Raw genomic sequence first — 57671 nt, 5'->3', positions numbered from 1 at the left:
CTCGATCCGCCAGTGTCCAGCGAGGGGCTGCACCTGGCGCTGTCGCACAACTCGGCCTGCAATGACCCCTGGCTGCGCGGACAATTGGCCAAAAAAATGACAGAATTCACCGCCGCCGGCATGCCGCAAACCCTTCTGCAGCGCAACTTGCAGCGCTGGAAGGAGCAGCAGCCTGCCGCGACCGCCAGTGTTCCGAATCAGTAGGATGTCCTTGTGATCTATCAGTTTACCGGCGCCGCCCTGGCGTTGCTGTTGCTCCAGGGCTGTGCCAGCGATCCCGCGCCAGCCGAGCAGATGCGCCTGACCGAGCAGGTTGTTGAACAGGCCCGCACCGTTGCCGCAGGCGAGACCGTCGCCGAGTTGAGCCAGGCCGAAAGCAAACTTGCCCAGGCGCAGGCGGCAATGGCGCAAGGGGCCTACCGCACCGCCCGTGTGCAGGCCGAACAGGCCGAACTGGATGCACGGCTGGCCGAGGCACGGGTGCTGACGCTGCGCGGCCAGGCCCAGCTGACCGAACTCAATCGCCGTATCGGGCGTTTGCGCGACCAGTTGGGGGCGATGCCATGAGCATGTTACGCACCGCCGTCCTGGCGCTGACGGGCCTGGCTATGACAGGTTGCGCCGGGCTGAACGACGAGCACAGCGCTGCGCTTGAAGCGGCGCGGGCCAGTTTCCAGGCCGTGAAGGAAGATCCCCAGGTGCTGCGCAGCGCCCCTAAGGACGTGATTCGTGCCGGCGAGTCGCTAGGCCGTGCCGAGCGCCTGGCCGGCTACTGGGGCAGTGCCGATGACGTGGCTCACTACGCATACCTGAGCCAGCGCTACAGCGAGATCGCCCGTGAGCACGCCCAGCTGGTTATGGATCAGGAGCGTGCCGCGCGCCTGGAACTGGAACGCCAACGCCTGCAACTGGCGCTGCGCGAGGCCAAGCTGACCAGCGTGCAGGAGCAGAATGCCTGGCTGGAAGAGCAGATTGTCAGCCTGGCCACCTCGCAAACCGACCGTGGTCTGGTAGTGACCCTGGGCGACGTGCTGTTCGATGCGGGCGAGGCGCGCCTCAAGCCCAGCGCCAACCGTACCGTGCTCAAGCTGGTGCAGTTCCTGCAGCTCAATCCGCGGCGAATCGTGCGTATCGAGGGATATAGCGACAGCAGCGGCAAGCGCGAAGAAAACCTGGAGTTGTCCAAGGCGCGTGCGCAGACGGTCGCCGATGCGCTGATCGACCTTGGGGTCGAGACCAGCCGTGTCGAGGTCCAGGGCTTCGGCGAGAGCTTCCCGGTGGCTGAAAATGCCTCGGCCAAGGGAAGGGCACAGAATCGCCGGGTTGAGATCCTGTTCTCCGACGAGCAGGGTCGCCTGGGCGCCACGCGCTGAATCATTTGCCAGCAAACGCCGTCGCCGGATAACAGGGCGGGGTTTTGTGGCCAGCCATCCCTGGCGGCCACCCTTCGGGCCATCGGCAGAACCTACGTCAAAAATCGCTCCCGGCGATTTTTTTTGGCCGGCTGTAAGGTGGGTGTATCGGCCAGATATTTCAGGGCTGTACCGGTACAGAAACATTTGCATGGGCTACTGTTATGGTTCAGTACCGGGAAGATACGGCCATGACCAATCTGTTGCTTTACCAGCGCATCGCCCAGCAACTGGCGGATGATATCCGTCGTGGCGTCTATCAGCCCGGTGAGCGGGTACCGTCGGTGCGCAAGATGAGTGCCCAGCTCAGCGTCAGCCATGCCACGGTATTGCAGGCCTACGCCAATCTCGAAGATCTCGGCTTGATCCGCGCGCGGCCGCAGTCCGGCTTCTACGTGCACCAGACTCCGGCGCTGACTGCCGATACCCCGGATATCGCCCGGGTCGAGCGTCCCGGCCTGGTCACGCGCAGCAGCATCATCAATCAGGTGCTTGGCGAGGCGCGCCGCGAGGGCGTGTTTCCGCTTGGCGCTGCAGTGCCCCATGTCGACTACCTGCCGGTGCGCGCACTGCATCAGCAGCTTGCCAAGGTCACCCGCTTCCAGAGCCCGCGCGCGTTCAGCTACATGTTCAGCCCGGGTTTCGAGCCGTTGCGCCGGCAGGTGGCGATTCGCATGCGCGATGCCGGTGTACTGGTCGACCCCTCCGAGGTGGTGATCACCCATGGCTGCGTGGATGCCCTGCAGATGAGCCTGCGGGTGCTGACCCGCCCTGGCGACCTGATCGCCACCGAGTCGCCGACCTACTACGGCCTGCTGCAACTGGCCGACCTGCTCGGCCTCAAGGTCATCGAGATTCCCAGCGACCCGAGCACCGGGATCAGTGTCGAGGCGTTGCAGCTGGCTGCCAGCCAGTGGCCGATCAAGGCCCTGGTGCTTACCGCGCGCCTGAGCAACCCGCTGGGTGGAACCATTCCCGAGGCGCGGCAGAAACAGCTGCTGCGCCTGGCCGGCGATTTCGATATTCAGATCCTCGAGGACGATATCTACGGCGAGCTGATGTTCGAGCAGGGCCGCACCAAGGCGCTCAAAGCCAGTGACCTGGAAGGTCGCGTGGTGTATTGCTCGAGCTTCTCGAAAACCCTGTCGCCCGGCGTGCGCATCGGCTGGATCATCGCCGGCAAATATCAGGACGAGGTGCAGCGCCTGCAGATGTTCACCACCCATTCGGCGTGCAGCGTCACCCAGATGGCGGTGGCTGCATACCTGGAGAACGGCGGCTACGACCGTCATCTGCGGCACATCCGTCAGGAATACCGCAAGAATCTCAGCGCCTTCCAACTGGCCATCCAGCAGTATTTTCCCGAAGGCACGCAGATCACCAGGCCTACCGGCGGCTTCATCCTGTGGGTCAGTCTGCCGGCGCGGGTCAATACCAAGGACCTGCACGTCAGCGCCTTGCAGCAGGGCATCAGCATCGCCCCAGGGCTGATCTTCAGCAACACCGAGCAGTTCAACCACTGCGTGCGCATCAACTGCGGCATCCCGTGGAATCGTGAAGCCGAGCGCGCGCTGATGACCCTCGGCATGCTCGCCACCCAGCTCTGCCAGGAGGCCGGTTGAGCGCCAAGTAAATGAGCCTGGGCGTTTAACCCGAATGGCCGTGCGCCTGCGTCTACTGGATCGAAGCGCTCTTTCGATCCAGGAGAAGCACCATGCGCAACCATTCCTTTGTGTCGTACAGCATTGCCGGCAGCGTCGTGCTGTCACTGGCCGCCTGCAGTGCCGGTCAGAATCCCACCCTCGATTCACCACCCGCCCAGCCGGTACAGGCTGCCAAAGCGCTCTCGGTCGGGCCGGCCATCGTCCCGGCGCCGATGACCACGCGCCTGGCCGCGCCGGCCGCTCGCGAGCATTCGTATGCAGCGCAGGCCGAGGGCCGTGAGCACTACCAGCGGCTGGCTGCCAACCCGGTACAGTCGGTTGCCGAGGCCCCAGTGTCGACCTTCAGCATTGATGTCGACACCGGCAGTTACGCCAACGTGCGCCGCTTCCTCAACGAAGGCCGGCTGCCGCCCGCCGAGGCGGTGCGCCTGGAGGAACTGGTCAATTACTTCCCTTATGCCTATCCCTTGCCCACCGGCAACGCGCCGTTCGGCGTTGATACCGAGCTGGTGGTGACACCCTGGAACTCCCAGAGCCGCCTGCTGCGCATCGCCATAAAGGCCTCCGACATGCAGGCTGCCCAGTTGCCAGCCGCCAATCTGGTATTTCTCGTCGACGTGTCCGGTTCCATGGATCGCCCCGACGGCCTGCCGCTGGTGCAGAGCACCCTGAAGCTGCTGGTGGAGCAGTTGCGCGCCGAGGATCGTGTTTCGTTGGTGGTCTACGCCGGAGATTCCAGTGTGGTGCTGGAACCCACCGCTGGCTCGCAAAAGGCGCAGATCCGCGCGGCTATCGAGCAACTGCGCGCTGGTGGCTCGACGGCCGGCGAGTCGGGCATCCAGCTGGCTTACCAGCAGGCACAGCAGGGCTTCATCAAGGGTGGCATCAACCGCATCCTGCTGGCCACCGATGGCGACTTCAATGTCGGCATCAGCGACTTCGACAGCCTCAAGGCGCTGGCTGCCGACAAGCGCAAGAGTGGTATCTCGCTGACCACCCTGGGCTTTGGCACGGGCAACTACAACGAGCAGTTGATGGAACAGCTGGCCGATGCTGGCGACGGCAACTACGCCTATATCGACAACCTGCGCGAGGCGCGCAAGGTGCTGGTCGAGCAGCTCAGCTCGACCCTGGCCACGGTAGCGCGAGACGTGAAGATTCAGGTCGAATTCAATCCGGCGCAGGTTAGCGAATACCGCCTGCTCGGTTACGAGAACCGCGCCCTGAAACGTGAGGACTTCAGCAACGACAAGGTCGATGCCGGGGAAATCGGCGCCGGTCATAGCGTGACGGCCATGTACGAAATCGTGCCGGTCGGCAGTCGTGGCTGGCTGGAGCCACTGCGCTATCGCCAGGCTTCTTCAACGGCGCCAGGCGCGGGCGAGCTGGCCTGGTTGCGCATCCGCTACAAGGCGCCCGAGCAGAACCACAGCCGGTTGCTTGAGACCGCTATCAGGGCACCAGCGTCCATCGTGCCTATCGCCAAGGCCAGTGAAGATCTGCGCTTTGCCACCGCCGTGGCGGCTTTCGCCCAGCAGTTGAGCGGCGGCCGTTACACCGGCCGCTTCGACTGGGCGGCTACCGCGGCACTGGCGCGTGGCAGTCGTGGCGATGACCCATTCGGCCTGCGCAACGAATTCGTGCAACTGGTGGAACTGGCGCAAAGCCTGCAAACTGGCGACTCCCGCGCCATCGGAGCCGAGTGAGTGTGACCGCCAACCCTTCAGCCATTGCCGAGCCCGGCGACGCCGAACTGCTGCGCCGCTATCGGGCCGGTGACGCCGCATCCTTCACGCAACTCTACGAGCGGCATCGCCTCGGCCTGTTTCGCTTTCTAGTCGGCCTGTGTGGTGACCATGGCGTGGCCGAAGAGGTATTCCAGGACACCTGGATGAGCCTGATCCGCAGCGAGGCGCTGCAGCGTGAGGCCGCGGTGCTGTTCAAGACCTGGCTGTATCAGATCGCGCGCAATCGGCTAATCGACCACTGGCGCAAGCAGGGCAAGCGTCAGCAGTGTGAAGAAAGCTTCGATGAACAGGTGCATGACCAGCCCGTCGCCGAACCAGACCCCGAGCGGCAGCTCAGCCTCAGCCAGGACCAGGCGCGCATCCAGGCTGCACTTGCCGATTTGCCGGCCGAGCAGCGCGAGGTGTTCCTGCTGCGCGCCCATGGCGAGCTGGAGCTGCACGAAATTGCCGAGCTGACCCGCACACCGGCAGAAACGGTAAAGAGTCGCCTGCGCTATGCGATGCACAAGCTGCGTCGTCTGCTCGGTACGGCTGAAGAGGTATCGCCATGAACGATGATCGTCACGATCACGACGAGCTGCTGCGGCATGTCCGCGAACACAGTCGCGAGCAGCCCCGGGCGGCGCTCGATGCGCGCATTCTCGCCGCTGCCGAGCTCGCCGCAACCCGACGCCAGCCGCCGGGCTTCTGGCAGCGCTTGCAAGACAGGGTGTCCGCGGGCTCGGTGCGCGGGCGCTGGTCGGCCGCTTTCGGTTGCCTGGCATTGCTGGGCCTGGGGCTCGGGTTGAGCCTGCAGACCCTGGATCAGCCGCCTGCTCGCTACGATGCCCCGGCCGCCGCCATGCAGCGCCAGGCGCCCATGGCCTTGCAGACCCCCGTCAGCCCGGCGCCAATGGCCGAGATGGCCGACGCACCTAGGGTCATGGCGCGCATGGCGGCAAAAGCGGCGCCGCCGCCCGCGGATGTGCTCGCTGCATTGCGCAAGATTGCCGAGCTGCGAGCGCGTGGTGAAGCAGGCCAGGCGCAGCAGCGCATCGAACAGTTGCAAGGCCGCTACCCGATGCTGGATATCGAGGCCGAGTTGCAGCGCCTGCCCGATGATTGAGGAGAGAGGACGACGGGCGGTGGTGCCATTCGGCAGCTAGGCTGGCGTTATCGTCCAGCCGTTTTAGAATGCAGGGTTACCAGATCACGAAAAACCGTTGCGAGGGTCTCGATGCGCTATCTGTTGTTGCCGCTGTGTCTTGCCGTACTGCTCAGTGCCTGTGGCTCCGATGAGCAGGGCAAGGACGTGCCGCGCAAGAACAGTGAGCCGGCAGTGGCCGCCGAGCCCGCCAAGCCGGTCCAGCCGGTCGAAAAGCGTGAGCCGCCAGCCGCTCGGGCCGAGGCGCCGGCTGCCCAGCCACAGGCCGCAGAGGCGCAACCTCAAGCCGCACAGCAAGTGGCGCCCGCCGAGCCGAAAAAGGCCGCCCAACGTGCCAAGCCCGAGAAGGCCCGGCAGAAGGTTGCCCACACGCCACCCAAGACCAAGCTGGATCTGAGTCTGCCGCCAGAATTGGCCGCCACCCTGGATGCCGAGGATCGGGCTGCTGCCGATGGCACGCCGCCGATCCTGCCGTCGTTCTTCGAGGAGCGCAAACCTTCGCTCAATCCCTTCCAGGTCAGTGGCAAGCTGCTGACTGGCGAGCTGGGCTCCGAATACTGGAATGCGGTCGAAGGCGCCGAACTGCAGTTCGAGTTCCGCCGCTAGCTGTTTCCCGTTGCCTAGGTGATACGCAGCGGATAGCTCAGCAAGGTGAAATGCAGCAGATTGACCAGGCCGTGCAGGGCAATCGCCAGGCTCAGCCGGCCGCTGACCCGCATGACCAGGCCATAACCCAGCCCCGCCACGGCGGCCACCACCGCAAAGGTCGGGCTGTACGGCATATGCACGGCGCCGAACAGCAGCGCCGTCAGCACTACGCCCGGCCATACCCCTAGCCAGGCCACCAGGCGTGCTTGCAGCAAACCCCGAAACAACAGCTCCTCGGCCAGTACCGCGACGGCCAGGTTGATCGCCAGCCAGGCGCCCAGCAGGGTCGGCCACTTCGGTTGCCAGGCGACCACCTCCAGCGCCAGCGCAAGGCCTGGTACCGCCAGCAGCGTGGCGATGAATATCGGCGCAATCAAGGCGGGCCGTGGCGCTGGCCTCGGCGGCAGGCCCAGCCACCAGGCGAGCAGGGTGCAGCCGACCAGCAACTTGTCCCACGACAGCCGCAACAGGTAAGGCGCAGCATCGGCGCTGATGCGCTGGGGAGCGGCGATAACCCATGGGCTGAAGCCGGGGAGCAGATGGGCCGCCAGTAGTATGCTGGCAGCTATCACCAGCACACTCCAGAGCCCTCGAGGCATGGGCGTCGGTGCCAGTACCAGGGCAATGAACAGGCAGGCGAGTAACAAGCCGACAGGGTCGATGTCACCCATGAGCATGCCCGCCAGGAGCGGGCAGCAGGGCAGTAGCAGGCGGGGTATCAACGGCATTGCGCCTCCTGGGTGGAGGCGCAGTTTACAGGCTGGTGGGGTCAGCCTGTTGCGGCTCGATCAGCGATCTTGCGCGTCCTTGGCATTCTGCTCGGCTTCGCGCTCGTGGATGCGCTTGAGCTGCTCTTCACTGAGCGGCAGCTTCTTGGCGCTGTCGCGCAGCATCAGCAGGCCACCGACGATGGAGCCGATCGCCAGAATCAGGATCAACCAGGCATACCAGGGCATGTGCGACTCCTTCTATCGAATGATGAGCCTCGTGTGCCAAATGCATCGAGGCCCTGTTGTGAAGACCGCCCGTCGGCCTGCTTGGTTCAGCCTACCGAGCGGCTCAGCGGCGTACCTGCTTGAGTGTCTCGGCGATCATGAAGGCCAGTTCCAGGGACTGGTCGGCGTTCATTCGCGGGTCGCAGTGGGTGTGGTAGCGATCGGACAGGCCGGCCTCGGTGATCGGCTTGGCGCCGCCGATGCACTCGGTGACGTCCTGGCCGGTCATTTCGATGTGAATACCGCCGGCATAGGTGCCCTCGGCGTGGTGCACGGCGAAGAACTGCCGCACCTCGGCGAGAATCTGCGCGAAGTCGCGGGTCTTGTAGCCGCTCGAGGCCTTGATGGTGTTGCCGTGCATCGGGTCGCTGCTCCATAGCACCTGGCGGCCTTCGCGCTGCACGGTACGGATCAGCCTTGGCAGGCCGGCTTCGACCTTGTCGGCACCCATGCGCACGATCAGGTTAAGGCGGCCCGGGTCGTTGTCCGGATTGAGAATGTCGATCAGGCGGATCAGGTCCTCATCGGTCATGCTCGGCCCGACCTTGACGCCAATGGGATTGCCCACGCCACGCAGGAATTCGACATGGGCGCCGTCCACCTGACGGGTGCGGTCGCCGATCCACAGCATATGGGCCGAGCAGTCGTAGAAGCCGCCAGTCAGGCTGTCGCGGCGCACGAAGGCTTCTTCGTAGTTGAGCAGCAGGGCTTCGTGGGCGGTAAAGAAGCTGGTTTCGCGTACCTGGGCCGCGCCGTCCATGCCGCAGGCACGCATGAACGCCAGGGTCTCGTCGATGCGATCAGCCAACTGGTGATACTTCTGGGCCAGGGCCGAGTTGGCGATGAAGTCCAGGTTCCACTGGTGCACCTGATGCAGGTCGGCGAAGCCGCCCTGGGCGAAGGCGCGCAGCAGGTTCAGCGAAGCGGTGGACTGGTGGTAGGCCTGCAGCAGGCGCTGCGGATCCGGCGCGCGGCTGGCTGGGTCGAAGCCGATGCCGTTGACGATATCGCCACGGTAGGCGGGCAGGGTGACAGCGTCGATGGTTTCGTCATTGGCCGAACGCGGTTTGGCGAACTGGCCGGCCATGCGGCCGATCTTCACCACCGGGCAACCGGCTGCGAAGGTCATGACGATGGCCATCTGCAGCAGCACCTTGAAGGTGTCGCGGATCTTCGCCGCGCTGAATTCGGCGAAGCTCTCGGCGCAATCACCGCCCTGCAGCAGGAAGGCGCGGCCCTGGGTGACCTCGGCGAATTGCTTGCGCAGCTCGCGCGCCTCCCCGGCGAATACCAATGGCGGAAAGCTGGCCAGGGTCTGTTCGACCTGGGCGAGCTTCACGGCGTCCGGGTACTGAGGTTGTTGCTGGATGGGGTGGTTTCTCCAGCTGTCGGGGCTCCAGGGCTGACTCATGGCGGCATCTCTTGTTGGCGATTGGTCATGGTAACCGATCACCCTGCGCAGCGACGCATGGTGATCGGCGACACCGCCAGGCATTTAGCGCGTGACCTGAATGCGCTGCATCGCCGACAATCGGCGGCAGCCCGGCTGGAGCCGGGAAACGCGATGGTGGAGTGTGTACGCATGCCTGGCTTGCCCCCGGTAGAGGACATGAAGGACGAGGTGGTGCTGGCCGAGGTGCATGACGCCTTCGGCGTGATCCGTGTGGTGGAGATCGGCGAGTACCGCTTTCTCGAGTTCGGCGAGGCGATCGAACAGAGCTGCGTGTTCACCGCCGACCCCAGCTGGCTGGAATATGACTACACCCGCGCCATGTTCATGGGCGCGTTGTGCCATGAGGCGCCGGAAACCGCGCTGTTCCTCGGCCTGGGCGCCGGCAACCTGACTCAGGCGTGCCTGAAGTTCCTGCCCCTCGAGGACGTGGAAACCATCGAGCTGCGCCCCGATGTGCCGCGCCTGGCCATGCAGTACCTGGGCCTGGAAGACGATCCGCGCCTGACCATGCGCATCGGCGACGCCATGGAACTGCTGCCCAGTGCGGAAAGCGCGGACCTGATCTTCGTCGACCTGTATACCGACACCGGCCCCGGCGTGGGCCATCTGGCCTGGCGCTTTCTCGACGACTGTCGGGCCAAGCTCAACCCCGGTGGCTGGCTGATCATCAATCAGTGGGCCGGCGATGACGGCAAGCCGTTGGGCGCGGCGCTGCTGCGCGGCCTCTATCACCGCCATTACTGGGAGTGCCCGGTGGTGGAGGGCAACGTCGTGGTGCTGGTACCGGCCGAACTCGATCAGCAGTTCGACCGCGAGGCGCTGAGTCGGCGCGCTGCAGCCCTGCAGGCGCAGCTCGGCTACTCGCTGCAGCCCCTGATCGATGCCGTGCGCATCTCCAGCTAGGGTCGGGAATTAACCGGCACTGGCGCTGTCCTTCTAGGGCCTCGGCTATCGAGCGCAGCCCCTCGTGGTTTGCGCGATCCGCCAAAGGCTTCCAGCCCACTGCCAAGGAGCCCTGTCATGAGCGACCACGATCTTCCCGCCGTGTATCGTGCCTACATCGAGTGCCTCAATCGCCAGGATTGGGCGAGCCTCGGCCAGTTCGTGCACCACGACGTGATCCACAACGGCCGGCGGGTGGGGCTTGACGGCTACCGGGAAATGCTCGAGCGCGACTATCGGGAGATTCCCGACCTGCAGTTCAACATTCGCCTGTTGACCTGCGAGGAGTCGATGATCGCCAGCCGCCTGGATTTCCACTGCACGCCAAAGGGGCGCTTTCTCGATTTGCCGGTCAATGGCCGCAAGGTGACCTTCAGCGAGAACGTGTTCTACGCCTTTCGCGACCACAAGATCGGCGAAGTCTGGTCGGTGGTCGACAAGGCGGCGATCGAAGCCCAGCTCACCGGCAGGGCCTGACCATTCGATCAGAACCCGAGGCTGCGGCATACTGTCGCGAGCCGGCCGTTACCTGCCGTTCAGCTATTTTGTTGTGTGAAAAAGCGCACACGTCTGTATGAATTCCGGTATAGTACGCGCCGGCCAATTCATGGCCACGTTCAAGTAGTGCAACTCGCCCGGAAGCTTTCCGGCAGCCAGTCCGCCAAGCGGGCTATCTTGACGATTCACTTTTCACCACGTTTTCGCAAATCCCCGCCGACCAGGCTGCCAGGGTGACCCACAAGGTCCTACATGGCATGCGCAGCTTTGGAACATGGGTCTTTGCGGATGCACTCAGAGGCAGACCCATGACCCAGGAAATCGGCGGCTTCGCCGCACTCGGACTTCACTCCAATATTCTCGCCGCACTGACCGCCGTCGGTTACGAAGAGCCGTCGCCCATTCAGTCGCAAGCCATTCCGGTGATCCTCTCCGGCCAGGACATGATCGGCCAGGCGCAGACCGGCACCGGCAAAACCGCCGCCTTCGCATTGCCGATCCTGTCGAAAATCGACCCGGCCAAGCGTGAGCCCCAGGCGCTGATTCTCGCCCCGACCCGCGAGCTCGCTCTGCAGGTTGCCACGGCGTTCGAAACCTACTCCAAGCAGATGCCTGGCCTTAACGTGGTCGCCGTCTACGGCGGCGCGCCAATGGGCCCGCAGCTCAAGGCCATCCGCCAGGGCGCTCAGGTCATCGTCGCTACTCCGGGCCGTCTGGTCGACCACCTGCGTCGCGACGAGAAAGTCCTGTCGACCATCCAGTACCTGGTACTCGACGAAGCCGACGAAATGCTCAAGCTGGGCTTCATGGACGACCTCGAAGTGATCTTCGAGGCCATGCCGGAAAGCCGCCAGAGCGTGCTGTTCTCCGCGACCCTGCCGCATTCGATCCGCGCCATCGCCGAGAAGCACCTGCGCGAGCCGCAGCACATCAAGATCGCCGCCAAGACCCAGACCGTCTCGCGTATCGAGCAGGCGCACCTGATGATCCACGCCGACCAGAAGACCAACGCCGTGCTGCGTCTGCTGGAAGTCGAGGAATTTGACGCGCTGATCGCCTTCGTGCGTACCAAGCAGGCCACCCTGGATCTGGCCGCCGCGCTGGAGGCCAAGGGCTTCAAGGCTGCCGCGCTGAATGGCGACATCGCCCAGAACCAGCGTGAGCGTGTCATCGAGTCGCTCAAGGATGGCCGCCTGGACATCGTCGTGGCCACCGACGTCGCCGCCCGTGGTATCGACGTGCCGCGCATCACCCACGTGTTCAACGTCGACATGCCGTACGACCCCGAGTCCTACGTGCACCGTATCGGTCGTACCGGCCGTGCCGGCCGTGATGGCCGCGCACTGCTGCTGGTGACCCCGCGTGAACGCCGCATGCTGCAGGTGATCGAGCGCGTGACCGGCCAGAAGGTTGGCGAGGTCAAGCTGCCCAACGCTCAGCAGGTGCTGGATGCTCGCATCAAAAAGCTCACCAACAGCCTGGCACCGCTGGTGGCCGACGCCGAAGCCAGCCATGGCGATCTGCTCGACCGTCTGACCGCCGACATCGGTTGCAGCCCGCGGGCCCTGGCCGCTGCGCTGTTGAAGAAGGCTACCAACGGCCAAGCTCTGGATCTGGCCAGCGTCGAGCGCGAGCAGCCGCTGGTACCGGGCGTTGGTGGTGCTCCCCGCGAGCGTCGTGAGCGTGATGGCGAGCGCAGCGGTGAGCCGCGTGAGCGTCGTGCGCCGATGCCCCTGGGCGAAGGCCGTGCGCGTTGCCGCACCGCGCTGGGCGCCCGTGACGGTATCGCCGCCAAGAACCTGCTGGGCGCGATCCTCAACGAGGGCGGCCTGGCCCGTGAGGCGATCGGTCGTATCCAGATCCGCGAGAGCTTCAGCCTGGTGGAGCTGCCGGAAGATGGCCTGGAGCGTCTGCTGACCAAGCTCAAGGACACCCGGGTTGCCGGCAAGCCGCTGAAGCTGCGTCGCTACCGCGAAGATTGATCGGCAGTGCTGCAGTGATTCGGGGGAGCCAATGGCTCCCCCGAGTCGTTTCTGGGCCCTGCACGGTCGTTTGCAGCGCGCTCCAGTGGCAACGTCCCCTAGGACGTTGACGCGCGCGGCTCTACAATCTGCCGTCCCCGTTTGTGTGATCTATCGAATGCCTACCTGTCTCGTCCATCTGCTGCCGTATCAGGCCGATCCCGCCGTTTATTTCCAGCCCGTGCGCCAGGCGCCGGGCGCGGTGTTGCTCGATGCGGGCCGGCCTGCGGCGGCGCGGGGTCGTTATGATCTGCTCAGCGCCTGGCCAGTGGCCGAACTGGCGCCAGGGCAGGGTGAGTCGGGCGCTGCGTTCTTCGCGCGCTTGCGCGAGCAGCTTGAGATCCTGGGGCCGGCCCAGCTGCCGGCCGGGGTCGAACTGCCGTTTGCCGGTGGCCTGCTCGGCTACCTGGCCTACGACTTCGGCCGTCGTATCGAAAGGCTGCCAGAGCAAGCCCGGGACGATCTGGGCCTGGGGGACGCGGTCTTCGGGTTGTATGCCTGGGCATTGATCAGCGATCACCAGGCGCGCACCAGCCAGCTGGTGTTCCATCCCACCTTGCCGGCGGCCGAGCAGGCGCGCCTGCTGGCGCTGTTCGAGGAGCCTGCGGGCGAGGCCGAGGGGCAGGCATCATTCGCCTTGCTGGCGCCGTTTCAGGCCGATATCGAGCAGGCGCGTTACGCCGAGGCCATCGCCCGGATCCAGGCCTATATCGCCTCCGGCGACTGCTATCAGGTCAATTACGCTCAGCGCTTTCGAGCCCCCTATCAGGGGGAGCCGTGGCAGGCCTATGGCGCGCTGCGCGCCGCTTGTCCGACACCGTTCTCCGGCTACCTGACCCTGCCCTGTGGGGGCGCCTTGCTCAGCCTGTCGCCCGAGCGCTTCATTCAGGTCAGCCAGGGCCGGGTGGAGACGCGGCCCATCAAGGGCACGCAGCCGCGTGGGCATGACGAGCAGGAGGATGCGCACAACGCTCGGCTGTTGCTCGCCAGCACCAAGGATCGCGCCGAGAACCTGATGATCGTCGATCTGCTGCGCAACGACCTAGGGCGTAGCTGCCGTATCGGCTCGGTGCGGGTGCCCGAGCTGTTTGCCCTGGAGAGCTACCCCAACGTGCACCATCTGGTCAGCGCGGTGACCGGCGAGCTGGCTGAGGACAGGGATGCATTCGACCTGCTGCTGGGCGCCTTCCCTGGCGGTTCCATCACCGGGGCGCCGAAGATCCGTGCGATGCAGATCATCGATGAGCTGGAGCCGACGCGCCGTGGCCCCTATTGCGGTTCGCTGCTGTACCTCGATGTGCGCGGCGAGATGGATAGCTCCATCGCCATCCGCAGCCTGCTGGCCAAGGACGGCGTGATCAGTTGCTGGGGCGGCGGCGGCATAGTTGCCGACTCGGCCTGGCAGGCTGAATACCAGGAGTCGATCACCAAGGTGCAGGTGCTGCTCAGCACCTTGGAGCGGCTCTACAGGGTCTGTTGATGTTCCACGCACGGCAACGCGGCTCGCGTTGAAGCATCAACAGACCCTAACCGAAGCGGTAGATATCCATGCCCAGGGCGCCCAGGGTGAACCCCTGGTGCTCGATGGCAAAGGTGCCGCCGGCGCCGCGGGCGAAGAACAGCGGTAGCAGGTGTTCTTCGCTGGGATGGTTGCGCCGCGCGTGGGGGGCCTGGCGGCGGTAGTCGAGCAGTGCCGCCAGATCGTCTTCGCGCAACCGTTCGACCATCCAGTCGCGAAACTCCAGCGCCCAGGGCGCCGCTTCGTCGCCGTTAGAGCGCCAGTCGAGCTCGCCCAGGTTATGGGTGATGCTGCCCGAGCCAATCAGCAGTACGTTCTGCTCGCGCAACGCGGCCAGCGCTTCGCCTACCCGTACTTGCAGGCCCGGGCCCTCGCGGCTGGGCAGGGAAACCTGCACCACCGGAATATCGGCGTCGGGGTAGAGCAGCGACAACGGAACCCAGCTGCCATGGTCGAAGGGCCGGCGCTCATCGGCCTGTGCGTCCAGGCCGGACGCTCGCAGGTGCTGCACGATGGATTCGGCCAGTTTTGGGCAGCCAGGCGCCGGGTACTGCACCTGATAGAGCTCGGCAGGGAAACCACCGAAGTCGTGCCAGGTTTTCGGCTGGGAGCTACTCATCACCCGCAACGCTTCGCTTTCCCAGTGGGCTGAGACCACGACGATCGCATCCGGGCGTTTCAGTTCGGAGGCGAGCCGGGCGAGGGCAGGGCCGCTGGCGCCAGGTTGCAGGGCGAGCATGGGGGAGCCATGGGAAATGAACAGGCTAGGCTGCATGATGTTCTCCTGATGATGTTGTCATGATCCATCAGTCAAGTTGGCCTAACAACGGCTAAAGTCTGCTCGGTGTTATCTGTTTTCTTGATGTCTCGAGGGTAAATCATGCAGGAATCATTCTGGCTGCAGCGCTGGCACGCCAATCAGATCGGCTTTCACGCCCGGCAGGTCAATGGCTTGCTGCAACGCCACTGGGCCGCGGTAGCTGGTACGAGCGAGGCGCCCGTGCTGGTGCCGTTGTGTGGCAAGAGCCTGGACATCGCCTGGCTGGCGGCGCGCGGGCATCGGGTGGTGGGTGTGGAATTGGCCGAGGTGGCGGTCGCGGCATTCTTCGCCGAACAGGGCGTGCAGCCGACGATTACCAGCGAGGGCGCCTTCAAGGTCTATCGCCATGGCGGTGTCGAGTTGTTCTGTGGCGACTTCTTCGCACTGGAAGCGCGGCATTTGCCCGCCTGTACGCTGTTCTACGACCGTGCCGCATTGATCGCGTTGCCGGCCGAGCTGCGCGAGCGCTACGTGCGGCATTTGCAGCAGGTTCTGCTGCCTGGAAGCAGCGGCTTGCTGGTGACCCTGGATTACGACCAGACGCTGATGGATGGCCCGCCGTTCTCGGTACCCGATGCCGAGGTGCGCAGCTGGAGCGGTAAGATATGGGAAAGCGAATTGCTGGAAAGCCAGGATGCCCTGGAGGACCGTTTCAGGGCCCGTGGCCTCTCTCGCATGGATGAGCGCGTCTATCGCCTGCGGCTGCGCTGAGCCGTTTTGCAGGCATGAAAAAGGCGACCCGAGGGTCGCCTTTTTTTCTGGCATTGCGATCAGTTCAGCCGGCGCAGCGCTTCGATGCGCTCTTCCAGCGGCGGGTGAGTCATCAGCAGGCCGGCCAGGCCGTTCTTCAGCCCACCGTTGATGCCGAAAGCGGTGAGGCTGTCAGGCATCTGCACTGGCACGCCCTGTTCGGCACGCAGGCGCTGCAGGGCGGCGATCATCGCACCCTTGCCGGCCAGTCTGGCACCGGCTTCGTCGGCCTTGTACTCGCGTTTGCGCGAGAACCACATGACGATGATGCTGGCGAGGATACCCAGCACCAGTTCCGCGAAGATGGTCGCCACGAAGTAACCGATGCCATGGCCGCCCTCGTTCTTGAGGATCGCCTTGTCGACGAAGTTGCCGAAGATGCGTGCGAAGAACATCACGAAGGTGTTCACCACGCCCTGGATCAGCGCCAGGGTGACCATGTCGCCATTGGCCACGTGGCCGATCTCGTGGGCCAGCACGGCGCGCACTTCATCGGGCGAGAAGCGCTCGAGCAGGCCCTGGCTGACGGCGACCAGCGCGTCGTTCTTGTTCCAGCCGGTGGCGAAGGCGTTGGATTCGTAAGCCGGAAAGATACCCACCTCGGGCATCTTGATGCCGGCATCGCGTGACAGCTCCTCGACGGTCTGCAGCAGCCATTGTTCATGGCGGGTGCGCGGCTGGGTGATGATCTCGGTGCCAGTGCTCATCTTCGCCATCCATTTGGACAGGAAGAGCGAGATCAGCGAGCCGGCGAAACCAAAGACGGCGCAGAAGATCAGCAGGCTGCCGTGGTTCTGGCCGGTGAAGCGATCAACCCCCAGCAGTTTGAGGGTGATGCTGGCGATAACCAGTACCGCCAAGTTGGTAGCCAGGAACAACATAATGCGCATCATGGTGTGAAACGACTCCTCACGGGAAAGACAGGCTCGATACGGCGGCTATATAAGGGCTCACCCTGTGGCTATTCAACCGAGTCACTATTTCAAACTGTGTCGCCTGGCTTGGCTGCGAAGGGGCAGCTCCGCGACGGCGGCAATGCTTAGATGGGCTTTTTCACGTTTATTTCAATCCAGGCCGAGAAAAACCCCGTCAGCGCCCTCGCATTGGTGGCAGGCTGTTGCGCTCAGTGAGGTGCAGGAGGGCGCTGTTCGAAGAGCTGGCGGGTCAGCCGGGCAATCCGTTCACCATGTTGCTGGGCGAGCGCGTCGCGTAGCTGAAAGGCCAGGGTCGCCTGTACCCGATCCACGGCGGGTGGCGGTGCCTCGCCTTCGCCAAGTGCACGGGGAATGCCGCGCGACAGGCGCAGAAAGCCCTTCTCGGTCAGCACCGCCTGATCCAGCGCGTCGTAACCGATGGTCGATTCATAACGCAGGTAGCCTTCGTCGGCCAGCCACAGCAACGCGCCCAGGCAGGCCTGATGGCGTTTGCTCGGCAAGCCGAACTCGTCCGGCTCTTCCCGGCCGATCAGGTCTTCCACGTACAGCGAGGTTTTGCGCGGAAAGGCCTGGTAGAGCATCAGCAAACCGCTGGCGGCGTCCTTGTAGAAGTCGTCTATCTGCAGATCCATGGGCATGTGCTCGGACGGCGAGAGAAGCGAATGCCCGGGCGGGCATTCGCGCTGCCGAAAGTTATTGGCGATAGGTCTTGAGGAAGCTGCCGATACGGCCGATCGCCTGTTCCAGGTCGTCGACGCGGGGCAGGGTGACCACGCGGAAGTGGTCCGGCCACGGCCAGTTGAAAGCGGTGCCCTGGACGACCAGCAGCTTCTCGGAAAGCAACAGGTCGAGGACGAACTTCTCGTCGTTATGGATCGGGCAGACCTTGGGGTCGATCTTCGGGAAGGCGTACAGGGCGCCCATGGGTTTCACGCAGCTGACCCCGGGAATGTCGTTGAGCAGCTCCCAGGTGCGATTGCGCTGTTCCAGCAGGCGGCCGTTGGGCAGAACCAGGTCGTTGATGCTCTGGTAGCCGCCCAGGGCGGTCTGGATCGCATGCTGACTGGGCACGTTGGCGCACAGGCGCATGTTGGCGAGGATGTCCAGGCCCTCGATGTAGCTTTTCGCGTTGTGCTTGGGGCCGGAAATGATCACCCAGCCGGAGCGGAAACCGGCCACCCGGTAGGACTTGGACAGGCCGTTGAAGGTCAGGCAGAGCACGTCCGGCGCCAGGGAGGCGGTGGAGATGTGCTGGGCTTCGTCATAGAGGATCTTGTCGTAGATCTCGTCGGAGAAGATCACCAGTTTGTGCTGACGGGCCAGCTCGACGATGTCCTGCAGCACCTCGCGCGAATACACGGCGCCGGTGGGGTTGTTCGGGTTGATCAGCACCAGCGCCTTGGTGTTCGGGGTGATCTTGGCGCGCATGTCGGCGATGTCTGGGAACCAGCCGGCCTGCTCGTCGCACAGGTAGTGCACCGGCTTGCCGCCGGACAGCGCCACGGCGGCGGTCCACAGCGGATAGTCCGGCGCCGGGATCAGCACTTCATCGCCGTTGTTGAGCAGCGCCTGCATGGCCATGACAATCAGCTCGGAGACGCCGTTGCCCAGGTAGATATCCTCGATGCCGACGCCTTCGATCTGCTTCTGCTGGCAGTACTGCATCACCGCCTTGCGAGCGCTGAACAGGCCCTTGGAGTCGCTGTAGCCTTGCGCCGTCGGCAGGTTGCGAATCACGTCCTGAAGAATTTCCTCGGGGGCCTCGAAGCCGAAGGGCGCCGGGTTGCCGATGTTCAGCTTGAGGATGCGCTGGCCTTCCTCTTCCAGACGCTTGGCGTGCTTGAGCACCGGGCCGCGAATGTCGTAGCAGACGTTGGCGAGCTTGTTGGATTTGCTGACCTGCATGGTGAAGAATCCCGAATCGAAGAGGGCGGCCTGCAAGGGGCCGAGGCGGCGGCGAGCCGTGGCGGGTTGAGGTGTCGAATCATACGTGTCAGCCTGAGTCGGGCAAAGATACAGATAGGGCTTTTTTATCCCGAGGAGGATCGCCTGTGAGCAAGCTCGAAAAACCCCTGGAAACCTGGCGTGAAGAGCTGACGGACGCGCAGTTCAATGTCTGCCGCCTGGGTGGTACCGAACGCCCGTTCACCGGTGAGTACCATGACAGCAAGGTGCCCGGTATCTATCAATGCGTGTGCTGTGGCACGCCGCTGTTCGATTCGGACGCCAAGTTCGACTCCGGTTGTGGCTGGCCGAGCTACTTCCAGCCGCTCAATGACCAGGTGATTACCGAGCTGGAGGACTTCAGCCACGGCATGCACCGTATCGAGGTGCGCTGTAGCAACTGTGATGCCCATCTGGGCCACGTGTTTCCCGATGGCCCGCGTCCAACGGGGCTGCGCTACTGCATCAATTCGGTGTCACTCAAGCACGTACCTCACGAGGCGTAACCCAGTCGTATCCATCGTTCGGCCCGCTCTCGGCGGGCCTTATTTTACGAAAATAAATTGTGTGCAATTTAATTGCTGGCTATTCTTTAACCTTCCTTGACCATCGGGTTTCCCCTCCATGAGCCAACAGTTGCTGGACATACCCTGCACCACCATCACTGGCGAGCAGAAGCGCCTGGGCGACTTTGGCGCCAAGGCGATTCTGGTGGTCAACACCGCCAGCCAGTGCGGCTTCACCCCGCAATACCAGGGGCTGGAAGCGCTCTGGAAAGCCTATCGCGACAAAGGCCTGGTGGTGCTGGGCTTTCCCTGCAACCAGTTCGGCAAGCAGGAGCCGGGGGACGAGCGGGCCATCTCCAGTTTTTGCGAGCTGAATTTCGGGGTGAGCTTTCCGCTTTTTCGTAAGGTCGAGGTCAACGGCGCGGCGGCCCATCCGCTGTTCGTGCAGCTCAAGCAGCAGGCGCCGGGGTTGCTCGGCACCCAGCGGATCAAATGGAATTTCACCAAGTTCCTGATCAGTGGCGATGGCCGCCAGGTAAAGCGCTATGCGCCGACTACCAAGCCCCAGGCGTTGCAGGCGGCGATCGATGCCCTTGTCCAGGGATGATCTGCAGCTCGACCGGCAACTGTGCTTCAAGCTGTACGCCGCGTCCCGCCTGGTTGTGCGCGCCTACAAGCCGATGCTCGATGGCCTGCAGCTGACCTACCCGCAATACCTGGTGATGCTGGTGCTCTGGGAGTGGGATGAGCGGGCGCCCTCGCAGCCGACGGTCAAGGCCCTGGGCGAGCGCCTGCTGCTCGACTCGGGCACCCTGACGCCGCTGCTCAAGCGGCTGCAGTCGGCAGGGCTGGTGGAGCGGCGGCGCAGTACCCTGGACGAACGCGAGATGCACCTGGCTGTCAGCGAGCAGGGGCGTGCATTGCGCTGCCGCGTGCCGGCCCTCAAGCGGCAGTTGCTGTGCGAGCATGGCGTCGATACCGAGCAGTTGGAGCCGTTGCGTGCTCAGCTGGATGCGTTGCTGCGGCGCATGGCCGAGCAGTTACCCAGTTAGCAGGCGGTCAGGCAGGCAGCCACTGGTCGAGCAGGGCGAGCAGCTCTTCGCGGCGAAAGGGCTTGGCCAGGTAATCGTTCATGCCCGCGGCCAGGCAGCGCTGACGCTCGTCGGACAAGGCATTGGCGGTCAGGGCAATGATCGGCAGCTGCTGCCACTCGGGCATTTCGCGTATCCGCCGGCTGGCCTCGTAGCCGTCCATTACCGGCATGTTGCAGTCCATCAACACCAGGGCGAAGGATTGCTCCTGCAGTCGCTCCAGGGCCTGCTGGCCATTGTTGGCCAGCACCACCTCGAGTCCCTGCTTGGCCAGCATGCCCTTGGCGACCAGTTGATTGACCGGGTTGTCCTCGACCAGCAATACCTTCGCCTGTTGACGCGGAACCGGGGCAGCGGGCAGGGCGCCTGCCGAGTCGTCTGGGGAATGCTGCAGTGCATGGTTGAGGGCTTGCAGCAGGTGCTGCCGGGTGAGGGGCCTGGCGACCTGTTCGAGGGGCGCCAGCGCCGCGGCCTGCTCGGCACCCAGGAAGCTGCCGTAGGCGGTTACCAGAATGATCGGCGTAGCGGTTTGCTGGCGCAGCCTTTCCATGCAGCTGGGGCAATCGCTGATGATCACGTCGGCCTCGATGGCCTCGACATCCCGGGCGCTGTCCAGGCGCCGATAGCTCAGCCCCCAGTTGCCAACCCAGACCGGCAGCAGCTCGGCCAGGCCGGTCTCGGCAGCACAGATCGCCAGTACCCGCCCGTTCAGCTTCGGCGCAGGCAACGCTGCCTCCAGGCTCGGTAGCGGCAGAACGGCGCTGAAGCGGCTGCCGATACCGGGTGTGGATTGCAGTTCGAGCGTGCCCTGCATCGCCTCGCACAGGCGACGGGTCAGGGCCAGGCCCAGGCCGGTGCCGCCGAATTGCCGGGTGATGTTCGCGCCGGCCTGGGTGAAGGGTTGGAAGATGCGTGCCTGGGCCTCTGCCTCGATGCCGATGCCGGTGTCGCGGACCTCGATGCGCATGCGCTCGCCCTCGGCCGTGATGCGAATATCGACACGGCCTTCGCGAGTGAATTTGAGCGCATTGGACAGCAGGTTGCTGACGATCTGCCTGACCCGGGTCGGGTCGCCAAGCACCTGGGCTGGCAGCCTCGGATCGAGCAGACAGGTGAGTTCCACGCCCGGCTGGGCATTTTGCGACAGCAGGCTGGCGGTGCCTTCCACCAGTGCGCCAAGGTCGAAGGCGATGCGCTCCAGCTCCAGTTGGCCGGCTTCGAATTTCGACAGATCGAGGATGTCGTTGAGCAGGTCGACCAGCACCTTGCCCGAGTCGTGGGCGATGGACAGCTGCTGACGCTGCTCGCTGTTCAGTGGACCTTCCAGTGACAGCGCCAGCATACCCAGCAGGCCGTTGAGCGGAGTGCGGATTTCGTGGCTCATGTTGGCCAGAAAGATCGAGCGCGCCTGGGCCATGGCCAGGGCGTCGCGGCGGGCCTGCTCCAGCTCGTCGTTGGAGCGGCTGAGGCGGCTGTTGGCCGCTTTCAGCTCGACGGTGCGGGCGGAAACGATGGTTTCCAGTTCGCCCAGGTAGTCGGTCAGGCGGTCTTCGGCGCTGCGGCGCTGTTCGATCTCGGTGGCGATGCTGGCAAGCTGGCGGTTGGCGACCTTGACCAGCACGCCGATTTCGTCGCGTTCGTGACCTGGCGGGCAGGGCAGCGGCGTGCGGTCGGGCGTGCGCAGGTCACGGCCAGCGAGGGCCTGGATGACCTGGGTGAGCGGCTTGGTGAGCATGAAATAGAACAGCACCAGCAGGATCACCGACATCAGCAGGCTGCGGGTGAAGCCGTTGATCATGGTTAGCAGCGAGCGTTTGAGAAAATTGCTGCCAAAGGCATAGGTATCGACGTCCAGTTGCAGCACGCCCAGCTGTTCGGCAGGGGCGTGGTCGACCGACAGCCGGGTTTCGAAATGGCGACTGCTACCGAACAGGAAATCGCTGAAGATCCGATAGTTGCTCTGCATGGGCGGCTGCATGGCGCTGGCCAATACCTCGCCACTGTTGTCGACGATGCGCGCGCCGGTCACCGCTGGCGAACGACGTAGGCCGACCACCAGCTCCTGGGCCAGTTCGGCATCGATGTTATAGGCGATTCGCGCGGCAGGATTATGGCTGATCTCCATCAGCGCACGAATCTCACGGTTGATGGCCGCGTCTTCGCTGGCATAATCGACGCCGATCTGCACCAGGCTAAGCAGGGCGCCCAGAATGAAGGCGACCAGAACGGTAAGGCCTGCCTGCTTGAATGACAGTCGCTGTCTGAGTGGTATTTCCATATCGGGTGGTGATGTCTCGTTCCGTTCGCTGCCCAAGCATAGTCGATCTGGCCTGCTTTTCGGCACGCCTGCCTCACAGACCGGATATTTTGAGGAGCTGCTACGTGGATTCCCGTTTTGCTGATTTTCTGGTTCGCGCCGAATGCGTGCTGACCCGCCTCGAACCACTGTTGCCGGCCGTTCGCGAGCCGCTGGACTGGACACATACCCTGGCCGCGCGCTGGCAGCGCGAGGGGCGCTCGGGCTACCTGCAGGGGCTCGAGGTCAGCCTCGACATGCACCTGGCGGACCTGATCGGCGTCGATACCCAGCGCGAGCAGCTGGCGCGCAATACCTGGCAGTTCGTGCAGGGCATGCCGGCCAACCATGCGCTGCTGTGGGGCGCCAGGGGCACTGGCAAGTCCTCGCTGGTCAGGGCGCTGCTGGCCGAGCATGCCAACGCCGGGCTGCGCCTGATCGAAATCGAACGCGACCATCTGGCGGACCTGCCGCGGGTGGTGGAGCAACTGATGAGCCTGCCGCAGCGCTTCATCCTGTTCTGCGACGACCTGTCGTTCGAGGCCGGGGAGGGCGACTACCGGGTGCTCAAGAGCGTGCTCGACGGCTCGCTGGAGCGTTCCCCGGAAAACGTACTGCTGTATGCCACGTCCAACCGCCGGCATCTGGTGCCGGAGCGCGAGAGCGACAACGCCAATACCAAGATGGTCGACGGCGAGTTGCATCCCAACGAAGCGGTCGAGGACAAGATCGCCCTGTCGGACCGTTTCGGCCTATGGCTTTCCTTCTACCCCTTCACCCAACAGCATTACCTGGATGTGGTGCGTCACTGGATCGAGGTTCAGGCCGCGCAATCCGGCCTCGAGTGGCAGTGGAGCGAGGAGCTGGAGAAGCTTGCCGTACGCTGGGCCACCGGGCGCGGCAATCGCAACGGGCGCTGCGCCTATCAGTTCGCCCGCCAATGGGTCGGGCTGCAATTACTGGAGAACTCGCAATGATCGATTTGAGCCAGACGGGCAACGGCCTGGACGGTTATGCCCTGATGAACGCACAGTTGCAGGCGTTGCTCTCGGGTGAACGGGATTTCATCGCCAATGCCGCGCAGTTCAGCGCCTTCGTCTATCACGAATTGGAGGATCTCAATTGGGCCGGCTTCTATCTGGTGAAGGATGACGAACTGGTGCTCGGCCCGTTCCAGGGCAAGGTGGCCTGTGTGCGGATCGCCTTCGGCCGTGGGGTGTGCGGTGCTGCTGCGGCCTCACGGCAAACCCAGCGGGTAGAGGATGTACATGCCTTCGCCGGGCATATCGCCTGCGACAGCGCCTCGAACAGTGAACTGGTGGTGCCGCTGATCAAGGACGGTCGACTGATTGGTGTGCTGGATCTGGATAGCCCGCGAGTAGGGCGTTTCAGCGAGGCTGACCAGCGTGGCATCGAGGGGCTGGCTGAGGTGCTGCTACGCGCCAGCGATTGCTGAGAGCCCTGCAGGGTATGGCTGAGCGGCAGGCCTCTCAGTCGTACAGCGCTTTCTTTTTCCAGTCGCCGTCTTCTTCTATCGACTTGAGCCCTTCGGTCAGCTCGCTGGAAGCCTCCTCGCTGGGGGCCTGGTGGCCGACCAGCATCGCGTTGACTCGCGCCAGTTGTTTTTCGAATTGCGCCAAGGTTGCCTGGTAGCGTGCCGTATCGGGTTGTTTCTGCAGAAACTGTACGGCGCGTTCCAGCGCCAGCCGGGCATGGCCAGTCTGTTGCTGTTGCAGCGCCTGCCTGGCCTGGTTGCCATACAGCTCGATATACAGCTGCGCCAGCATGTGGCGAATTTCCTTGGCCCATCCCTTGGCTTCATCCACGGGCAGTATGCCGCTCTGCGCCAGTTTGCCGACCTGGCCATGCAGCGCCTCAAGCTGCGCGCGCACCAGGGTGGCCTTGGCATCATCGGTCACGTTGAAGGGCGCATTGCGTACCGGGATGTCCTTGCCCTGGGCGAGCAGCTTGCGCAGTTCCTCGGCCATGGTCGCGTAGGCACTGTCTTGCTTGTCCACCTCCAGAATGCGCTCGGCGAACTGCAGCTGCAGCCGGCACAGCAACAATTTGAGTTCGGGGGTCATGAACTGGCCGGCGAACTGTTCGTTGAGGTCGGCGATGCGCCGATAGCGTTCGGCCAGGTCGGCTTTCAGGCGCGACTTCTTGCGCTTGTTGTTTTCGGCCAGCTGATTCAGGTAGGCCAGCAGCACCAACAGCGTGATACCGCCGATTATCGCCATGGTGATCACGAGCGAGGACATCGTCTTAACCTCTTGAAGGCCGTTGTGCAGGGCGCAGCGACCCGCGAGGTGGTGGCTGCCTGTCTATGCCGATCATCTTACTCGCGTTCTGCCATCATTGCGCGCATTAGGCGAGGGCCGCGCCGCCGGCCTGCTGCATTAAAGCAGGCACTACCGGTCGGCGCAGCGCCTCGGCACCTGGAATCCGGGTGAAGTCGTTGATTTTAAAAAATTTTATATGAGAGGTTGACGACTGTTGAAAGCCTCCATAGAATGCGCGCCACTTCCACGGTAATGCTGAAAAGCACAGCGCGGAAGCCGGAGATTCCGGGCAACGTCCCCTTCGTCTAGTGGCCTAGGACACCGCCCTTTCACGGCGGTAACAGGGGTTCGAGTCCCCTAGGGGACGCCAATTTGTTGTAAATGCGGGAATAGCTCAGTTGGTAGAGCACGACCTTGCCAAGGTCGGGGTCGCGAGTTCGAGTCTCGTTTCCCGCTCCAGATTCCAGATTCAGCCTGGCAGTTGAATCGCGGTAAGAAGTTCCAGGTCCCCTTCGTCTAGTGGCCTAGGACACCGCCCTTTCACGGCGGTAACAGGGGTTCGAGTCCCCTAGGGGACGCCACTTCCAAAAGAAGTGGAGCAGTAAAGATTGCGGGAATAGCTCAGTTGGTAGAGCACGACCTTGCCAAGGTCGGGGTCGCGAGTTCGAGTCTCGTTTCCCGCTCCAAATAAACGAAAACGCCGCTCAATAGAGCGGCGTTTTTGTATCTGCGTTTCGGCGCTGAAAAAAGCCCGCCAGCATTTGGATTGCTGGCGGGCTTTTTCGTCAGTGGCGGCTGGTTGGTGCCGGCATTGCCAGCGGTTGCTTTTACCGGTTTCCGCCAATCTAGCCATCTATGGTCGGGATGACGTGGGGTCTGTGGTTCCGAATCTCGAAACCTGTACCTGTCTCGATTAAGAGTCGAAGTACCGCTGGGTCTGGTCTATGCGCCAGAAAGGGCGCGCGCCACAGCAAGGAGCTTGCTCGGCGCGCGGGATGGCCGGTCACCAGGTGAAGTTCACCGAGGTCAGCAGGGTGCGCTCGTCACCGTAGTGACAGGTGGAGAACTGCACTGCGCGTAACGCTTGTCGGTCAGGTTGCTGGCGTTGACGGTCACGTCCCAGTTTTCGTCGATCCGGTAGCGTGCCATGGCGTCGAACAGGGTATAGGCTGGCATGGCCGAATCCATACCCGAGGCCTGCGTGGTGCCCATGTAGCGAGCGCCGGCGCCTAAGGTCAGTTGCGGAATCCCCCAGTCGACGAAGTCGTAGCTGGTCCACAGGGCGGCCTGGTGGGTCGGTGCGCTGACCTACTTCATCGGCAATCGAGCTCTTGGTGGTGCGGGCATCGGTATAAGCGTAGGTGGCTATCACGCTGAGTGTTGGGGTGACATCCGCCTTGGCTTCCAGCTCCAGGCCGCGGGAGCGTACCTCGCCGGTCTGGCGGAACTCCTCGGTACCTGGATCCTGCTTGAGCACGTTAGTCTGGGTCAGCTCGTAGACTGCTGCGCTGAGCAGCATATTGCTGTCCTTGGGCTGATAGCGCACGCCTGCTTCGTATTGCTTGCCTTCGGTGGGGGTGAAGGTCTGGCCGGTGACTTGCGCAACGGAAACCGGGAAGAACGACTCGCTATAGCTGATATAGGGCGCCAGGCCATTGTCGGCCTGGTAGACCAGGCCTGCGCGGTAGGTAGTGGCTTCGTCATCCTGACTGGCCTTGGCTCCATTGCGATGGGCCGTCTGCTGCTGATCGGCCCAGTCGTGGCGGCCACCCAGCAGCAGGGTCCACTTGTCGCCGAATTTGATCTGATCCTGGAAGTAGACGCCTTTTTGCAGCATATATCGCTCAGGGCGATGGGCAACTGGCGCAGCAAGAGCAGGTTGGCCGCCACGGCGGGGGCCAGGAAGCAGAAGTACCATTTCGACCAGGTAGAGGTCAGTGCCAGCAGATCGTCGGTGCCATGGCGCGCCGCCAGGGTACGGATGAACTCAGCGAAATAGTCCGGCTGAAACAGTTGTGGGCCGGCAAGCGTATGCGCCGGGTCACTGGCGAGCCGCAGTTTGTCCCCATAAGCAGCCAGCGGGCCGTTGAACAGCGGGGCAAGGCTGAGGATCATTCAAGCTGCCCCGCTGCCGTCACGGGACGGAAATGCGGGGTTGTCGGCTGGGCGATGGGCTATCGGGCTCATGCTGGGTGGCTTGCTGATCAGGCTCGTCATCACGTGTCGCGCGGCAGTATAAATCCAGGGTTTTGTCATGCAGGGCCTCCAGCGAGGCGCGATGCCCGACGCTGATCACGATGGCGTCCGGCAAGGCACGGCGCAATTGCCGGTAACAGCTCATTTCGCTGGCTTCATCCAGTGCGGAGCTGCTTTCGTCCAGGAACAGTACCCTTGGCTGCAGCAACAGGGCGCGCACGAAGGCGCAACGCTGCTGTTCGCCGATGCTCAGGGTCTGCGACCAGTCCAGTTCGCTGTCGAGCCGTTCGCTCAGGTGGCCGAGGCCGCACTGCTGCATCGCCTCGAGCAGTCGCGGATCTGCTTCCGGGTGCGGTGCGGAGGGGTACCAGAGCATGTCGCGCAGGGTGCCGAGCGGCAGGTAGGGTTTCTGCGCGAGCGTGAGCGTATTGCCCAGGTCGTAGCGTGCCACACCGGCTGCATGGCTCCAGACGCCGGTGAGGGCGCGGATCATGGTGGATTTGCCGAAACCCGAGGGGGCGCGGATCAGTAGACTTTCGCCCGGCTGCAGATGCAGGTCGAAGCCATCGAGCAGCATCCTGCCTTCTGGTAGCCATAGCGACAGGTTCTTGACTGCAAAACCATCGGAGCTGTGCTCGAGGCATACGCCGTTCTCGTCACCAACGCTTCCCAGACGCCGTTGGAAGCCGATCAGACGATCGACGACCGCTTTCCATTCCGCGACCTCGGGAAACACCTTGACCAGATAGGCCATGGCTTCGTGAACCTCGCCGAAGGCGGCGCTGAGCTGGGTCAGGCGGCCCAGGGGGAAGGCGCCGGCGAAGAACTGGGGCGCCATGATGAACATGGGAATGATCATGGCGCTGCGCATGTAGAAGGTGGAGTAGCCAAGCACGATCTTCTGCTGTTTCACCAGGGACCAGAAGTTCTCCAGTGCCGCTCCCAGGCGCTGGCTGAAGCGCGCGTGCTCTTCGCTCTCGCCCCGGTACTGGGCCACGGCTTCGGCGTTTTCCCGCAGGCGCATCATGGCGAAGCGGAAATCCGCTTCGCGACGCTGCTGGATGAAATTCAGACGTGGCAATGCGCGCCCCAGCCAGAAGGCGCCGCCGGTGCCGAGGATGGAGTAGAGTAGCGCTGCCCATACCAGCAGGCCGGGGATCACCAGTTCTTCGCCCGCGAAGGGAATGCGCACCAGGCTCGATGCCTGCCAGAGGATATGCAGGAAGGAGAACAGCGACAGCAGGGCGGTCATCAGGCCCAGGCTGAGTTTCAGCGACAGGGTGATGAGCAGGTTGATGTCGTCGGCGATGCGTTGGTCGGGGTTGTCGGTTTCCGGAACCCTAAGCTGCAGCTTGAGATAGCGATGGCGTTGCAGCCAGAGTTGCAGGGTGTTCTCGGTGGCCCAGCGGCGCCAGCGCAGGGTGAGTTTCTGCTGGAAATGGAAGGCGGCCACGGTGAAGGTGGCCAGGCCCAGTTGCAGGAAGAGGAACTGCACGCCACCGATCAGGAAGGCGTCGTAATCCAGCGCCTGCAGGGCATTGTAGAAGTGCAGGTTCCAGAAGTTGTAGAGCAGGTTGACCCCGACCAGGCACAGGTTCATCAGGATCGTGCCGAACAGCAGCAGGAAGGCGGGGCGTCTTTCGGCAGACGACCAGAACGGCCGGGCGAGCAACCAGAAATCACGTAATGTCTGCATGTGGCCTCGAGTTGCCCGGCGTGAAACGCGTTGAGTTTATAGAGGGGCGGCTATACCATCAACGCTAATCGTTCTCATCGTTATGACCGACGCGGCGGAGGCAGGCCATCGAACTTCCGGATTGGCTGTGCCAAGCATGGCCACCCATCCAGCGCGTGATCCAGGTCGAGAGCCAGGGGCGCGCGGCGGTACCGCTGCCCGACCTGGCCGATACCAGTGTGCTGTACCCCATGCTCGAACGTTTCGCCGAGCTCTATCCGGGGATCAAACGCCCGCCAGTGGCCTCCCAGTGGTCGATGAATTACCTCAGCGTCATGCTGCCGGCCACGCTGGCGGCGGTGTTGACCCGTGACCTGGCCATTGCCTTCTGGGAGCGGGAGGTCGCCTTGTTGCACGAGGCGGGCCAGCCCCGGGCGCTGTGGCTGCCGACGCCGCAGGCCTCACTGGCCGCCGGGCAGCGCGATGACTACTGGGCGCGTCTGCTGCATGAGCACCTGGAACCGCTGTTCAGCAGCATTGCCACCTGGGGTGGGCTGGCGCCGAAGGTGCTATGGGGTAACTTCGCCGCTATCTGGGATGGCGCCTTCGCTCGCATCGACCCCAACCTCGCGCGTGAGGGATTCGCCGAGGCCCACCGCTGGCTGGAGCGTGCCGTGGTCGCTGACGGACGGCTGAAGCCCAGAAGCCTGCAGTGGATGGTTGATTCGCCGGCGCCCGAGGTCTGTGCACGCATCCCCTTGCGCCGTCATTGCTGCCTGCACTATCAGTTGCATGCCCCGGTAGCCGGCAAGCCGCAGGTGCTGTGCGAATCCTGCCCGAAGCTGCATCGCCTGCCGCAGGCGGAGCAGGCGAGTTATCTGCGCTATATCTACGGCGGCGAGTCCTAGCACCGCTCCGGGCTACGCAACTACTCCCAAGCGACGCCTTACCAGCTCCAGCACCGCATCCGGCTGCTCGAAGGCGAAGAAATGCCCGCCCTCGAAGCCGTGCAGTTCGCATCCCGCTCTGGTTTCCGTCTGCCAGTCGTGCAGCGTTTCCTCACCCACATGGGCATCGTCATGCCCGGCCAGCACGCTCATGGGCACGTCGAGTCGTGGGCGCTGCTGGTAGCGGTAGCGGCTCAACAGGGCGAAATCGGCGCGGATGGCCGGTAGCAGCAAGGCCATCAGTTCCTGATTGGCCAGCACTTCGGGCGGGGTGCCGGCGTAGTCGCGCAGTTTGATCAATAGCTCACCGTCGCTCAGCAGGTCGTAGCGCGGTGCACCGACGCGGTGGCGCGGCGCGCCGCTGGCCGAGACGAACAGATGGCGGGGAGAGGCCAGGCCGCGTCTGACGCAGTGATGGGCCAGCTCGAAGGCGACCAGGGCGCCGAGGCTGTGGCCGAAGAAGGCGAAGGGGCGGTCGTCATGCCGGGCGATGACCTGGCCCAGTTGTTCGAGCAATTGGGCGAAGTCGTGCAGCGGCGGCTCGCCGAAGCGGGCGCCACGTCCTGGTAGCTGGATGGCGCAAAGCTGGATGCTCGGCGCCAGTTTCGCGAACCAGGGCATGAAGCTGCCGGCGCTGCCACCGGCGAAGGGAAAGCAGAACAGGCGCAGGCGCGCGCCGGGCATTGGGCGGGTCTGGATCCATGCCGAGTCAGCAGGGCGTTGCTCGGACAGCATCTGGGCATGCATGGCCTGCCTCCTCAGTAGGCCGCCGCCGCGAGCGGCTCGGTGCTGGTTTCCGACACGCAGCCCTGGTCCACCTTGATCAGCCGATCGGCCAGGTGGAAATAAGCGTCGTCGTGGGAGATCACGATCACCAGTTTTCCACGCTGGCGCAGATCAGGAAGGATCTTGGTGTAGAAGAAGCGTTTGAACACCGGGTCTTGGTCCGCCGCCCATTCGTCGAACAGGTAGCAGGGGCGGTCGTCGAGGTAGGCGGCCAGCAGGGCCAGGCGCTTGCGCTGGCCGGTGGAGAGGTCGAGGGTGGACAGGCGACCGCCTTCGATATTGACCTTGTGCGCCAGTTGCAGGTGCGCCAGGTAGTCACGGGCTTGCTGCATCAGGTGGGGGTCATCGCCGTCGAGCAGGTGCTCGAACAGGCAGAAGTCGGTGAAGATCGCCGAGAAATGCTGGCGGTAGAGATGATTCTGCGTGCTCGCGGATACCTGCTCGTCGAGCAGCAGGTCGCCGCCTTCGGGTTGATAGAGCCCGGTCAGCAGCAGGGCCAGTGTGGTCTTGCCGCTGCCGTTGCCACCGGTGATGAAGACCACCTCGCCAGCGCGTAGCTCGAGGTCGAACGGGCCAAGGGTGAAACGGCCGTCCTCGCCCTCGCGGTAATAGCTGTGGCGCACCTCGCGGCATGCCAGGCGTGCCACGTGTCGGGCCGGCGACAGGGTATCGGCCGGGGTGCCGGCGACTTCCAACTGCCCTTCGAGTGCGCGAATCTTGCGCAGCGAGACGCTGGCGCGGCCCAGGGTGGGCAGGGCATTCATCAGTTCCGACAGCGGTGTGATCATGTACAGCAGGGCGAGGATGTAACCGGTCACCAGCGTCGCGCTAAGTTCGATGAACTGGGGCGCGAGGAACAGCACCGTGCCGATCAGCAGGTAGAAGATGCCGTTACCCCAGTTGAGCACCAGGGCGTAGATGCTCATGCCGCGTACGAAGTCGCGGCGGTACTGCTGGCTGATGGGGTAGAGCAGGCGCTCGAAGAACTGCAGGCGCCGCGAGTGGTTGAGCTGCAGTTCCTTGCTGCCGTCGGTGAGCAGGCGGTATTGGTCGAACAGTTGATCCTTCAGCTCGCGGGCCTTGCCGATGGAGGTCAGGGCCTTGCGCTGAGGCCAGTGGAAGCTGGCCGCGCCGAGCAGGATCAGTGCCGCGGTCAGGCCCAGCAACGGCAGGCTGAGCCAGCCCAGATAAGCCAGGCAGGCCAGCACGATGCCGCTGTTGACCAACATCACCGGCACCAGCTCCACCGCCTGGCTGATGGTCTGCGTATCGTCGGTGAGCATCGCCAGCAGGCGGTGCTTGCCCAGGCGTTGCAGGCGTGGATAGGGGGTGTCGATCAGCTTGCCGCTCAGGTGCAGACGCATGTCGCTGATCGCGGTCTGGCCCAGGCGCAGCAGGCTCACGTCGGAAACGATGCGTGTGCTCACCACCAGAACCACCAGGCCGGCGAACAGCAGCCCATCGGCCGGGCGCAGTTGGCCGAAACCGGCCAGGGAATGGTTGATGTTGGCGATCAGCCCGGCAGCCGCCAGGCCGCAGGCCAGACCGGTACTGGTGGCGATCAGCAGGGTGCGCCAGGAACGTCGCGCCAGTAGCAGTAACAGATCCATCTCAAGTCATCTCGTGGTTCAAAGGTTCACGCCGTGCGGTACCCAGATTGGCCAGGCTCTCGACCAGAGCCCGTTGCCAGGCAGCCTGGCGCAGGATGTCCAGGTGCTGTGCGGCAATGGTCTGCTCGCGGCTCGGGCCTTGGCTAAGGCTGCGCCAGTCCGGCGCGCTGAAGTCCTCGGCTTGCAGTGTGGCGCTGGCCCACCAGAGGTTCAGCGGGCAGCGTAGCGTGACGGGGCGGAAGGTGCCGATCAGTGTCTGGGTATGGGCATGCTGGCGCAAACGGTATTCCAGTTGCTCCCAACTGTCGCCTGCCAGGTGCAGGCCCTGCTGGCGAGCCCACTGCGCCATGGCCAGTGGCCATTCGTCTGGCGTGTATGCGAGCAGGTGAACGCGCGCCGCCTCGGCCAATGCCGACAGCCGCTGCTGACTTTCGGCATCGAGTTGTTCGGCGGCCGCCTGCAGCAACGCTTCCAGGCTTTGTGTCGCTGTGCTGCGCTGGGTCTGCGAGTCGACGATGCCGAGAAACGCCACCTCCTGGCCGGCCTGCTCCAGTTGCGCGGCGGCGCAGAAGGCCAGCAGGCCGCCGAGTGACCAGCCGAGCAGGTGGTACGGGCCCTGCGGCTGCTGCCGGCGCAACTGCTCGACGTACACCGCGGCCAGGGCCTCGAGTGTGTCGCGCCCCGGCAGCGGGCTGCCTTCGGCCAGATAGGTGGCTTGCAGGCCCCAGAGGTTCCAGTCGCCCAATACCTCGCTCAGGACACGGTAGTCCTGCACATGGCCGGTGGAGGGGTGGAAGCAGAACAGGTTGCCTTTTGCCCCATCGGTTCGCGACAGCGATACCAGTGGCGAGAGTTGCATCTGTGCCTGCACCAGCTCGGCGAAACGCGCCACGCTCGGCGCATTGAACACGGCGTTGACCGGCACCGAGGTACCCAGCGCGTTCTGCAGGCGGCTGGCCAGCTTGACCGCGGCGAGCGAGTGGCCGCCGAGGGCGAAGAAGTCGTCCTCGATGCCGACCCGCTGCAGACCCAGCACCCCGGCCCAGATCCCCGCCAGCAACTGCTCCAGCGGGGTGCGCGGCAGGCTGTCGCCGACCTGGTCGAGCACCTGTTCGGCCCACTGGGCGAGGGTCTTGCGATCCAGCTTGCCGTTGCCCAGCAGTGGCAGGGCATCGACCAGGCGCAAGGCCGGCAGCATGTGTTCCGGCAGCCGCTCCTGCGCCTGGCTCTGCAACTGGGCGAGCGTGCGGACCTGGCCGTGCTCGAGGGTGAGAAAGGCGTACACCTGCTGGTCGAACGGGCCGCGTGCCACGCAGGTGACGGCGGCCTGGGCCACGCCGGGCAGGCGGGCGAGCTGCGCCTCGATATCGTCGAGTTCCACGCGGAAGCCGCGAATCTTCACCTGGCGGTCGACACGGCCGATGATCTCCAGGCTGCCGTCCGGGCGGTAGCGCGCGCGATCGCCGGTGCGATAGAGACGTTCGCCGGGTAGCTGCGGGTGGTCGCCGAAGCGCTCCCGGGTCTGCTGTTCGTCCAGGTAGCCGCGTGCCAGTTGCGGCCCGGCGAGGTAGAGCTCGGCGGCCTGGCCGGGCGCGGCCTGGTTGCCTTGGTCGTCGAGCAGATAGGTGCGCATGCCGTCCAGACGGTCGTCGAGGGGCAGGTGATGGTAGTCGATGGCCGGGTCGAGGCGATGCATGAGCACGCCGATGGTGGTTTCGGTCGGGCCGTAGTGGTTGTACACCGTCAATGTGGGGGCGAGGCGACGCAGGCTCTGCAGCAGGCGTTGCGGGCTGTGCTCGCCACCGAGGATCAGTTGCTTGCGCGGCAGGGTGGCGGCGGCTGCGCTGTGCGCGAGCCAGGCGTCGAGCAAGGAGGGCACGGTCTTCAGGTGATCGATCGGGTGGCGGGCCTGGTAGGTCGCCCAGGTTGCCGCATCGAGGCTGGTGGCCTTGTCCACCACGTGCAGCTCACCGCCGCTGAGCAACGCAGGGAACAGCAGGGTGTAGCTGAGGTCGGCGGCCAGCGAGGTGACCAGTGCGCTGCGCTCGCCGGGCGCCAATGCCAGGCGCCGGAGCAGGCTGTCCACGTAGCTGCCGAGCTGGCGATGTTCGATCACCACGCCCTTGGGCGTGCCGGTGCTGCCGGAGGTGTGCAACACGTAGGCGGCGCTGTGGGCGGCAATGGGCAGCTCCAGCGGGCTGTCCGGCAGGTGCTGCCAGCGTGGCAGGTCATCCAGGTCGAGGCTTTCCAGGCCGGCTTGCGTCGGTGCCGGGGCGCTGCCGTCGACGAGCAGGAAGGCCGGCTGGGCGGCGGCCAGGATCGCCTGGCTGCGGGCCAGCGGCTGCTGGTTGTCCAGTGGCAGGAAGGCTGCGCCACTCTTGAGCACGCCGAGCATGGCGACGATGGCGTCGGCATTGCGCTCCAGGTGCAAGGCCACACGATCCTCGGCGCCGATGCCGCGCGCGTTGAGAAAACGCGCCAACTGGTTGCTGCGCGCCTCCAGTTGCGCGTAGGTCAACTGCTGGCGGGCGTCGCACAGCGCCAGGCGCTCGGCGAAGCGCGCCGCCTGCTGGCTGAAGCGCAGAGGGAAGGCCATGAAGGAGGTGTCGGGCAGTTCGCTGCGCTGGCCCTGCACCGCGGCCAGGCTGGCGTCGAAACTCGGGCTGTGCAGCGCCAGTGCCTGCAACTGTTGCTCAGGATCATCGAGGGCGGCGAGCAGCAGGGAGCGGTATTGCTCCAGCAGCACCCGTGCGCTCTGCAGGTTGTAGCCGCTGCTGGTGAAGGCGAGGTTGAAGCGGTAGGCGATGGCGCCTTGTGCGTCGCTGAAGGCCTCCGGGGTGAGCAACAGGTCGAAGGCCTGGGCCGCCGAGTTCAGTTCCACTACCGAGAGCGTCGTGCCCGGCATGCCGGCCACCGGCAGCGCCTGGGGCAGCAGACCGCCCCACTCGAAACCGTAGCGACTGGCATCTGGCGATGGGTCGCTGGTGATGTCGCAGTATTCCTGCCATTCGCGTGCGCGGTCGCACAGGCGCTGCACGCCATCGAGGGCCTCGCTGAAGCGGCTCTGCGCGGGGAAGCGCCAGGCCAGGGGCAGGGACTTGGCGAACGCGCCCCAGCAGCCGGCCAGTTCGTCGTAATCGTCGCGGCAATCATGCACCCAGTTCATCGTCAGGGCCGGCGCCTCGCCCGGCGTCAGACGCTGCAGCAGGGCGCACCAGGCCGTCAGCAGCACCTCGGCGGGGCTTACCTGGTGCCGCTGGCAGAAGGCATCCAGGCGTGCCGCCAGCTCTGGCGTGCCATCCAGCTGGGCGATCAGTTGCCCGGGCGTGGCCTGCAGGCGCGCCTGGCGATAAGGCAGTTCGCCCGATGCATGTTCGCCCAGGGCCTGTTCACGCCAGTAGCGGCGGCCCAGCTCGGCATCTTCCTCGTCCTGCAGTTCATATAGCCAGGCGCTGTACTGGGTGTAGCTCATGTCCTCGTCATCGGCCTGCGCTTCGCCCGCCAGCGCCCTGGCCAGACGCAGCAGGGTGCCCCGGTCGGCGCTCAATGCCGGCAATTGCAGATGCAGGCGCTGGTGCCCGCTGCCCAGTACCTGGCACTCCAGCTGCACGCCGGCTTCGGCGTGCAGCGCCTCGCTCGGCGGCAGGATCCGTTGCAACGGCACGCGCAGCCCCGGCGAGGGGCACAGCCGCAGGCGCAGGGCCTCATGGCGTGCCACCAGGGCCTGCAGGCGGCCGTGCAACTGCGCCAGGTCGACCGTGCCGTGCAGATCGAGGGTCAGCGAGGCGGCAGGTAGACCCGCCTGCCAGCGCAGGCGTTGTTGCGGTGAAAGCTGGAACTGTTCCATCAGTGACTCTCCTCCAGTTCCAGGTCGGCGCGCGTGGTGCCTTTCTCGAGTGCCTCGAGCTCGTCGCGGCGCATCATCTGGCCCATGGCGACGCAGATCTTGCGTTCGCCCTCGAAGGGGTCGCGGGCATGGGCGACCAGCATGTTGTCGAGCATCACCACATCGCCTTTCTGCCAGGCGAAGCGCACGGCGCAGGCCTCGTAGACCCGGCCGATCTCGGCCATCACCTCGTCCTCGATGGGGCTGCCATCGCCATAGCAGACGTTGCGTGGCAGGTGCTCGGGGCCGAACAGCTCCAGCAGGTTGCCGCGCACCTCCGGCTCCAGGCAGGCCGGGTGGTGCAGTTGCACCTGGTTGAAGAAGGACGCTTCGCCGGTGTCCGGGTGGTGGACGATGGCCGGGCAGCGCTGGGCGATGCGCAGGCCATCCTCACCGAGCCATTGCCATTGGGTGCCGGCCTCACGGCAACGTTGCTCGACTTCTTCGCGCCGTTCGGTCTTGAAGAAGTCCTGCCAGCGCACATCGAGCTTGTCGGTGAAGTGGCGAACGTAGAGCAGGCCCTGGGTGCGCAGTTTCTCGACGATCGGTTGCGGCAGGCGGGCGAGCACCTCGCGGCAATCGACGATGGGGGTGCAGCCGCCCTGCGGCGCGGGTTTCTCGCAGTAGAACCATTGCTTGCGTGGCCATTGAGCAAGGTGCGAGCTCTCGTTGTGGAACAGGATCATGTGCTGCTCCGGGTAGGGCGTGGAGTGGTAGATGTTCTTGCCCGAGTTGTTCTTCGGCAGGTCGCCGTAGGTGCCGTAGAGATCGGGTTCGATGGCCTGGGCGAACTGCTCGAAGGCGCTGGCGTCCGGCAGGTCGAAGCCTCGGAACAACAGGCCGCCGTGGCGCCGTAGCTGTTCACCGATCCAGCCACGGGCCTGCTGCGCCCAGCTCACCGGGTCCAGCTCGCCGAGGCGTGGTTCGATCAGCAGCGGCAGGGCACGCTCGACCGCCAGGGGGGCGCTGCGCACCTGTTCCTCGGGGCGCTGGCTGACGGCGCTGGCGCGGGTCTGCTTGAGCTTGCTCAGTTTGGACAGCTTGCGCGAGGCGCGGCTTGCCTCGTCCTGGGTGGATGCATCGTACATGGGGCTGTTCTCCGTGACGGCCGGGCTGCGCAGGCGCCAGTCCCAGCCTTGCAAGGCGTGTTCGGGGGCCTCGATGACCCGTTGCAGCAGTTCGTCGAAGCCGCGCTGCAATTGCTCGATGGTGTCTGCCTGGAACAGGCTGGTGCGGTACACCCAGCGCAGGGTCAGGCCTTGCTCGTCTTCCTCGGCGAACAGGGCCAGGTCGAACTTGCTGGTTTCCTGGCGCGGGGCCAGGTGCTCGACGTGCAGGCCGGGCAGTTCGGCGGACGAGCGGGGCGTGTTCTGCAGGACGAACAGCGCCTGCACCAGCGGGTTGACCCCGGCCTGGCGTGGCGGCTGGAGGGTCTCGACCAGCTTGTCGAACGGCACCTGCTGGTGCTGGAAGGCGGCCAGGGTCTCGTCGCGCAGATGCTGCAGGCGGGCGCTGAAATCCTCTGCCGGGTCGAGGCGCGCGCGCAGCGGCAGCACGTTGACGAAGAAGCCGATCAGGTGCTCCAGGGCGGGCTGCTCACGGTTGGCCAGGTCGGTGCCGACCAGGAAGTCGTCATCGCCGGTGACCCGTTGCAGCAAGCAGTTGAAGGCGTTGAGCAGCACCATGAACAGCGTGGCGTGCTGTGTCTGCGCATAGGCTTGCAAGCGTTCGGCCTGGGCCCTGGGCAGGGTCTGGCGCAACGCCGCGCCCTGATAGTCGGCCTGGGCCGGGCGCGGTTTGTCCAGTGGCAGGCGCAGCAGCATCGGTGCACCCTGCAACTGGCTGCGCCAGAAGTCGATGTCGCGCGCCAGGCGCTGCTGCTGCGCGGGGCTGCGCTGCCAGTGGGCATAGTCGGCGTACTGGATGGGCAGGGCCGTCAGTGCCGGCGTTTGCCCGGCGCGGTAAGCGCTGTAGGCGGCGATGGCTTCCTCGACCAGGATGCCCATGGACCAGGCATCGGTGGCGATATGGTGCAGGGTGAACTGCAACACATGGCGCTTCTCGCCCAGGCGCAGCAGGCGTGCGCGCAGCATGGGTGGGCACTGCAGGTCAAAGGGGCGGGCGGCCTCCTCGTCGATGCACTGCTGCACCTGCGCGTCGTCATCCGCCGCCAGCGATTGCACCGGCAGTTCCAGGCGCACGTCATCCGCTATGACCTGGCGCGGTGTGTCGCCTGCGAGGATGAAGCCGGTGCGCAGCGACTCGTGGCGATCCAGCACAAGCTGCAGGGCGGCGCGCAGCGCCTCGACATCCAGCTCGCCCTCCAGGCGTACCGCGGTGGAGAGGTTGTAGGCCGCGCTGGGGCCTTCCAGCTTGTCGAGGAACCACAGGCGCTGCTGCGCGTAGGACAGCGGCAACGCTTGCGTGCGCGGCACCGCCACGATCTCCTCGAGGGCGGCTGCATTGGGCGCCTGGGCATCCACCACCTTGGCCAGCTCGGCCACGCTGCGATGCTCGAACAGGGCGCGCAGCGGCAGCTCGACGGCGAGCCGGCGGCGGATGCGCGCAACCACCTGGGTGGCCAGCAGCGAATGGCCGCCGAGGGCGAAGAAGTCGTCGTCGATGCTCAGCGAGGTCAGGCCGAGCAGGTCCTGCCAGAGCTCGGCCAGGGCCTGCTCGGTGGCCGTGCGCGGCGCCACCTGGGCCTGGCTGACGGCTTCGCTGGGCAGGCCGAGGGCGGCCAGTGCACGGCGGTCGACCTTGCCGTTGGCATTCAGCGGCAGGCTTTCCAGGCGACGCCAGTGGCCAGGAACCATGTAGCTCGCCAGTTGCCCGCGCAGGTGCTCGACCAGCAGTGCCTGCGCCGTGGCAGCGTCCAGCGCCGCGTCGCGGAACACGTAGCAGGCCAGCAGTTGCAGGTCGCCGCGGGCGTCCGGCAGGGCCAGAACCACGGCGCTGTCGACCTGCGGATGGCGCATCAGGCGGTTCTCGATCTCGCCCAGTTCGATGCGGTGGCCACGGATCTTCACCTGCTGGTCACGGCGCCCGAGGTACTCGATCACGCCGTCGGCGCGGTAGCGGCCGATATCACCGGTGCGGTAGAAGCGCGCGCCCGGCTCGAACGGGTGATCGACGAAGGCCGCACGGGTGCGCTCGGCATCGCCCAGATAGCCGCGGCCGACCCCCACGCCGGCGACGCACAGCTCGCCGGGCACGCCGATGGGTTGTGGGCGCAGCTCGGCATCGAGGATATAGAGCTGGTTGTTGGCGGTCGGTCGGCCGATCGGCATGTGCGCGCAGTCGCCTTCCGATGCCTCGTGGATGGCATGGAAGGCCACGTCGTCGGAGCACTCGGCCGGGCCGTAGGCGTTCATCAGTGGGGTGCCGGGGAAGCGGCTGCGCCAGTCGCGCGCCAGTGCCGGTGGCAGCGCCTCACCGGTCGGCAGCAGCCAGCGCAGGCTGTCGAGCTGGTGCTGCGGGCCGGCCTCCTGAAGCAGGCCGCGAATCAGCGCCGGCACTGCCTCGAGCAGATTCAGACGCTGGGTTTCGATGGCATCGAGCAGGGCGGCCGGGTCCTGGGCGACGGCGTCCGGCAGGATGTGCACCGTGGCGCCGACGATCGGCGCGGCAAGGAACTGCCAGACCGAGATATCGAAAGCCGGCGATGCGCTCTGGGCGATGCGGTCCTCGCTGCACAGGCCCAGGGTCGGCACCTTGCCGAAGATGTTGTTGAGCATGCCGCGCTGCTCCACCAGGGCGCCCTTGGGCGTACCGGTGGAGCCGGAGGTGAAGATCACGTAGGCGAGCTGGTCGGGGCGATGGGCGTACTGCACTGGCGCCGCATCGCCTTGCCACAGCTCCTGCACCACCAGGCAGCCGGGCTGCCGGGTGACGTCTGCCAGTACCCTGTCGAGCAGCCCGCTGGCCTTCTCGTCTACCAGCAGCAGCGGCGCGCCGCTCAGCTCCAGCAACTCGCCCAGTCGCTGCGGCGGGTGCTGGATGTCCAGCGCCTGGAAGGCCGCGCCGGCCCTGAGCGTGGCGATCATCATGCACAGCAGCGCCAGGCCCCGCTCGGCGGCCAGGGCCACCAGGGTATCCGGGCCGGCACCGGCCTGTTGCAGGGCGTGGGCGATGGCGTTGCTGCGCCGGTCCAGTTCGGCGTAGCTGAGCGTTTCTCCGGCGCACACCGCGGCGAGGCGTTGCGGATGGGCGCGTACCTGCTCGGCGAACAGGGCCGCGTAGCTGCGCTGCAGCGGGAAGTCGACGGCGCTGTCGTTCCACTCCACCAGCAGTTGCCGGCGCTCGGCCGCGGGCAGCATCTGCAGGTTGCCGAGCGGCGCCTCGGGTTGCTCGAGCATCTCGCCGAGCAGTTGCACCAGGTGGCCCAGCATGCGCTGCACGCTGTCCTCACCGAAGCGGCCCTGGTCATAGGACAGGCGGATACCCAGGCGGTCGCCGGGGTAGAGCACCACCGTCATCGGGAAGTTGGTGTGCACGCGGTCTTCGTAGATATCGATGCTGAAACCGTCGAGGCGGACGCTGGCGACGTCCAGCGGGGCGTTCTCGAACACCACCAGGCTGTCGAACAACGGTTGCCCACGGGGAATCTCGCTGCCCCGCTGGATCTCCACCAGTGGCGCGAACTCGTGGTCGCGCAGCTCGGCGTTGTGCGACAGCAGCGCCTGCAGCCAGTCGATCACCGGGCGCTCGGGGTCGACGTCGACCCGCAGCGGCAGGCTGTTGATGAACAGACCGACCATCTCCTCGACCCCGGCCAGCGCGGTGGGGCGACCGGCCACGGTGACGCCGAAGAGCACGTCGCGGTTGCCGCTGTAGCGCGACAGCAGCAAGGCCCAGGCGCCCTGGATCCAGGTATTGGGGGTGAGCTGGTGCGTCTGGCAGAGCTGCTGCAGGCGCTGGGTGCTGGCGACGCTGAGGGTGGTGTTGCAGTCGCCGACCACGTCCGGCGCGCGATCCGGCTGGGCCACGGGCAGATCGACCTGCAGCGGCGTGGGCGCCTCGAAACCCGCCAGTTCGCTGCGCCAGAAGGCTTGCGCGCCGTCCATGTCCTGGCGGGTGAGCCAGCTCATGTAGCCACGGAACGGGCGCCAGCGTGGACGCGCCACCGCTTCGCCACGCGCCAGGGCCTGGTAGATGGCCAGCAGGTCTTCCATCAGCAGGCCGAAGCACCAGGCATCGGTGAGGATGTGGTGGAAGCTGCGCACCATGCTGAAGCGCTGCTCGGCCAACTGGAACACACGCAGGTAGGTGAGTGGCGCACGGCTCATGTCGAAGCCACGTTGGCGTTCGTCGGCCAGCACGGCATCCATCGCTTCGCGCTGACGCTCGGCATCGAGGTGACGCCAGTCATACCACTCGAAGGCCAGCTCGGTATCGCGATAGACGCACTGCAGCGGCTCATGATCTTCCTGCCACCAGAACGCGGTGCGCAGCATCGGGTGGCGCTCGAGGAACAGCTTCCAGGCGCGCTCCATGGCCGATCGCTGCAACTCGCCGTCCCAACTGTAGCGCTGCTGCATCAGGTAGATGCCGCTGTGCGGTTGCAGCAAGGTGTGCAGCAGCATGCCCTGCTGCATGGGCGAGAGCGGGTAGAGATCTTCCAGGCGTGCCCAGGGCAGCGGCTCGCTGGCCAGGGTCGCGGCCTGCCCATGGCACAGGGGGAAGGCCGCACTGGCCGGGCGTAGTTCGGCGTTGTCCGCCAGCGCTGCGAGGGCCCGCAGATGTGCCACCAGGCCAGGCAGCCAGGTATTGGCCAATGGCCCTTCGGCGCGCAGATGCAGCCTGTTCTCGTGCCAGCAGGCGTCGAGGGTCAGCCCTTCGGCCATGGTCGGTTCACGGCTGGCGGCCTGGATCTCGGCGAGCACCGCCTGGGCCTCGCGGTGGGCGTCCCAGTCGCCGCGCCAGCGCAGGGCGAGCGCCGGCGTCGGCAGCTCGCGCAAGGGTTCGAGCAGGTAGGGGTTGTCCGCCAGGTGGCGCAGGGTGCCGTAGTCCGCGCCGAACTGCGGATAGTCGCGCAACTGTGCGGCCAGATCCTGCAGGCGGGCCAGGGCGTCGCCGCTCGGGGCCTGCAGGTAGAAGGGCACTGGCAGGGTCAGCGTGCCCAGCATCCGTGCCGGATCCAGGTCCGCCAGGGCGATCGGCGCCTGCAGCGGCAGGCGGTTGGCATCCGGGCGGCCGGCCTGCAAGGTCAGGGCGAGCGGTGCGCCGCTTTCGCCACCCAGGTGTTCGATCAGGCCGCTGGCCAGCAGCACCTCCCAGTCCAGTTGCAGGGTGTCGACCAGGCGCTTGAGGCGTGCCGAGGTGTCCGCGTCCAGGCGCGCTTGTGCCTGTCCATCCTGCTGTCCGGACAGATCGAGGGCGGGCAGCTCCAGCCCGGCGAATTGCAGCCAGTGTTCCCAGACCTCGTCCAGGCGCTCGCTGCTGGCGTCCTGCTGTTGGTGTTCGCACCAGGCGCCGAGTTCGCCGCCGCTGTAGGACAGGCGCAGCGGCCGTTGGTAGCGCAGTTGCGTGAGTGCCAGGTTGAGGTCGGCGAGCAGCAGGGGCCAGGCCGCTTCGTCGAGGCACAGCGGGTGGGCGACCAGCAGCAGCCGGTCGCCTGCCGCGCCGCGCAGCAGGCTGGCCTGCAGGCCCTGCCCGGCGGCCAGGTCGAGGCGGGCGAAAGCGGCCTCGGCCAGCGCTTGCAGGGACTCGTCGTGGTGCCTGCACTCGCTGACTTCGATGGCGGCGGGCGTGTTCAGTACCTGCTGTTGCCACTCGCCATCGGCACTGCGTTGCAGGGCCAGGCGCAATGCCTGGAGATGGCCTTGCAGCGCCGTCAGGGCCTGGGCCAGGTGGCTGGCTGCCAGCTCGCCGTCGATGCGCAGGCAACGCCAGCTTGGCTGTAGCGCACTTTCCAGACGCGCACGCTGGCCGGCGCTCAGCGGGATGGCGAAACCGTCGCCCTGTTGCCGGGCGGCGGCGCTTTCGGCGCCAGCACCGAGCACCTGGGCGATATCGGCGATGGTGCGGTTCTCGAACAGTTGCTTGGGCGTCAGCTTCAAGCCCTGCTGGTTGGCGCGGGCGATGATCTGCAGGTTGAGGATCGAGTCGCCACCGAGGCTGAAGAAGTTGTCGTGCACCCCGACCCGTTCGACCTTCAGCACCTCCTGCCAGATGCGCGCGAGCAGGGCTTCGACCTCGTTGCGCGGCGCGACGTGGTTGGCGCTATCGGCAGCCGGGGCACTGGGCAGCGGCAACTGGCGCAGGTCCGGCTTGCCGTTGGCGGTCAGGGGAATGGCGTCGAGGGTGATGACGTGGGCCGGCACCATGTAGTCCGGCACGCGGCGGCTCAGGTCGTCGCACAGTTTGCTGGCCGACAGCGACTGGCTGGCCACCACGTAGGCCACCAGGCGCGGCGTGCCATCCACTTCCAGCACGCGCACCAGCACCTGTTCGATCAGCGGCGAGAGGCGGCGGATCTGTGCCTCCACCTCACCCAGTTCGATGCGGTTGCCACGAATCTTGACCTGATTGTCGACGCGGCCGAGGAAGGCCAGTTGGCCGTCAGCCAGCCAGCGCACGCGGTCGCCGGTGCGGTACCAGCGTTGCCCGTCGCTTGCGACGAAGCGCTCGGCGCTGAGGTCGTCACGGTGCAGGTAGCCGCGGGCCAGGTCGCCGGCGATCCACAGCTCGCCGGGAACGCCGATGGCCACCTGGCGGCCATTGCCGTCGACCACCCGCAGGCGGCGGTTGGCCAGGGGACGACCGAGGGCGACCAGGCCGATGTCGGCCGCCAGCGGGGTGGCCAGCGCCCCCACCGTGGCCTCGCTCGGGCCATAGTGGTTGAACAGGCGCAAGGTCGGCGCCAGGGCGCCTACCTGGCGCAGCAGTTCGGGCTTGAGCGCGTCGCCACCGAATACCAGGCGTTGGCGAGGCAGCAGGCGTGGGTCGGGGTGGGCCTGGAGCAGGCCCTGCAGATGGCCGGGCGTGATCTTCAGCACATCCACCGGGTGCTCGCCGAAGAAATCGGCCAGGGCCAGCGGATCGAAGCTGGTGTCTTCGTCGACCAGGATCAGGCTACCGCCGTTGCACAGCGCGCCGAACAGCTGGGTGTGGCCGAGGTCGGCCGCCACCGTCGAGAGCAGGCCATAGCGCGCCGCGGGAGGCGGGTCGAGCAGCTCGGCGACGGCGGCGAGGTAGCCGACGATGGCCCGGTGCTCGACCACCACCCCCTTGGGCGTGCCGGTGGAGCCGGAGGTGTAGATGACGTAGGCCGGGGCATCCGCATCGTCGCCCGCCTGTACCGCCGTGCCGGGCAGGGCGGCGATGGCGCTTGCCTCGTCGTCCAGCCACAGCCGGGCCGGGCTTTCGCCACGGGGCAGGCGCGATTCCAGGGCGCGCTGGCTGATCAGCAGGTCGGCTCGGCTGTCCTGGAGAATGTCCGCCAGGCGCCCGGCCGGTTGCTTAAGATCCAGCGGCAGGTAGGCGGCGCCGCACTTGAGGGTGGCCAGCAGCGCCACCACGAAATCGACGCTGCGCTCCAGGGCCAGGGCGAGCAACTGGCCGCTGCCGATCCCCTGGGCTTGCAGGTGGTGGGCCAGGCGGTTGGATTCGGCATCCAGTTCGGCATGGCTCAGGGCACGGGAACGATCCTGCACGGCCAGGCGCTCGGGATGACGCTTCACTCCGTCGACGAAGCGTTGCTGCAGGGTGCTGGCGGCGACCGCCAGGTGCGCACCCTGGCCCTGGGCTTCCAGGCGCCGGCGTTCTTCTTCGCTCAGCCAGTCCAGCGCCTGCACCTTGGCCTGCGGTTGCTCGGCCATGGCCAGCAGCAGCGCACGCAACTGGGCGCTGAGCAGGGCGATCTCGGTGTCGCTGAAGCGGCTGCGGTCGTAGCTGAACAGGTATTGAAGGCATTCACCGGGCACCACGATCAGCGACAGCGGGAAATGGTTGCGGCCCTGGGTCAGGCGGATGCCATCGGCCCGGCGCTGCTCGGGCGGGGCGCTGAAGCGCAGGCCTTCGGCGTCCTGGTTGAGCGCATCGGTGACGGGGAAGTTCTCGAACACCAGGATCGAATCGAACAGCGCGCGCTCGGCCGGCACCTGGCTCAGGGGTTTGAGGCGGCTCAGCGGCAGGTAGGCGTGCTGGCGCAGGTCGCTGTTGCGCTGTTGCAGCACCTGCAGCCAGTCGCCGAGGGCGCGGTCGTCGTCCAGGCGCACACGCAGCGGCAGGGTGTTGATGAACAGGCCGACCATGCTGTCGACACCGGCCAAGCCGTCCGGGCGACCGGCGACGGTGACGCCGTAGACCACCTCGTCACGCCCGGCGTGCTGCCCCAGCAGCAGCGCCCAGGCACCCTGGATCAGGGTGTTGACGGTCAGGTGCTGGCTGCGGGCGAACTGGTTCAGGCGTTCGGTCTCGGCGGCGTCCAGGCATGTTTCGCGCTCGGCGTAGGGATGCTCTTGTGGCGCCTCGGGCGGCGCGGCGAAGCTCGGCAGTGGCGTGGGTTCGCTGAAATCCTGCAGTTGCTCGCGCCAGAAGTGCTCGGTGGCCTGGACGTCCTGCTCGGCGAGCCAGGCGATGTAATCGCGGTAGCTGCGGCTTGGCGGCAGGCCGGCGCTGTCGCCGCGCACCTGCTGGTAGTAGAGGGCCAGCCATTCCTGGATGGCGACGCCAACGCTCCAGCCGTCCATGAGGATGTGGTGAAAGGTCCAGATCAGGTGCCAGCGCTGCTCCGGCAGGCGCACCAGGCACAGGCGCATCAGCGGTGCATCGTTGAGTTCCAGCGCCTGCTCGCGCTCCTGCCGCGCACATTGGCGCAGGGCCTCTTCGGCCTCGCCGCGCTCGCGCCAGTCCAGCTCGTTCAGCGGCAGGGCAACCTCGTGCTGCACCACCTGGTAGGCATCGTCCAGGTCTTCCCAGAGAAAGGCCGTGCGCAGCACCGCATGGCGCTGCATGAGCGCCTGCCAGGCACGGCGGAAGGCGCCGGTGTCGAGCGGCCCGGTCATGTCCAGGCTGAGCTGCTGGTAGTACACCCGTGAATCCGGTTCATAGACGCTGTGAAACAGCAGACCGTGCTGGGTGGGCGAGAGGGAGTAGATGTCCTCGATGTTGCTCATGATTCTGGTTCCAGTCCGTAGGCCGTGAAAACGTGTGCAGCGCAGTGCGGGCGCCGGCGCACTGGGGCGGCCGGCGCAACGCCTGCTAGCTCTGCGAGATCGGTTTGCTCTTGAGTTTGCTCAGCAGGGTGTCCAGGTTCTTCTGGTTCAGCGCCTTGGCCAGCGGGAAGTCGGTTGGCGACAGTTGCCCCGTCTGGTTGCCCTGGCAGTGGCCGATGATCGTGCGCAGATGCGCGAGGTAGGCCTGCAACAGGCGCTCGCGGCTGGCCGACGCATAACGCAGGCCGGCGAACTTCATCTCCACCTGCAGGCGCCCGCCGATGACCGCCAGCACCACTTCCAGATCGTGGCTGCGCGGCGAGTTGGCGGCGACGGTCGGCGGCAGCGGTTCGTCGCTCAGTTGCAGCAGAGCGCCGCCCTCGACGCCGTCGAGCTGGCCCAGGTAGTTGAACAGCAGCGAATGGTGGTGCGCCGGCAGTGGCGCCTCGGCCTGGTGGCGCAGCAGGCCGTAGCCCATGGCCTTGTCGGCGGCGGCGCGCAACTGCTCCTTGACCGCGACGATCAGCGCGCCGGTGTCGCCGCCCTGTGGCAGCTCCAGGCGCACCGGGTAGAGCTGGGTGAACCAGCCCACCGTGCGGCTGACATCCAGCTCAGTGAATGCGGCATCGCGGCCATGGCCTTCCAGGTCGATGCCGATGGCCGTGGCGCCCGAGCATTCGTGCAGCGCGCCGGCCAGGGCGGCGAGCAGCAGTTCATGGCCCTGGGTCCGGTAGCTGGCCTGTGCCTGTTGCAGCGCCTGGGTTTCCTCGACGCTCAGCAGGGCGCTCAGGCTCACTTCGTCGGCCACGCGGTTGACGGCCTGCGGCTGATCCGCCGGCAGTTCGCCGGGGCGTATCTGCTGCAGCCAGTAGTCGCGTTGCGCCTGCACCGTCGGGCTGGCGGCCTGCTGCCAGAGACGCTGGCCCCATTGCCGGTAGGAACTGGTCTTGGCCGGCAACTCGGCGCTCTGGCCAGCGGCCAGGCGCGGGTAGAGCTGGCTGAAGTCTTCCAGCAGCAGGCGCCAGGACACCGCATCCACCACCAGGTGATGAGCGACCAGGTAGAGACGCTGCTGGCCGTCGGCCAGCTCGATCAGCAAGGCGCGGATCAGCGGGCCATTGGCCAGGTCGAAGGTCGCCTCGACCCGTTCGGCGATGCAGTCATGCAGGGCCTGCGCGGTACAGGGCTCGGCCAGACGAACCTGGGCGAAGCCCACGGCCTGCCGAGCATCGGCATAGTGCTGGCGCCACTGACCGCCTTCACGGGTGAAGCGCAGGCGCAGCGCGTCGTGCTGCTCGACCAGCAGTTGCAAGGTGCTCTGCAGCGCCTCGGCCCGCAGGGGACGGCTGGGCTTGAGCAGGACCGACTGGTTCCAGTGGCCGGGCTCTGCCAGGTGGCGTTCCAGCAGCCAGTGCTGGATCGGCAGCAGGGGCGCCTCGCCTTCCAGCACGCCTTGCTCGGCCTGGCACTGCTCGACCGGGGTGGCGACCAGGGCGAGGTCGGCCAGGGTGCGTTGCTGGAACAACTGACGCGGCGTCAGGCCGATACCCTGGGCGCGGGCCTGGGCGATGAACTGCAAACCCAGGATGGAATCGCCGCCGAGGGCGAAGAAGTTGTCGTCGACGCTCGGGGCTTCGATGCCGAGCAGTTCGCCGAGCAGGCGGCACAGCACTTCTTCGGTGGCGTTGCTCGGTGCCCGCTGCTGGCGGGCCTGGCGCTCCACTTGCGGCTTGGGCAGGGCCTTGCGGTCGATCTTGCCGTTGCTGCTCAGCGGCAGGGCCGGCAACTGCACCATGAACGCCGGCACCATGTGCGCCGGGAGCTGCTGGCCGAGGCGCTGCTTGAGCGCTTCGACATCCAGGGCCTCGGGGCCGCAGAGGTAAGCGACCAGTTGCGGCGTGGCCAGGTCCTCGCGCAGCACGGTGACCGCTGCCTCGATGCCAGGCTGGTCGAGCAGGGCGGCATCGATCTCGCCCAGCTCGATGCGCAGGCCGCGCAGCTTGACCTGGTGGTCGAGGCGACCCAGGTACTGGATGTTGCCATCGGCCAGGAAGCGGCAGCGGTCGCCGGTGCGATACAGGCGCTGGCCGGCCTCGAACGGGCTGTCGACGAAGCGCTCGGCGGTCAGTTCCGGGCGGTTCAGGTAGCCGCGGGCCAGGCCGGCACCGCCGATGTACAACTCGCCCACCGCGCCGATTGGCAACGGCGCCAGCGCCTCGTCGAGGATGTACAGCCTGAGGTTGGCGATCGGCTTGCCGATGGGTACGAAGCCCAGGGTCGAGGCCGGGTCGCAGACCCAGCAACTGACGTCGATGGCCGCTTCGGTGGGGCCGTAGAGGTTGATCAGAGGTGCCGGATGACGCGCCTGGAAGCGCTGCTGCAACTCCAGCGGCAAGGCTTCGCCACTGGCGAACACCTGGCGCAGCGAGGTGCAGCTTGGCAGCGCCGGCTCGCCGACGAAGGCCTGCAGCATCGAGGGTACGAAGTGCAGGGTGGTGATGCGTTCGCGCTGGATCAGCTCGGCCAGGTAGTGGCTGTCACGATGGCCGTCGGGCTTGGCGACCACCAGGCAGGCGCCGGTGATCAGCGGCCAGAAGAACTCCCACACCGACACGTCGAAGCTGTAGGGGGTCTTCTGCAGCACGCGGTCGTCGGCGCCGATGGGGAAGGCGTCCTGCATCCAGTACAGGCGGTTCATCAGCGCGCCGTGCTCGTTGAGCACACCCTTGGGCTGGCCGGTGGAGCCCGAGGTGTAGATGACGTAGGCGAGGTCGCCGGGCTGGTTGATCGGCTCGGGTTGCGGGCCGTCTTCCAGGGTCGAGACGTCCAGGCACCAGTGTGGCGTGCCGGCCGGCAGGCAGGCTGCCGTGCCCGCTTGCACCAGGGTCAGGGCCGGGCTGGCATCCTCCAGCACCAGCGCCAGGCGCGCCGGCGGCAACTCCGGGTCGAGCGGCAGGTAGGCCGCACCGGCGCGGACGATGCCGAGCAGGGCGACGACCATTTCCACCGAGCGCTGCATGCACAGAGCCACCACCTGCGCGCGGCCCACGCCGCGTTCGCGCAGCTCGCGGGCCACGGCGCCGCTGCGGGCATGCAACTGGGCATAGCTGAGTCGCTGCTCGGCGTAGACCAGCGCGGGCGCATCCGGGCTGCGCATGGCCTGCTCGGCCAGGGCCTGGGCCAGGTCATGGGGGCCGGGGTAGGTCTTGGCGGTGGCATTCCACTGCTGCAACTGCTGGTCGCGTTCGGCGGCGCCGAGCAGAGCCAGTTCGCCCAGCGTCGCCAGCGGGCGGCCGCTGACTTCGCCCAGCAACTGCTGCCAGGCATCGGCCCAGCGGGTGATGGTGTCGGCCTCGAACAACTGGCGCTTGTACTTCAGGCGCAGCGACAGGCGCTCACCGTCATCGTGCAGCTCCCAGCTCAGGTCGAAGCTCGAGGCGTTGGAGGGCACCTCCATTTCGCGCAACCTCAGAGGCGCCCAGGCGTCGCTACGCAGGCGCGCGGTCTGCATGGCGAACAGCACCTGGAACAGCGGCGTGCGGGTCATGTCGCGCTCGCTGACCAGGGCATCGACCACCTGCTCGAAGGGCACCTCCTGATGCTCCTGGGCCTCGAGCACGCGTTCGCCGACCTGTTTCAGAAAGTGCTCGAAGGCCAGGTGCGGGTCGACCTCGGCGCGGATCACCAGGGTGTTGACGAAACAGCCGATCAGCGCCTGGGTCTGGGCCAGGTCGCGGTTGGCCACGGCGGTGCCGATACGCACGTCGCGTTGCCCGGCCAGGCGACCGAGCAATACCTGGGTCGCAGCCAGCAGCAGCACATAGAGCGTCACGCCCTGCTGCTGTGCGGCTTGACGCAGGCGCTGGGCGAGGGCATCGGGCAGCACCCGGGTATGGAAGCCGCTGACGCTGTCGGGCTCGGCGCGGCGCGGATGGTCGGTGGGCAGCTCCAGGTGGTAGTCACCCTCGCCGAGGGTGCTCTGCCAGTACTGCAACTGCTGGCGGTAGCGCTCGGCCTGCTCCGACAGGCGCTGCCAGAGCGCGTAGTCGACGTACTGCACCGGCAGGGCCGGCAGGCGTGCCTCGCGCTGCTCGCTGCGTGCGCGATAGAGCTCGGCCAACTCGTCGATCAGGCATTGCATCGACCAGTCGTCGGCCACCGTGTGGTGCAGCGTCAGCAGCAGCAGGGTGCGCTGCCCGGCGTGCAGCAGGCAGCCCCGGATCAGCGGGCCGGCGGCCAGGTCGAAGGGTTGCCGGGCTTCCTCGTCTATGCGCCGGGCGACCCGGGCATCCCAGTCCGCTTCGGCCAGCGTTTCGATGGTCAGGTGCGCGCGGCCCTCTGCATCGATCAGCAGCTCGGCGCCCTGGCCGCGCTCCAGCAGGCGACCGCGCAGCACCTCGTGACGGGCGACGATCTCGGCCAGGCCCTGCTGCAGCCAGTCGAGGCGTACAGGACCGCTGAGTTCCACGGCCGAGGTGATGTTGTACTCGGCGGCTTGCGGGTTGAGCTGTTCGAGGAACCACAGGCGTTGCTGGGCATAGGACAACGGCAGGCGCTCGGGGCGTGGCTGTGGCGTCAGCTCGGCGGCCGCACAGGTGGCCGAGGTGTCGATCAGAGCGCAGAAGGCGCGTAGCGTCGGCTGCTCGAACAACTGCCGCAGGGCCGGCGCCTGGCCGTATTCCTGGCGCAGCCGGGCGAGCAGCAGGGTGGCCAGCAGCGAATGGCCACCCAGGCGGAAGAAGTGGCTGTCGCGGCCGATCAGTTCGAGCGGCACTTCCAGCAACTCGGCCCAGCGTGCGGCCATGCGCCGCTCGAGATCACCCTGCGGCGCTTCGAGCGCTGCCTCGGCCTGTTCCAGCTGTGGTCTTGGCAGTTGCTTGCGATCCAGCTTGCCGTTCTGGTTGAGCGGCAATGCCGCCAGTTCCACCAGCACGCTCGGCAGCATGTGCGCCGGCAGCGTCCGCGCCAGCTCGGCCTGCAGCCGGGCGACATCCAGGCCGCTTTCGCTGGCCACCAGGTAGGCCACCAGTTGGGGCGTGCCGAGGTCGTCGCGCAGCACGGTCACGGCCTCGCGTACGCCGGGTTGGGCGAGCAGGGCGGCGTCGATCTCGCCCAGCTCGATGCGCTGGCCGCGCAGCTTGACCTGATGGTCGAGGCGACCCAGGTACTGGATGTTGCCATCGGCCAGGAAGCGGCAGCGGTCGCCGGTGCGGTACAGGCGCTGGCCGGGCGCGAAGGGGCTGTCGATGAATGCCGCCGCGGTCAGCTCCGGGCGGTTCAGGTAGCCACGGGCCAGGCCGACGCCACCGATGTACAGTTCACCGACGGCACCCACCGGCAGCGGGTTGAGCTGCGCATCGAGGATGTACAGCTTGAGGTTGGCGATGGGTTTGCCGATGGGTACGAAACCCAGGGTCGAGGCCGGGTCGCAGATCCAGCAACTGACGTCGATGGCCGCTTCGGTGGGGCCGTAGAGGTTGATCAGGCGTGCCGGATGACGCGCCTGGAAACGCTGTTGCAGGGCCAGCGGCAAGGCCTCGCCACTGGCGAAGACCTGGCGCAACGAGGTGCAGCCTTCCAGGCCTGGCTCGCTGACGAAAGCCTGCAGCATCGAGGGCACGAAGTGCAGGGTGGTGATGTGCTCGCGCTGGATCAGCTCCATCAGGTAGCCGCTGTCCTGATGCCCGCCGGGGCGTGCCAACACCAGACAGGCGCCGGTGATCAGCGGCCAGAAGAACTCCCACACCGACACGTCGAAGCCGTAAGGGGTCTTCTGCAGCACCCGGTCACCGGCGCCGATGGCGAAGGCGTCCTGCATCCAGTGCAGGCGGTTCATCAGCGCGCCGTGCTCGTTGAGCACACCCTTGGGCTGGCCGGTGGAACCGGAGGTGTAGAGCAGGTACAGCAGGTCGCCGGGCTGGTTGGCCGCTGGCTGCGCCGTTGCGCCATGTACCGGCAGCGGTTGCTCCAGGCACCAGGCCGGCACCTGCTCGGGCAGGCGCTCGCGCCAGGTGGCGTGGGTCAGCACCAGCGGGCAGTCGGCATCTTCCAGCAGGAAGGCCAGGCGTGCCGCTGGCAGATGCGGGTCCAGCGGCAGGTAGGCGGCGCCGGCCTTGACGATGCCCAGCAGGGCCACCACCAGGTCGATGCTGCGCTCCATGCATACGGCGACCACCTGTTCGCGGCCGATACCCTGGGCGACCAGTGCCTGTGCCAACTGGTCGGCACGCCCATGCAGACAGGCATAGCTGAGGGTTTCGCCCTCGTAGACCAGCGCTGTCGCCTCCGGGCTTTGCTGCGCCTGGCGGGCCAGGGCCTCGCTCAGGGTGGTGGGCCCGGGGTAGTGGCGTGTGGTGTCGTTCCAGTGCTGCAACTGGCGCTGGCGATCCGTTTCGCTCAAGGGCGTGAGTTGCGCGAGCGGTGTGTCCACGGCATCCGGCAGGCATTCGAGGAAGGCCAGCCATTGGCCGAGCCAGGCCTGCATGGTCGATTCATGGAACAGGCTGGCGCGGTATTCCAGCATCACCGAGAGCTGCTCGCCGTCGTCGTGCACTTCCCAGTTCTGGTCGAACTTGGCTGCCGCCGAGCGAATGCCCAGCGGTTGCAGACGCAGGCCTGGCCAGTCGAGCGAGGCGCGCGTGCTGTTCTGCATGACGAAGGCCACCTGGAACAGCGGTGTGTGCGCCAGGTCGCGTTCCGGGGCCAGATGTTCGACCACCTGCTCGAAGGGCACGTCCTGATGTTCCTGAGCGTCCAGCACGGTCTGCCTGAGCTGGGCCAGGTAGTCGCCGAAACGCTGTGCGGGGGTGAGCTCGGAGCGGATCACCAGGGTATTGACGAAGCAGCCGATCAAGGGCTGCACGGCGTGCAGGCGGCGGTTGGCCACCGGCGTGCCGATGCGCAGGTCCTGCTGGCCGCTGTAGCGACCGAGGAACAGCTTGAGGCCGGCCAGCATCAGCATGAACGGGGTGACGTCGCGCTCGCGGGCGAAGCGCCGCAGGCGCTCGGCCAGGGCTGGCGGTACCTGGGCGAAGCAGGTGCCGGCGCGGTTGTCCAGGTGCGCCGGGCGCGGCAGGTCGGTGGGCAACTCGAGGTGGTAGTCGCCGTTTTCCAGGCGCTTCTGCCAGTACTCCAGTTGCTGGCGATAGACCTGCTGACGTGCCTCGCTGCGTTGCCACAGGGCGTAGTCGACGTATTGCACCGGCAACGCCGGCAGCTCTGCGCGCCGGCCTTCGCGAGCGGCCTGGTAGCTGGCGGCCAGTTCGTCGAGCAGCACCTGCACCGACCAGCCGTCGGCGGCGCAGTGGTGCAGGCCGAGCAGCAGCAGGGCCTGGTTGGCGCCGGCATGGCGCAGCAGACGCACCCGCAACGGGTGTTCGTGGGCCAGGTCGAAGGCGCGTGCGGATTCGGCCTCGGCGGCCTGACGCTGGTACTCGGCCCAATCGGCTGGTTCGCCGGCATAGTCCTCCACGGCCAGCTCGAAACGGCTTGGCGCATCGATCAGCAACTGACCGCCCTGGTCGTCGTCCAGCAGGCGGCTGCGCAGGATGGCGTGGCGTTCGACCAGAATCTCGAAGGCCTGGCGCAAGGCCTCGACATCGAGCTCGCCGGTGAGGGTCAGCGCCGTGTTGATGCTGTACTCGCCCGAGCCGGGCGCCAGTTGCTCGAGGAACCACAGGCGTTGCTGCTCGAACGACAGTGGCAGGCGCTGCGGATGTGGGCCGGCCTGCAGCGTCGGCAAGGCCGAGGCCGGCTGCTCGCCCGCGGCCGCGATCAACTGGGCCTGCTCGGCCAGGGTGGCCCGCTCGAACAGGTCACGCAGTCTCGGTGCGCTGGCAAAGGCCTCGGCGATACGGGTCAGCAGCACGGTGGCGAGCAGGGAGTGCCCGCCCAGGTGGAAGAAGTTGGACTGCCTGCCGATCTGCTCCACCGGCACTTGCAGGGTCTCGGCCCACAGCACAGCCAGGCGTTGCTCGTGCTCGCCCTGGGGCGCCTGCAGCAGCGCGTCGTGCTCGGCCTCGGGCTGTGGCAGGGCGCGGCGGTCGATCTTGCCGTTGGCGCTCAGTGGCCACTCGGCCAGGGCCAGCAACGCCTGCGGCAGCATGTAGGCGGGAATGAAGCGAGCCAGCCGTTCACGCCAGTCATCCTGCACTGCCGCGCCGCTCTCGGTGAGCACGTAGGCCAGCAGGCGTTCGTCACGCACCAGCACCAGGCTGTCGCGCACGCCGTCCAGGCGCAGCAGCGCCTGTTCGATCTCGCCAGGCTCGATGCGCAGACCGCGCAGCTTGATCTGGAAGTCTTTGCGGCCGAGGAATTCCAGCTCGCCATTGGCCAGGTAACGGCCCAGGTCGCCGGTGCGGTACAAGCGGCCTGGGCCGAAGGGGTTGGCGACGAAGGCGGCGGCGGTCAGCGCCTCACGGTGCAGGTAGCCAGGGCCGACGCCGGCACCAGCCACGCAGATCTCACCGGGTACGCCCACCGGTAGCGGCTGGTCGTAGCGGTCGAGCACGTAGAGCTGGGTGTTGTCCACCGGGCGGCCAATGGGCAGCGGCGCATCCACCGCTTCGCTGTCCACCTCGTGCCAGGCCACCACATCGGTGCATTCGGTGGGACCGTAGCTGTTGATCACCCGGCACTGGCCGTTGCCGCTGTCGAGCCAGGGGCGCAGGCGCTCCATGCGGATCGGCTCGCCACCCAGTACCAGCGCACGCAGGCTGGCCAGGTCGCGGCAGTGCCCGGCTGCGGCAAGGTCCAGCAGCGGGTAGAAGGCGCTGGGGGCGCCGTTGAGCAGGGTGATGCGCTGCTCGCGGATGTCCTGCAGCAGCGCCTGCGGCTCGTAACCCTGGGCGCTGGGCATGACCAGCGTGGCGCCGGACAGCAGGGGCGCGAAGATATTCTTCTGGGTCAGGTCGAAGCCGGTGGCGCTGGCCAGCAGCACCTTGTCGCCCTGGCGCCAGCCCAGCGTGCGCAGGTACCAGTGCTGCAGGTTGCGCACGCCGCCATGGGTGACCACCGCGCCCTTGGGCTGGCCGGTGGAACCGGAGGTGTAGATGGCATAGAAGGGCGCGGCGCCGTCGAGGCTGCGTGCGGGTGCGCTGGCCGGCAGTTGAGCCAGTTCCGCCGACAGGTGCTCCAGCACCAGTTGGCGTACCGGCAGGTCGGCGTGGCGGGCCGCCAGCTCGGCATCGGTGAGCAACAGGCTGCTTGCGCAGTCATCGAGGATGTAGCGGATACGTTCTAGCGGGTAGGCGCTGTCGATCGGCACATAGGCCGCGCCGCACTTGAGCACCGCGAGTATGGCCACCGCCAGCTCCGGGGTCTTGTCCAGGCACAGGGCCACCCAGTGGCCACTGCCCACGCCTTGTGCGTTCAGGTAGTGGGCCAGGCGGTTGGCCTGGGCATCCAGTTCGGCGTAGCTCAGGCTGAGCGCGCAATGTTGCACCGCCACTGCCTGCGGCGAACGGGCCACCTGTGCCTCGAAGGCATCGAGGATGCTCGGCATGGACGGCAGTTCGCAGGCACTGTCATTCCACGCGTGCAGGGTGCGCTGCCATTCCCGCGCATCGAGCAGGCGATGCTCGCCCAGCGGCCGCTCGGGTGCTTCGAGCATGCTCTCGAACAGCTGCACGAAGCGCTGCAGCCAGCGCTCGGCGGTGGCCGGCTCGAACAGGTCGAGGGCGAACATCAGGTTGAGTTCGATGGCGGCCTGCGCTGGCGCGACGATGTGCAGGTCGAGGTCGTATTCCGAATGGCTCAGCGGTGTGTCCAGCACCTCGAAGTCGAGGTCGGGGAAGCGCACCCGGCGCTCCATGGGCAGTTGCTGGGCGATCATCACCTGGAACAGCGGGGCATGGCTGAGGCGGCGTGGCAACGCCAGGTGGTCGACCAGGCGCTCGAAGGGCAGGTCCTGATGCTGCTGGGCCTCGAGCAGGGTTTCGCTGACCTGGCGGGCCAGTTCGGCGAAGCTCGACTGGCCCTGGAAACGCACGCGGATCGGCAGGTTGTTGAGCAGGATGCCGAGCAGCGACTGGGTTTGCTCCCGGTCGCGATTGGACACCGGCGTGCCGAGAATCAGGTCGTCCTGGCCGCTCATGCGGTGCAGGAAGGTGGCGAAGGCGGCGAACACCAGGCTGTAGGTGGATTGCTGCAGGCGTGCTGCCAGGGCGCGGGCACGCTCGCTGGCCTGGGGCGACAGGCGGGTGGCGAGCAGGCCGCTGCGGTGCGACTGGGCGGCCGGGCGCGGCCGGTCGGTGGGCAGCTCCAGCAGGTAGTCGCTGTCGTCGTCGCGGGCCAGTTGCCTCTGCCAGTAGTCCAGATGCGGTTGCAGCGCCGCCGGTTGCAGGCGCTGCTGCTGCCACAGGCTGTAGTCGGCGTACTGGATCGACAGGGGCGCCAGTTGCGGCGCCTGGCCGGCGTGCAGGGCGGCATAGAACTGGGTCAGCTCGCGCAGGGCCAGGGTGGCCGACCAGGCATCGGACACCAGGTGGTGCAGGGTGATGGCCAGCACATGCTCGCGTGCGCCCAGGCGCAGCAGGCGGGCGCGCAGCAGAGGGGGCTGCAGCAGATCGAATGGCTGGGCGAACCAGGCCTGCAATTCGCGTTGCACGGCAGCTTCGCCGGCGTCTGCGAAATCGGCGAGCGGCAGCTCGAAGGTCAATGCCTCGACGATGCGCTGGCAGGGTTGCCCGCCCTCGCTGGGGAAGGCGGTGCGCAGCACTTCGTGGCGTTCGATCAGCCACTGGAAGCTGGCGCGCAGGGCCTCGACATCGAGATCACCGCTCAGGCGCAGGGCGAAGGGAATGTTGAAATGGGCACTGCCGGGGTTCAGTTGCTCGACGAACCACAGGCGCTGCTGGGCGAAGGACAGCGGCAGACGCTCGGGGCGTGGCGCCGCCACGATGTCGTCGGATGCTGGCTGTTCGTCGTCCTGGAGGCGCTTCTGCTGGTCGATGGCCTGGGCCAATTGACGCACGCTGGGGCACTCGAACAGGGCCTTGAGCGGTAGCTCGACAGCGAAGGCGGCGCGGATGCGCGACAGCACTTGGGTGGCCAGCAGCGAGTGGCCGCCGAGGGCGAAGAAGCTGTCGGTGACGCCGAAGTGCTCCAGCGCCAGGATGTCCTGCCAGATGCCATGCAGCGCCTGCTCGGTGGCCGTGGCCGGCGGCGTGGCTTCGCTCGTCGCCATGTTCCAGTCCAGCTCGCGCTGGGCCAGGCGTTTGCGGTCGACCTTGCCGTTGGCGTTGAGGGGCAGGGCGTCGAGCTGAGCGAGGTGCTGCGGCACCATATAGGTCGGCAGCTGGCCGTCGAGCGCCTGTTTCAGCGCCGTGGCGTCGAGGTCATGACCCTCGTGCGCGACCCAGTAGCCCACCAGTTGCGCCTCGCCACGGGCATCGGCATGCACCACCACGGCGGCGGCTTTCACGGACGGGTGCTGCTGCAGCTTGGCCTCGATCTCGCCCAGTTCGATGCGATGGCCGCGAATCTTCACCTGCTGGTCGCGGCGGCCGAGGAATTCGATCACACCGTCGGCCCGGTAGCGGCCGAGGTCGCCGGTGCGGTAGAAGCGTGCGCCGGGGCGCAGCGGGTGATCGACGAAGGCGGCGCGGGTGCGCTCGGCGTCGTGCAGATAGCCACGGCCGACACCGGCACCGGCCACGCAGATTTCGCCAGGCACGCCCACCGGCACCGGGCGCAGGGCATCGTCGAGCACATACAGCTCGGTGTTCGGCATCGGCCGGCCGAT

The 57671-nt window shown here is 66.2% G+C and carries 35 protein-coding genes and 4 tRNA genes (2 of these 39 cut by a window edge); 23 read left to right on the top strand and 16 right to left on the bottom strand.

Annotated features, from left to right (window positions below; all coding sequences use genetic code 11):
* The 8 genes from BM154_RS00445 to BM154_RS00410 form a co-directional block, all read left to right on the top strand.
* Window positions 1-204, top strand: partial view of a substrate-binding periplasmic protein gene (locus BM154_RS00445; protein WP_074879552.1) — the 3' portion only. It extends 627 nt beyond the left edge of the window; only the last 204 of its 831 coding nucleotides appear in the window; the start codon falls outside the window, past its left edge; its stop codon occupies window positions 202-204.
* A gap of 9 nt (window positions 205-213) precedes the next feature.
* Window positions 214-567: a DUF4398 domain-containing protein gene (locus BM154_RS00440; RefSeq protein ID WP_074879549.1), complete on the top strand. Its 354-nt coding sequence runs from the start codon at window positions 214-216 to the stop codon at window positions 565-567.
* Window positions 564-1373, top strand: a complete 810-nt coding sequence (locus tag BM154_RS00435) for an OmpA family protein (protein WP_208609406.1) — start codon at window positions 564-566, stop codon at window positions 1371-1373. The genes BM154_RS00440 and BM154_RS00435 overlap by 4 nt, the downstream gene beginning before the upstream one ends.
* Window positions 1374-1603: 230 nt before the next feature.
* Window positions 1604-3034 carry an aminotransferase-like domain-containing protein gene (locus tag BM154_RS00430; RefSeq protein WP_074879544.1) on the top strand — a complete coding sequence of 477 codons (1431 nt, stop codon included), beginning with the start codon at window positions 1604-1606 and terminating at the stop codon, window positions 3032-3034.
* A 92-nt stretch (window positions 3035-3126) separates the two neighbouring features.
* Window positions 3127-4782, top strand: a complete 1656-nt coding sequence (locus tag BM154_RS00425; protein ID WP_083414409.1) for a vWA domain-containing protein — start codon at window positions 3127-3129, stop codon at window positions 4780-4782.
* 2 nt (window positions 4783-4784) lie between these two features.
* Complete coding sequence (locus tag BM154_RS00420) at window positions 4785-5375, top strand: RNA polymerase sigma factor (RefSeq protein ID WP_083414408.1); 591 nt, start codon at window positions 4785-4787, stop codon at window positions 5373-5375.
* A complete protein-coding gene (locus BM154_RS00415) occupies window positions 5372-5929 on the top strand; it encodes a hypothetical protein (RefSeq protein ID WP_074879542.1) in 558 nt (185 codons plus the stop codon). Before BM154_RS00420 ends, BM154_RS00415 begins: the two co-directional genes overlap by 4 nt.
* A 111-nt stretch (window positions 5930-6040) precedes the next feature.
* The gene (locus BM154_RS00410) at window positions 6041-6574 is read left to right on the top strand and encodes a hypothetical protein (RefSeq protein WP_074879539.1); all 534 of its coding nucleotides are present in this window, start codon (window positions 6041-6043) and stop codon (window positions 6572-6574) included.
* A 14-nt stretch (window positions 6575-6588) separates the two neighbouring features.
* On the opposite strand, the gene BM154_RS00405 is transcribed toward BM154_RS00410, so the two are convergent.
* The 3 genes from BM154_RS00405 to BM154_RS00395 all read right to left on the bottom strand — a co-directional run bounded on the left by BM154_RS00405 (window position 6589) and on the right by BM154_RS00395 (window position 9022).
* On the bottom strand, window positions 6589-7344 hold the full coding sequence (locus tag BM154_RS00405; RefSeq protein WP_074879535.1) for a CPBP family intramembrane glutamic endopeptidase: 756 nt from the start codon (window positions 7342-7344) through the stop codon (window positions 6589-6591).
* Window positions 7345-7404: 60 nt separating this feature from the next.
* A complete protein-coding gene (locus BM154_RS00400; RefSeq protein ID WP_074879532.1) occupies window positions 7405-7572 on the bottom strand; it encodes a DUF2897 family protein in 168 nt (55 codons plus the stop codon).
* A 103-nt stretch (window positions 7573-7675) separates the two neighbouring features.
* Window positions 7676-9022 (bottom strand): class II 3-deoxy-7-phosphoheptulonate synthase, encoded by a 1347-nt coding sequence (locus tag BM154_RS00395; protein ID WP_074879530.1) that lies wholly within the window; start codon window positions 9020-9022, stop codon window positions 7676-7678.
* 171 nt (window positions 9023-9193) lie between these two features.
* Between BM154_RS00395 and BM154_RS00390 the strand changes: the two genes are divergently transcribed.
* The 4 genes from BM154_RS00390 to pabB all read left to right on the top strand — a co-directional run bounded on the left by BM154_RS00390 (window position 9194) and on the right by pabB (window position 14005).
* Complete coding sequence (locus tag BM154_RS00390; protein WP_074879527.1) at window positions 9194-9967, top strand: spermidine synthase; 774 nt, start codon at window positions 9194-9196, stop codon at window positions 9965-9967.
* 117 nt (window positions 9968-10084) lie between these two features.
* On the top strand, window positions 10085-10483 hold the full coding sequence (locus BM154_RS00385) for an ester cyclase (RefSeq protein WP_074879524.1): 399 nt from the start codon (window positions 10085-10087) through the stop codon (window positions 10481-10483).
* Window positions 10484-10812: 329 nt separating this feature from the next.
* Window positions 10813-12486: a DEAD/DEAH box helicase gene (locus tag BM154_RS00380; protein WP_074879521.1), complete on the top strand. Its 1674-nt coding sequence runs from the start codon at window positions 10813-10815 to the stop codon at window positions 12484-12486.
* 157 nt (window positions 12487-12643) lie between these two features.
* Window positions 12644-14005, top strand: coding sequence for an aminodeoxychorismate synthase component I (gene pabB, locus BM154_RS00375; protein ID WP_074879518.1), 1362 nt, complete (start codon window positions 12644-12646; stop codon window positions 14003-14005).
* A 46-nt stretch (window positions 14006-14051) separates the two neighbouring features.
* Here pabB and BM154_RS00370 read toward each other — a convergent pair whose 3' ends face one another.
* Window positions 14052-14819 carry a DODA-type extradiol aromatic ring-opening family dioxygenase gene (locus BM154_RS00370; protein WP_074879515.1) on the bottom strand — a complete coding sequence of 256 codons (768 nt, stop codon included), beginning with the start codon at window positions 14817-14819 and terminating at the stop codon, window positions 14052-14054.
* 105 nt (window positions 14820-14924) lie between these two features.
* Between BM154_RS00370 and BM154_RS00365 the strand changes: the two genes are divergently transcribed.
* Window positions 14925-15575, top strand: a complete 651-nt coding sequence (locus tag BM154_RS00365; protein WP_074879513.1) for a thiopurine S-methyltransferase — start codon at window positions 14925-14927, stop codon at window positions 15573-15575.
* Window positions 15576-15634: 59 nt separating this feature from the next.
* Here the strand turns inward: BM154_RS00365 and htpX are convergent, their stop codons facing one another.
* From htpX to BM154_RS00350, 3 genes are all read right to left on the bottom strand, one after another.
* Window positions 15635-16507 (bottom strand): protease HtpX, encoded by an 873-nt coding sequence (htpX, locus tag BM154_RS00360; RefSeq protein ID WP_074879510.1) that lies wholly within the window; start codon window positions 16505-16507, stop codon window positions 15635-15637.
* A 230-nt stretch (window positions 16508-16737) separates the two neighbouring features.
* Window positions 16738-17181, bottom strand: a complete 444-nt coding sequence (locus BM154_RS00355; protein WP_074879507.1) for a hypothetical protein — start codon at window positions 17179-17181, stop codon at window positions 16738-16740.
* Between the two features lie 61 nt (window positions 17182-17242).
* Window positions 17243-18454: a pyridoxal phosphate-dependent aminotransferase gene (locus BM154_RS00350; RefSeq protein WP_074879504.1), complete on the bottom strand. Its 1212-nt coding sequence runs from the start codon at window positions 18452-18454 to the stop codon at window positions 17243-17245.
* A 146-nt stretch (window positions 18455-18600) separates the two neighbouring features.
* Between BM154_RS00350 and msrB the strand changes: the two genes are divergently transcribed.
* From msrB to BM154_RS00335, 3 genes are all read left to right on the top strand, one after another.
* A complete protein-coding gene (msrB, locus tag BM154_RS00345) occupies window positions 18601-18999 on the top strand; it encodes a peptide-methionine (R)-S-oxide reductase MsrB (RefSeq protein WP_074879501.1) in 399 nt (132 codons plus the stop codon).
* A 118-nt stretch (window positions 19000-19117) separates the two neighbouring features.
* On the top strand, window positions 19118-19606 hold the full coding sequence (locus tag BM154_RS00340; RefSeq protein ID WP_074879498.1) for a glutathione peroxidase: 489 nt from the start codon (window positions 19118-19120) through the stop codon (window positions 19604-19606).
* Window positions 19587-20051 (top strand): MarR family winged helix-turn-helix transcriptional regulator, encoded by a 465-nt coding sequence (locus BM154_RS00335; RefSeq protein ID WP_074879495.1) that lies wholly within the window; start codon window positions 19587-19589, stop codon window positions 20049-20051. Before BM154_RS00340 ends, BM154_RS00335 begins: the two co-directional genes overlap by 20 nt.
* Before the next feature lie 7 nt (window positions 20052-20058).
* Here BM154_RS00335 and BM154_RS00330 read toward each other — a convergent pair whose 3' ends face one another.
* Window positions 20059-22368, bottom strand: a complete 2310-nt coding sequence (locus BM154_RS00330; RefSeq protein WP_074879492.1) for a hybrid sensor histidine kinase/response regulator — start codon at window positions 22366-22368, stop codon at window positions 20059-20061.
* A gap of 104 nt (window positions 22369-22472) precedes the next feature.
* On the opposite strand from BM154_RS00330, the gene BM154_RS00325 reads away from it, so the two are divergent.
* A complete protein-coding gene (locus tag BM154_RS00325) occupies window positions 22473-23363 on the top strand; it encodes an ATP-binding protein (protein WP_074879489.1) in 891 nt (296 codons plus the stop codon).
* Window positions 23360-23842, top strand: a complete 483-nt coding sequence (locus tag BM154_RS00320; protein WP_074879486.1) for a GAF domain-containing protein — start codon at window positions 23360-23362, stop codon at window positions 23840-23842. Before BM154_RS00325 ends, BM154_RS00320 begins: the two co-directional genes overlap by 4 nt.
* A 34-nt stretch (window positions 23843-23876) precedes the next feature.
* On the opposite strand, the gene BM154_RS00315 is transcribed toward BM154_RS00320, so the two are convergent.
* Entirely contained in the window at window positions 23877-24647 is a 771-nt protein-coding gene (locus BM154_RS00315; protein WP_074879482.1) for a hypothetical protein, read from the bottom strand.
* Window positions 24648-24962: 315 nt separating this feature from the next.
* On the opposite strand from BM154_RS00315, the gene BM154_RS00310 reads away from it, so the two are divergent.
* The 4 genes from BM154_RS00310 to BM154_RS00295 all read left to right on the top strand — a co-directional run bounded on the left by BM154_RS00310 (window position 24963) and on the right by BM154_RS00295 (window position 25354).
* A tRNA-Glu gene (locus tag BM154_RS00310) sits at window positions 24963-25038 on the top strand.
* Between the two features lie 13 nt (window positions 25039-25051).
* A tRNA-Gly gene (locus BM154_RS00305) sits at window positions 25052-25127 on the top strand.
* 46 nt (window positions 25128-25173) lie between these two features.
* Window positions 25174-25249 (top strand) — tRNA-Glu (locus tag BM154_RS00300).
* Window positions 25250-25278: 29 nt separating this feature from the next.
* Window positions 25279-25354 (top strand) — tRNA-Gly (locus BM154_RS00295).
* A gap of 317 nt (window positions 25355-25671) precedes the next feature.
* Here BM154_RS00295 and BM154_RS00290 read toward each other — a convergent pair.
* Together BM154_RS00290 and BM154_RS00280 are read right to left on the bottom strand one after the other, a co-directional pair.
* Window positions 25672-26505, bottom strand: a complete 834-nt coding sequence (locus BM154_RS00290) for a TonB-dependent siderophore receptor (RefSeq protein ID WP_249042782.1) — start codon at window positions 26503-26505, stop codon at window positions 25672-25674.
* A gap of 297 nt (window positions 26506-26802) precedes the next feature.
* Complete coding sequence (locus BM154_RS00280; protein WP_074879480.1) at window positions 26803-28560, bottom strand: ABC transporter ATP-binding protein/permease; 1758 nt, start codon at window positions 28558-28560, stop codon at window positions 26803-26805.
* A 230-nt stretch (window positions 28561-28790) separates the two neighbouring features.
* Between BM154_RS00280 and fhuF the strand changes: the two genes are divergently transcribed.
* Window positions 28791-29447 carry a siderophore-iron reductase FhuF gene (gene fhuF, locus BM154_RS00275; RefSeq protein ID WP_074882272.1) on the top strand — a complete coding sequence of 219 codons (657 nt, stop codon included), beginning with the start codon at window positions 28791-28793 and terminating at the stop codon, window positions 29445-29447.
* 12 nt (window positions 29448-29459) lie between these two features.
* Here the strand turns inward: fhuF and BM154_RS00270 are convergent, their stop codons facing one another.
* From BM154_RS00270 to BM154_RS00250, 5 genes are all read right to left on the bottom strand, one after another.
* Window positions 29460-30233, bottom strand: a complete 774-nt coding sequence (locus BM154_RS00270) for a thioesterase II family protein (protein WP_074879477.1) — start codon at window positions 30231-30233, stop codon at window positions 29460-29462.
* An 11-nt stretch (window positions 30234-30244) separates the two neighbouring features.
* On the bottom strand, window positions 30245-31882 hold the full coding sequence (locus BM154_RS00265) for a cyclic peptide export ABC transporter (RefSeq protein ID WP_074879474.1): 1638 nt from the start codon (window positions 31880-31882) through the stop codon (window positions 30245-30247).
* Window position 31883: 1 nt separating this feature from the next.
* Window positions 31884-35729, bottom strand: coding sequence for a non-ribosomal peptide synthetase (locus tag BM154_RS00260; RefSeq protein WP_074879471.1), 3846 nt, complete (start codon window positions 35727-35729; stop codon window positions 31884-31886).
* On the bottom strand, window positions 35729-45889 hold the full coding sequence (locus BM154_RS00255; protein WP_074879468.1) for a non-ribosomal peptide synthetase: 10161 nt from the start codon (window positions 45887-45889) through the stop codon (window positions 35729-35731). The genes BM154_RS00260 and BM154_RS00255 overlap by 1 nt, the downstream gene beginning before the upstream one ends.
* Window positions 45890-45974: 85 nt before the next feature.
* Window positions 45975-57671, bottom strand: partial view of a non-ribosomal peptide synthase/polyketide synthase gene (locus tag BM154_RS00250; RefSeq protein WP_279626214.1) — the 3' portion only. The gene runs 2424 nt beyond the window's last position; only the last 11697 of its 14121 coding nucleotides appear in the window; the start codon falls outside the window, past its right edge; its stop codon occupies window positions 45975-45977.

This window comes from Phytopseudomonas argentinensis (genome assembly GCF_900113905.1).
GTDB classification, from domain to species: Bacteria; Pseudomonadota; Gammaproteobacteria; order Pseudomonadales; family Pseudomonadaceae; genus Aquipseudomonas; species Aquipseudomonas argentinensis.
This window is presented reverse-complemented; position numbering and strand designations above follow the sequence as displayed.

Excerpts from the sequence above, each read along its gene's own strand:
- BM154_RS00435 (WP_208609406.1), top strand. The coding sequence starts at position 564 with ATGAGCATGTTACGCACCGCCGTCCTGGCGCTGACGGGCCTGGCTATG.
- BM154_RS00430 (WP_074879544.1), top strand. The coding sequence starts at position 1,604 with ATGACCAATCTGTTGCTTTACCAGCGCATCGCCCAGCAACTGGCGGAT.
- BM154_RS00425 (WP_083414409.1), top strand. The coding sequence starts at position 3,127 with ATGCGCAACCATTCCTTTGTGTCGTACAGCATTGCCGGCAGCGTCGTG.
- BM154_RS00415 (WP_074879542.1), top strand. The coding sequence starts at position 5,372 with ATGAACGATGATCGTCACGATCACGACGAGCTGCTGCGGCATGTCCGC.
- BM154_RS00410 (WP_074879539.1), top strand. The coding sequence starts at position 6,041 with ATGCGCTATCTGTTGTTGCCGCTGTGTCTTGCCGTACTGCTCAGTGCC.
- BM154_RS00405 (WP_074879535.1), bottom strand. The coding sequence starts at position 7,344 with ATGCCGTTGATACCCCGCCTGCTACTGCCCTGCTGCCCGCTCCTGGCG.
- BM154_RS00400 (WP_074879532.1), bottom strand. The coding sequence starts at position 7,572 with ATGCCCTGGTATGCCTGGTTGATCCTGATTCTGGCGATCGGCTCCATC.
- BM154_RS00395 (WP_074879530.1), bottom strand. The coding sequence starts at position 9,022 with ATGAGTCAGCCCTGGAGCCCCGACAGCTGGAGAAACCACCCCATCCAG.
- BM154_RS00390 (WP_074879527.1), top strand. The coding sequence starts at position 9,194 with ATGCCTGGCTTGCCCCCGGTAGAGGACATGAAGGACGAGGTGGTGCTG.
- BM154_RS00385 (WP_074879524.1), top strand. The coding sequence starts at position 10,085 with ATGAGCGACCACGATCTTCCCGCCGTGTATCGTGCCTACATCGAGTGC.
- BM154_RS00380 (WP_074879521.1), top strand. The coding sequence starts at position 10,813 with ATGACCCAGGAAATCGGCGGCTTCGCCGCACTCGGACTTCACTCCAAT.
- pabB (WP_074879518.1), top strand. The coding sequence starts at position 12,644 with ATGCCTACCTGTCTCGTCCATCTGCTGCCGTATCAGGCCGATCCCGCC.
- BM154_RS00370 (WP_074879515.1), bottom strand. The coding sequence starts at position 14,819 with ATGCAGCCTAGCCTGTTCATTTCCCATGGCTCCCCCATGCTCGCCCTG.
- BM154_RS00365 (WP_074879513.1), top strand. The coding sequence starts at position 14,925 with ATGCAGGAATCATTCTGGCTGCAGCGCTGGCACGCCAATCAGATCGGC.
- htpX (WP_074879510.1), bottom strand. The coding sequence starts at position 16,507 with ATGATGCGCATTATGTTGTTCCTGGCTACCAACTTGGCGGTACTGGTT.
- BM154_RS00355 (WP_074879507.1), bottom strand. The coding sequence starts at position 17,181 with ATGGATCTGCAGATAGACGACTTCTACAAGGACGCCGCCAGCGGTTTG.
- BM154_RS00350 (WP_074879504.1), bottom strand. The coding sequence starts at position 18,454 with ATGCAGGTCAGCAAATCCAACAAGCTCGCCAACGTCTGCTACGACATT.
- BM154_RS00340 (WP_074879498.1), top strand. The coding sequence starts at position 19,118 with ATGAGCCAACAGTTGCTGGACATACCCTGCACCACCATCACTGGCGAG.
- BM154_RS00335 (WP_074879495.1), top strand. The coding sequence starts at position 19,587 with ATGCCCTTGTCCAGGGATGATCTGCAGCTCGACCGGCAACTGTGCTTC.
- BM154_RS00330 (WP_074879492.1), bottom strand. The coding sequence starts at position 22,368 with ATGGAAATACCACTCAGACAGCGACTGTCATTCAAGCAGGCAGGCCTT.
- BM154_RS00320 (WP_074879486.1), top strand. The coding sequence starts at position 23,360 with ATGATCGATTTGAGCCAGACGGGCAACGGCCTGGACGGTTATGCCCTG.
- BM154_RS00315 (WP_074879482.1), bottom strand. The coding sequence starts at position 24,647 with ATGTCCTCGCTCGTGATCACCATGGCGATAATCGGCGGTATCACGCTG.
- BM154_RS00290 (WP_249042782.1), bottom strand. The coding sequence starts at position 26,505 with ATGCTGCAAAAAGGCGTCTACTTCCAGGATCAGATCAAATTCGGCGAC.
- BM154_RS00280 (WP_074879480.1), bottom strand. The coding sequence starts at position 28,560 with ATGCAGACATTACGTGATTTCTGGTTGCTCGCCCGGCCGTTCTGGTCG.
- fhuF (WP_074882272.1), top strand. The coding sequence starts at position 28,791 with ATGCTCGAACGTTTCGCCGAGCTCTATCCGGGGATCAAACGCCCGCCA.
- BM154_RS00270 (WP_074879477.1), bottom strand. The coding sequence starts at position 30,233 with ATGCATGCCCAGATGCTGTCCGAGCAACGCCCTGCTGACTCGGCATGG.
- BM154_RS00265 (WP_074879474.1), bottom strand. The coding sequence starts at position 31,882 with ATGGATCTGTTACTGCTACTGGCGCGACGTTCCTGGCGCACCCTGCTG.
- BM154_RS00260 (WP_074879471.1), bottom strand. The coding sequence starts at position 35,729 with ATGGAACAGTTCCAGCTTTCACCGCAACAACGCCTGCGCTGGCAGGCG.
- BM154_RS00255 (WP_074879468.1), bottom strand. The coding sequence starts at position 45,889 with ATGAGCAACATCGAGGACATCTACTCCCTCTCGCCCACCCAGCACGGT.